53 protein-coding genes and 1 tRNA gene (1 of these 54 only partly in view) are annotated in these 57,120 nt (G+C 67.9%); 25 read left to right on the top strand and 29 right to left on the bottom strand.

The genetic code is table 11. The features are described from left to right. Positions 1 to 3,355 carry the 3' portion of a serine/threonine-protein kinase gene (locus tag NI2_RS23995; RefSeq protein ID WP_067494607.1) on the top strand. The gene continues 194 nt to the left of window position 1, outside the view, so 3,355 of the gene's 3,549 nt are visible here — the last part of the coding sequence; its start codon lies off the left edge, out of view; it ends in the stop codon at positions 3,353 to 3,355. Positions 3,356 to 3,385: 30 nt separating this feature from the next. Here NI2_RS23995 and NI2_RS23990 read toward each other — a convergent pair whose 3' ends face one another. Together NI2_RS23990 and NI2_RS23985 are read right to left on the bottom strand one after the other, a co-directional pair. After that, entirely contained in the window at positions 3,386 to 4,702 is a 1,317-nt protein-coding gene (locus NI2_RS23990) for a class I SAM-dependent methyltransferase (RefSeq protein ID WP_067494605.1), read from the bottom strand. Next, complete coding sequence (locus NI2_RS23985) at positions 4,699 to 6,132, bottom strand: FAD-binding oxidoreductase (protein ID WP_067494602.1); 1,434 nt, start codon at positions 6,130 to 6,132, stop codon at positions 4,699 to 4,701. Before NI2_RS23985 ends, NI2_RS23990 begins: the two co-directional genes overlap by 4 nt. 173 nt (positions 6,133 to 6,305) lie before the next feature. Here NI2_RS23985 and NI2_RS23980 point away from each other — a divergent pair, with 173 nt between their 5' ends. Then, the gene (locus tag NI2_RS23980; protein ID WP_067494599.1) at positions 6,306 to 6,740 is read left to right on the top strand and encodes an SRPBCC family protein; all 435 of its coding nucleotides are present in this window, start codon (positions 6,306 to 6,308) and stop codon (positions 6,738 to 6,740) included. Between the two features lies 1 nt (position 6,741). On the opposite strand, the gene NI2_RS23975 is transcribed toward NI2_RS23980, so the two are convergent. From NI2_RS23975 to NI2_RS23965, 3 genes are read right to left on the bottom strand one after another with little or no spacing between them, the layout of a single operon-like run. Beyond that, the gene (locus NI2_RS23975; RefSeq protein ID WP_067494596.1) at positions 6,742 to 7,092 is read right to left on the bottom strand and encodes a VOC family protein; all 351 of its coding nucleotides are present in this window, start codon (positions 7,090 to 7,092) and stop codon (positions 6,742 to 6,744) included. After that, the gene (locus NI2_RS23970) at positions 7,089 to 7,919 is read right to left on the bottom strand and encodes a MerR family transcriptional regulator (RefSeq protein ID WP_067494592.1); all 831 of its coding nucleotides are present in this window, start codon (positions 7,917 to 7,919) and stop codon (positions 7,089 to 7,091) included. Before NI2_RS23970 ends, NI2_RS23975 begins: the two co-directional genes overlap by 4 nt. 41 nt (positions 7,920 to 7,960) lie before the next feature. Next, positions 7,961 to 8,509, bottom strand: coding sequence for a hypothetical protein (locus NI2_RS23965; RefSeq protein ID WP_067494588.1), 549 nt, complete (start codon positions 8,507 to 8,509; stop codon positions 7,961 to 7,963). Positions 8,510 to 8,748: 239 nt separating this feature from the next. Here NI2_RS23965 and NI2_RS23960 point away from each other — a divergent pair, with 239 nt between their 5' ends. After that, entirely contained in the window at positions 8,749 to 9,063 is a 315-nt protein-coding gene (locus tag NI2_RS23960) for a YbaB/EbfC family nucleoid-associated protein (protein ID WP_371852005.1), read from the top strand. Beyond that, positions 9,063 to 9,671, top strand: coding sequence for a recombination mediator RecR (recR, locus tag NI2_RS23955; RefSeq protein ID WP_067494585.1), 609 nt, complete (start codon positions 9,063 to 9,065; stop codon positions 9,669 to 9,671). Before NI2_RS23960 ends, recR begins: the two co-directional genes overlap by 1 nt. Here recR and NI2_RS23950 read toward each other — a convergent pair. After that, positions 9,668 to 10,303 carry a hypothetical protein gene (locus tag NI2_RS23950; protein ID WP_067494582.1) on the bottom strand — a complete coding sequence of 212 codons (636 nt, stop codon included), beginning with the start codon at positions 10,301 to 10,303 and terminating at the stop codon, positions 9,668 to 9,670. The two genes, recR and NI2_RS23950, sit on opposite strands and share 4 nt — an antisense overlap. Before the next feature lie 126 nt (positions 10,304 to 10,429). On the opposite strand from NI2_RS23950, the gene NI2_RS23945 reads away from it, so the two are divergent. Next, positions 10,430 to 13,195: a circularly permuted type 2 ATP-grasp protein gene (locus tag NI2_RS23945; protein ID WP_084476701.1), complete on the top strand. Its 2,766-nt coding sequence runs from the start codon at positions 10,430 to 10,432 to the stop codon at positions 13,193 to 13,195. Beyond that, positions 13,192 to 14,049: a transglutaminase family protein gene (locus NI2_RS23940; protein ID WP_067494938.1), complete on the top strand. Its 858-nt coding sequence runs from the start codon at positions 13,192 to 13,194 to the stop codon at positions 14,047 to 14,049. Before NI2_RS23945 ends, NI2_RS23940 begins: the two co-directional genes overlap by 4 nt. Positions 14,050 to 14,088: 39 nt before the next feature. Here the strand turns inward: NI2_RS23940 and NI2_RS23935 are convergent, their stop codons facing one another. The 3 genes from NI2_RS23935 to NI2_RS23925 all read right to left on the bottom strand — a co-directional run bounded on the left by NI2_RS23935 (position 14,089) and on the right by NI2_RS23925 (position 17,767). Next, positions 14,089 to 14,805 (bottom strand): type 1 glutamine amidotransferase, encoded by a 717-nt coding sequence (locus tag NI2_RS23935; protein ID WP_067494578.1) that lies wholly within the window; start codon positions 14,803 to 14,805, stop codon positions 14,089 to 14,091. Continuing rightward, a complete protein-coding gene (locus tag NI2_RS23930; protein WP_067494574.1) occupies positions 14,802 to 16,037 on the bottom strand; it encodes a Mur ligase family protein in 1,236 nt (411 codons plus the stop codon). Before NI2_RS23930 ends, NI2_RS23935 begins: the two co-directional genes overlap by 4 nt. Before the next feature lie 68 nt (positions 16,038 to 16,105). Beyond that, a complete protein-coding gene (locus NI2_RS23925; protein ID WP_243750021.1) occupies positions 16,106 to 17,767 on the bottom strand; it encodes a hydroxysqualene dehydroxylase in 1,662 nt (553 codons plus the stop codon). A 383-nt stretch (positions 17,768 to 18,150) separates the two neighbouring features. On the opposite strand from NI2_RS23925, the gene mycP reads away from it, so the two are divergent. Further along, complete coding sequence (mycP, locus tag NI2_RS23920) at positions 18,151 to 19,485, top strand: type VII secretion-associated serine protease mycosin (protein WP_243750020.1); 1,335 nt, start codon at positions 18,151 to 18,153, stop codon at positions 19,483 to 19,485. On the opposite strand, the gene NI2_RS23915 is transcribed toward mycP, so the two are convergent. Further along, on the bottom strand, positions 19,434 to 20,423 hold the full coding sequence (locus NI2_RS23915) for an EamA family transporter (RefSeq protein WP_084476699.1): 990 nt from the start codon (positions 20,421 to 20,423) through the stop codon (positions 19,434 to 19,436). The two genes, mycP and NI2_RS23915, sit on opposite strands and share 52 nt — an antisense overlap. A gap of 72 nt (positions 20,424 to 20,495) precedes the next feature. Between NI2_RS23915 and NI2_RS23910 the strand changes: the two genes are divergently transcribed. Next, entirely contained in the window at positions 20,496 to 21,395 is a 900-nt protein-coding gene (locus tag NI2_RS23910) for a LysR family transcriptional regulator (protein WP_067494567.1), read from the top strand. Positions 21,396 to 21,478: 83 nt separating this feature from the next. Here NI2_RS23910 and NI2_RS23905 read toward each other — a convergent pair whose 3' ends face one another. Beyond that, positions 21,479 to 23,293, bottom strand: coding sequence for a nucleotide-binding protein (locus tag NI2_RS23905; protein ID WP_424991834.1), 1,815 nt, complete (start codon positions 23,291 to 23,293; stop codon positions 21,479 to 21,481). 235 nt (positions 23,294 to 23,528) lie between these two features. Then, positions 23,529 to 25,328 carry a 2-isopropylmalate synthase gene (gene leuA, locus NI2_RS23900; protein ID WP_067494564.1) on the bottom strand — a complete coding sequence of 600 codons (1,800 nt, stop codon included), beginning with the start codon at positions 25,326 to 25,328 and terminating at the stop codon, positions 23,529 to 23,531. Positions 25,329 to 25,612: 284 nt separating this feature from the next. Between leuA and NI2_RS23895 the strand changes: the two genes are divergently transcribed. The 3 genes from NI2_RS23895 (at position 25,613) to NI2_RS23885 (ending at position 29,041) form a co-directional block, all read left to right on the top strand. After that, positions 25,613 to 26,377 (top strand): sulfite exporter TauE/SafE family protein, encoded by a 765-nt coding sequence (locus NI2_RS23895; protein ID WP_067494561.1) that lies wholly within the window; start codon positions 25,613 to 25,615, stop codon positions 26,375 to 26,377. A 107-nt stretch (positions 26,378 to 26,484) separates the two neighbouring features. Further along, positions 26,485 to 28,095, top strand: coding sequence for a GMC oxidoreductase (locus NI2_RS23890; RefSeq protein WP_133734143.1), 1,611 nt, complete (start codon positions 26,485 to 26,487; stop codon positions 28,093 to 28,095). 154 nt (positions 28,096 to 28,249) lie between these two features. Next, entirely contained in the window at positions 28,250 to 29,041 is a 792-nt protein-coding gene (locus NI2_RS23885; protein WP_243750019.1) for an ion transporter, read from the top strand. On the opposite strand, the gene NI2_RS23880 is transcribed toward NI2_RS23885, so the two are convergent. The 3 genes from NI2_RS23880 to NI2_RS23870 form a co-directional block, all read right to left on the bottom strand. Continuing rightward, positions 29,028 to 30,230: a low temperature requirement protein A gene (locus NI2_RS23880; RefSeq protein WP_067494551.1), complete on the bottom strand. Its 1,203-nt coding sequence runs from the start codon at positions 30,228 to 30,230 to the stop codon at positions 29,028 to 29,030. The two genes, NI2_RS23885 and NI2_RS23880, sit on opposite strands and share 14 nt — an antisense overlap. A 40-nt stretch (positions 30,231 to 30,270) precedes the next feature. Further along, entirely contained in the window at positions 30,271 to 30,729 is a 459-nt protein-coding gene (locus NI2_RS23875; RefSeq protein ID WP_067494548.1) for an SRPBCC family protein, read from the bottom strand. 98 nt (positions 30,730 to 30,827) lie between these two features. Beyond that, complete coding sequence (locus NI2_RS23870) at positions 30,828 to 31,400, bottom strand: TetR/AcrR family transcriptional regulator (protein WP_067494545.1); 573 nt, start codon at positions 31,398 to 31,400, stop codon at positions 30,828 to 30,830. A gap of 71 nt (positions 31,401 to 31,471) precedes the next feature. Here NI2_RS23870 and NI2_RS23865 point away from each other — a divergent pair, with 71 nt between their 5' ends. The 3 genes from NI2_RS23865 (at position 31,472) to NI2_RS23855 (ending at position 34,483) form a co-directional block, all read left to right on the top strand. Then, positions 31,472 to 32,044 (top strand): dihydrofolate reductase family protein, encoded by a 573-nt coding sequence (locus tag NI2_RS23865; RefSeq protein ID WP_067494542.1) that lies wholly within the window; start codon positions 31,472 to 31,474, stop codon positions 32,042 to 32,044. Between the two features lie 136 nt (positions 32,045 to 32,180). Further along, positions 32,181 to 33,446 carry an aspartate kinase gene (locus tag NI2_RS23860; RefSeq protein WP_067494539.1) on the top strand — a complete coding sequence of 422 codons (1,266 nt, stop codon included), beginning with the start codon at positions 32,181 to 32,183 and terminating at the stop codon, positions 33,444 to 33,446. Between the two features lie 2 nt (positions 33,447 to 33,448). Then, positions 33,449 to 34,483 carry an aspartate-semialdehyde dehydrogenase gene (locus NI2_RS23855; protein ID WP_067494536.1) on the top strand — a complete coding sequence of 345 codons (1,035 nt, stop codon included), beginning with the start codon at positions 33,449 to 33,451 and terminating at the stop codon, positions 34,481 to 34,483. A gap of 47 nt (positions 34,484 to 34,530) precedes the next feature. Here the strand turns inward: NI2_RS23855 and NI2_RS23850 are convergent, their stop codons facing one another. Then, the gene (locus tag NI2_RS23850) at positions 34,531 to 35,871 is read right to left on the bottom strand and encodes a serine hydrolase domain-containing protein (protein WP_067494533.1); all 1,341 of its coding nucleotides are present in this window, start codon (positions 35,869 to 35,871) and stop codon (positions 34,531 to 34,533) included. Positions 35,872 to 35,920: 49 nt separating this feature from the next. Next, positions 35,921 to 37,159 (bottom strand): APC family permease, encoded by a 1,239-nt coding sequence (locus NI2_RS23845; RefSeq protein WP_067494531.1) that lies wholly within the window; start codon positions 37,157 to 37,159, stop codon positions 35,921 to 35,923. Positions 37,160 to 37,867: 708 nt separating this feature from the next. On the opposite strand from NI2_RS23845, the gene NI2_RS23840 reads away from it, so the two are divergent. Continuing rightward, entirely contained in the window at positions 37,868 to 38,530 is a 663-nt protein-coding gene (locus NI2_RS23840; protein WP_067494528.1) for a three-helix bundle dimerization domain-containing protein, read from the top strand. Here NI2_RS23840 and atzF read toward each other — a convergent pair. Both atzF and NI2_RS23830 read right to left on the bottom strand, forming a co-directional pair. Further along, on the bottom strand, positions 38,487 to 40,172 hold the full coding sequence (gene atzF, locus NI2_RS23835) for an allophanate hydrolase (RefSeq protein ID WP_067494525.1): 1,686 nt from the start codon (positions 40,170 to 40,172) through the stop codon (positions 38,487 to 38,489). The genes NI2_RS23840 and atzF overlap by 44 nt on opposite strands. Before the next feature lie 8 nt (positions 40,173 to 40,180). Continuing rightward, on the bottom strand, positions 40,181 to 40,873 hold the full coding sequence (locus NI2_RS23830; RefSeq protein ID WP_067494522.1) for a GntR family transcriptional regulator: 693 nt from the start codon (positions 40,871 to 40,873) through the stop codon (positions 40,181 to 40,183). Positions 40,874 to 41,055: 182 nt separating this feature from the next. Between NI2_RS23830 and NI2_RS35290 the strand changes: the two genes are divergently transcribed. Further along, positions 41,056 to 41,187: a hypothetical protein gene (locus NI2_RS35290; RefSeq protein ID WP_255284035.1), complete on the top strand. Its 132-nt coding sequence runs from the start codon at positions 41,056 to 41,058 to the stop codon at positions 41,185 to 41,187. A 36-nt stretch (positions 41,188 to 41,223) separates the two neighbouring features. Here the strand turns inward: NI2_RS35290 and NI2_RS23825 are convergent, their stop codons facing one another. The 5 genes from NI2_RS23825 to NI2_RS23805 all read right to left on the bottom strand — a co-directional run bounded on the left by NI2_RS23825 (position 41,224) and on the right by NI2_RS23805 (position 44,739). After that, positions 41,224 to 41,715 carry a hypothetical protein gene (locus NI2_RS23825; protein WP_067494519.1) on the bottom strand — a complete coding sequence of 164 codons (492 nt, stop codon included), beginning with the start codon at positions 41,713 to 41,715 and terminating at the stop codon, positions 41,224 to 41,226. A 64-nt stretch (positions 41,716 to 41,779) separates the two neighbouring features. Next, complete coding sequence (locus NI2_RS23820) at positions 41,780 to 42,238, bottom strand: hypothetical protein (RefSeq protein WP_067494516.1); 459 nt, start codon at positions 42,236 to 42,238, stop codon at positions 41,780 to 41,782. Between the two features lie 150 nt (positions 42,239 to 42,388). Further along, a tRNA-Pro gene (locus NI2_RS23815) sits at positions 42,389 to 42,462 on the bottom strand. 66 nt (positions 42,463 to 42,528) lie between these two features. Next, positions 42,529 to 43,737, bottom strand: coding sequence for a DUF8017 domain-containing protein (locus NI2_RS33980; RefSeq protein ID WP_133734142.1), 1,209 nt, complete (start codon positions 43,735 to 43,737; stop codon positions 42,529 to 42,531). 39 nt (positions 43,738 to 43,776) lie between these two features. Then, positions 43,777 to 44,739 (bottom strand): metallophosphoesterase, encoded by a 963-nt coding sequence (locus tag NI2_RS23805; protein WP_067494510.1) that lies wholly within the window; start codon positions 44,737 to 44,739, stop codon positions 43,777 to 43,779. 133 nt (positions 44,740 to 44,872) lie between these two features. Between NI2_RS23805 and NI2_RS23800 the strand changes: the two genes are divergently transcribed. Next, positions 44,873 to 45,337 carry a GatB/YqeY domain-containing protein gene (locus NI2_RS23800; RefSeq protein ID WP_067494932.1) on the top strand — a complete coding sequence of 155 codons (465 nt, stop codon included), beginning with the start codon at positions 44,873 to 44,875 and terminating at the stop codon, positions 45,335 to 45,337. A gap of 52 nt (positions 45,338 to 45,389) precedes the next feature. Here the strand turns inward: NI2_RS23800 and NI2_RS23795 are convergent, their stop codons facing one another. Further along, on the bottom strand, positions 45,390 to 47,768 hold the full coding sequence (locus NI2_RS23795) for a penicillin-binding protein (protein WP_067494507.1): 2,379 nt from the start codon (positions 47,766 to 47,768) through the stop codon (positions 45,390 to 45,392). Positions 47,769 to 48,139: 371 nt separating this feature from the next. Here NI2_RS23795 and NI2_RS23790 point away from each other — a divergent pair, with 371 nt between their 5' ends. Next, positions 48,140 to 48,463, top strand: a complete 324-nt coding sequence (locus tag NI2_RS23790) for a WhiB family transcriptional regulator (protein WP_019044565.1) — start codon at positions 48,140 to 48,142, stop codon at positions 48,461 to 48,463. 99 nt (positions 48,464 to 48,562) lie between these two features. Here the strand turns inward: NI2_RS23790 and bagB are convergent, their stop codons facing one another. Together bagB and bagA are read right to left on the bottom strand one after the other, a co-directional pair. Next, positions 48,563 to 49,693 carry an ATPase BagB gene (bagB, locus tag NI2_RS23785; protein ID WP_067494504.1) on the bottom strand — a complete coding sequence of 377 codons (1,131 nt, stop codon included), beginning with the start codon at positions 49,691 to 49,693 and terminating at the stop codon, positions 48,563 to 48,565. Next, positions 49,690 to 50,727, bottom strand: coding sequence for an ATPase BagA (bagA, locus tag NI2_RS23780; protein ID WP_067494501.1), 1,038 nt, complete (start codon positions 50,725 to 50,727; stop codon positions 49,690 to 49,692). Before bagA ends, bagB begins: the two co-directional genes overlap by 4 nt. A gap of 59 nt (positions 50,728 to 50,786) precedes the next feature. On the opposite strand from bagA, the gene sp36 reads away from it, so the two are divergent. Genes sp36 through NI2_RS23770 form a run of 3 tightly spaced genes read left to right on the top strand, consistent with a single transcriptional unit; the run spans position 50,787 to position 52,216 of the window. Then, entirely contained in the window at positions 50,787 to 50,948 is a 162-nt protein-coding gene (gene sp36, locus NI2_RS33975) for a Sp36 family protein (RefSeq protein ID WP_110038224.1), read from the top strand. A 2-nt stretch (positions 50,949 to 50,950) separates the two neighbouring features. Continuing rightward, a complete protein-coding gene (locus NI2_RS23775; protein WP_067494498.1) occupies positions 50,951 to 51,412 on the top strand; it encodes a RidA family protein in 462 nt (153 codons plus the stop codon). Between the two features lie 9 nt (positions 51,413 to 51,421). Next, positions 51,422 to 52,216 carry an MBL fold metallo-hydrolase gene (locus NI2_RS23770; RefSeq protein ID WP_067494495.1) on the top strand — a complete coding sequence of 265 codons (795 nt, stop codon included), beginning with the start codon at positions 51,422 to 51,424 and terminating at the stop codon, positions 52,214 to 52,216. Between the two features lie 163 nt (positions 52,217 to 52,379). On the opposite strand, the gene NI2_RS23765 is transcribed toward NI2_RS23770, so the two are convergent. Together NI2_RS23765 and NI2_RS23760 are read right to left on the bottom strand one after the other, a co-directional pair. Continuing rightward, a complete protein-coding gene (locus NI2_RS23765; protein ID WP_040703546.1) occupies positions 52,380 to 53,054 on the bottom strand; it encodes a Crp/Fnr family transcriptional regulator in 675 nt (224 codons plus the stop codon). Between the two features lie 157 nt (positions 53,055 to 53,211). After that, the gene (locus NI2_RS23760; RefSeq protein ID WP_084457709.1) at positions 53,212 to 53,439 is read right to left on the bottom strand and encodes a hypothetical protein; all 228 of its coding nucleotides are present in this window, start codon (positions 53,437 to 53,439) and stop codon (positions 53,212 to 53,214) included. A 249-nt stretch (positions 53,440 to 53,688) separates the two neighbouring features. On the opposite strand from NI2_RS23760, the gene nth reads away from it, so the two are divergent. The 4 genes from nth to NI2_RS23740 all read left to right on the top strand — a co-directional run bounded on the left by nth (position 53,689) and on the right by NI2_RS23740 (position 57,031). Beyond that, entirely contained in the window at positions 53,689 to 54,369 is a 681-nt protein-coding gene (nth, locus tag NI2_RS23755) for an endonuclease III (RefSeq protein WP_133734152.1), read from the top strand. After that, entirely contained in the window at positions 54,366 to 55,010 is a 645-nt protein-coding gene (locus NI2_RS23750) for a TlpA disulfide reductase family protein (protein ID WP_067494489.1), read from the top strand. The genes nth and NI2_RS23750 overlap by 4 nt, the downstream gene beginning before the upstream one ends. A 16-nt stretch (positions 55,011 to 55,026) precedes the next feature. Further along, on the top strand, positions 55,027 to 55,770 hold the full coding sequence (locus tag NI2_RS23745; RefSeq protein ID WP_243750018.1) for an NUDIX hydrolase: 744 nt from the start codon (positions 55,027 to 55,029) through the stop codon (positions 55,768 to 55,770). A 67-nt stretch (positions 55,771 to 55,837) separates the two neighbouring features. Continuing rightward, entirely contained in the window at positions 55,838 to 57,031 is a 1,194-nt protein-coding gene (locus tag NI2_RS23740) for a MarP family serine protease (RefSeq protein ID WP_067494486.1), read from the top strand. Positions 57,032 to 57,120: the final 89 nt, after the last annotated feature.

Here is a 57,120-nt window from a genome sequence, read left to right as displayed (position 1 = left end):
GCTGGATCGCGTCGTCGCGGTGAAGGTGCTGTCCTCGGAGATCGATCAGGAGAGCCGCGAGCGGTTCCTGCGCGAGGAACAGGCCATGGGCAGGCTGTCGGGCCACCCGAATATCGTCGATATCCTGCAGGTCGACGTCACGGGCACCGGTCTGCCGCTGATCGTGATGCCGTACTGCCCGCGCGGCTCGCTGGAGCGTCTCATCCACGATCGCGGCCCGCTCACCTGGGAAGACACCCTGCGCGCCGGAGTGAAGCTGGCGGCGGCGATCGAGTCGGCGCACCGGGCGGGCATCCTGCATCGCGATGTGAAGCCGGCCAACGTCCTCATCAGCGGTTACGGCGAACCGCAGCTCACCGACTTCGGTATCGCCCGCATTCCCGGCGGGTTCCAGACCTCGAGCAGCCTCATCACCGGTTCGCCCGCGTTCACGGCCCCCGAGGTACTCAAGGGCCATGAACCGACCGTGCAGTCCGATATATATGGGCTCGGTGCCACGCTGTTCGCGCTGCTCACCGGCCATGCCGCGTTCGAGCGGCAGGCGGGGGAGAAGGTCGTCGCCCAGTTCCTGCGCATCACCACACAGGCTGTCCCCGACCTGCGCGCCAAGGACTTCCCCGCCGATGTGGCCGCCGCCATCGAAAAGGCCATGGCCCAGAGCCCGGCCGATCGCCCGGCCTCGGCCTACGAATTCGGCGAACTCCTGCGCGACGTGCAGCGCGCCCACGGTCAGATGCCCGACGAGATGGCGTTGCTCGTCACCGGCGACGAGCTCGCCGAGCCACCGCCGGAAGCCCTCAAAGCGGTCACCGCGCGCCGCAGCTGGCCGCTCACCCTGCAGCCGGCGGGCGCGTCGGTGTCGGTGCACAAGCCGACCACCGGTACCCTGCCGCCCACCGCCGCGACCAAGTTCCGCCCGCCGACCCCGGCGCGCGATCCCTTCCCTCGACCACGACTGCTCGACATCCTGCGTTCGGGTGGTCTGCGCAGGCTCGCGCTGATCCACGCGCCCGCCGGCTTCGGGAAGAGCACCGTCGCCACCCAGTGGCGCGCCGACCTCGCCGCCCGCGATATTCCGGTGGCCTGGCTCGGTATCGACTCCGACGACGACAGTGAGATCTGGTTCCTCGCGCACCTGATCCAGGCGATCCGGCGGGTGCGTCCCGATGTCGGCGCCGGGCTCGAGCAGGTGCTGGAGGAACGCCAGTCCGATGCGGTGGCGTTCGTGATCGCCACGCTGATCGACGAGATCCATGCCAGTGACCGGCCGGTGGTCGTCATCGTCGACGACTGGCACCGCGTGCAGGACCCCGGCGTGCACCGGGCGATGGCGGCGCTGCTCGACAACGGTTGTCACCATGTGCGTTTCGTCGTGACCAGCCGCGACCAGGCCGGATTGCCGATCAGCAGGCTGCGGGTGCGCGACGAGCTCGTCGAGCTCGACGCGGCGGCGTTGCGGCTCACCGAGTCGGAAACCCGCCAGATCCTGGTGGAGCGCAACGGGTTCGCGCTCACCGACGAGCAGGTCGAGCAGATCCACGCCGCGACCGACGGGTGGCCCGCCGCCATCCAGCTGGTGAGCCTGACGCTGCGCGGCACCGCCGATCCCGGTCAGCTGCTGGTGCAGCTCGCCGAAGGTGGGCACGGGATGCGGGAGTATCTGGCCGAGAACGTGCTCGACACGCTGGAGCCGGACCTGCTGGAATGCCTGATGGCGATCTCGGTGGTGGAGCGGGTGAACGGTTCGCTGGCCACGCTGCTCGCCGACGTGCCCGACGGTGCGGCTCTGCTGGAGCAGGCCGAGCAGCGCGAGCTGTTCCTGCATCGGCTCCCGCACGATCCGGAGTGGTATCGCATGCAGCCGCTGTTCGCCGAGCACCTGCGCGCACGTCTCGAACGCGACCACCCGGGACGCTCGAAGGTGCTGCACCGCAAGGCCGCCCGCTGGTACGCGGAGCATCAATTGCTGCGCAAGTCGGTGGATCACGCGCTGGCCGCGACCGATCTCAAACTGGCCGCCGACCTGCTGGAAAGCGGCGGCATGGACCTCATCGACGGATCACGGCTCGCGACGTTGCTCGGCAGTGTGTCGAAGCTGCCCATGCAGCAGGTGAGTTCGCGGTCGAAGCTGTTGATGGCGGTGGCACGGGCCAATATGAACCTGCAACAGTCCGGCACCGCCCGCACCGCCCTCGGCAGGTTGTCGAACCTGCTGGCCCGGGGCAGCACCGGCGGTCCCGAGCAGGCGGAAGAACGCTGCGCGGCAACGGTTCTCGAAGCGGCCGACCGGGTGGCCCACGACGACACCGAGGGCGTGGCCGATCAGCTCGCCACCTGCTTGGAAGCGCCGGACGGCCTGCCGGACTGGATCGTCTCGACGGCGGCCAACCTGATGTCGTTCGTGCGCCTGTGCGAGTTCGATTTCGCCGCGGCCACCGCCACCCAGGACTGGGCGGCCGAATATCACGCTCGGTCCAAAGACCCGCTCGGCCCGGTCTTCGGGCTTTGCGCCCGCGCCGCCGCGGCCTATGAGCAACTCGATATCGCCACGGCCACCGCCTGTCTCGAGGAGGCCTACGAGACAGCGCGCACCAGGGCCGGGCCGCGGTCGGACGCCGCGCGCGTGGCGGCAGCCATGCTGGGTGAGGTGACCTACCGGCGCGGTGACCTGGCCATGGCCGACCGGCTGCTCGACGAGAGCCACCAGCTGCTCACGCGCGTGGGCCCTGTCGACTTCCTCGTCGCGACCTTCGTCATCGGAGCACGCGTGAAAGCCGCCCTCGGCGACCAGTACACCGCCGCGGCCCGGCTCGAGGAGGGCGCGCGCGTGGCCGCGGCCAACAGCCTGGCCAGGCTCGACGCCAACGTGCGGGCGGAACGTTCCCGCCTCGGCCTGCCGCCGGGCAACGGCGCCAACGGGATCGTCATCGACCCGTCGGGCAATGGCGGACGGCGCAAGACGGGCGCCGCCGCTCTCATCGCCGAGGCGAGGCAGGTGGCCGAAATCCGCACCCTGCTCACCGAACAGCGCCTGCGCGCCGACGACCGCGCCGCCCGCCACGCCCGTGTGCTCTATTCCCGCGTCCTCGAACAATCCCGTCCCCGTGCGGAAATGGACGCCACCCTGCTGCTCGCCGAATGCCTCGCGGCGGCAGGCTGGATCGGCGAGGCGACCAACCTGGTCCTGCCGGTCCTGCGCACCTGCGCCGACCTCGGCTGGACCCGCCCCTTGCTCGACGCGGGCCCCGGCGTAGTCGGTCTCCTCCACGTCCTGCGTACCCAGGCTCACGACACCCAGCAGCATCCGATCCTGGACGGGATGCCCGGCCATTTTCTCGACGAACTACTGACCTGACCGGCCCGGTCACCAGGGCCGGTCACCGTACTAGGGCTGCCACCAGGGCCGCAACGGCACGTCCCAGGTTCCGTTCTTGTTCAGTTTCACGCCGAGGACGTGGTGGAGTTGGACGACGTTGCGTTGGAAGCCGAGACGGCAGCCTGCCATGTAGAGGCCCCAGACCTTTGCCGTGCCCTCGCCCACCTCGTCGACGCAGGCGTCCCAGTTGGCGACCAGGTTCTTGCACCATTCGTGCAGGGTGAGGGCGTAGTGCTCGCGCAGGTTCTCCTCGTGCAGGACCTCGAGGCCGAGGTTCTGGATCTCGGAGATGATGCGGCCCGAGCCGATGAGTTCGCCGTCGGGGAAGACGTAGCGGTCGATGAAGTCGCCGGCCTTGGTGGTTCGGGTGTTGTCGGGGCGGGTGATGCAGTGGTTGAGGAACAGGCCGCCGTCGCGGAGTTTGTCCTTGATGAAACCGAAGTAGAAGGGGTAGTTGTGCACCCCGATGTGTTCGGTGAGACCGATCGAGGAGACGGCGTCGAACTCGCCCTCGACGATGTCGCGGTAGTCGCTGTGGCGGACTTCGGCGAGGTCGGCGAGCCCTTCCTCGACGATCTTCTGCTGCGCCCACGCCGCCTGTTCGGCCGAGAGCGTGGCACCGATGACGCGCACGCCACGCTTGGCGGCGTAGCGGACCATGCCGCCCCAGCCGCAACCGATGTCGAGCAGCCGGTCGCCTTCCTTCAGGCGCAGCTTGTCGAAGATCAGCCGGTACTTGTTCTCCTGTGCCTGCTCGAGCGTCCAGTCGCGGTCGCCGTACACCGCGCAGGTGTAGGTCATCGACGGACCGAGCACGTATTCGTAGAACTTGTTGGAGACGTCGTAGTGGTGGTGGATCGCCTCGGCGTCGCGGGTCTTGGAGTGGCGTAAGCCCTCCAGGGCGATGCGGCGCCAGCGCGGCAGGGTTTCCTGCGGCGGCGGGGCGATCGGCTTGAGCCGCTCCCAGCCGAGCGAGCGGGCGATGGTCACCAGCGACAGGGCCGAAGGACGGTGGAACCTCATGTCCTGCATGGCCTTCAAGATGTCGTACGGGTCACCGGGGTGCACCCCCTGCGCCACCATGTCGCCCGCGATGTAGGCGCGGGCCATGCCGAGGTCGCCGGGGGCGGTGGCCAGGTAGTTGATGCCGCGCGGGTTCTTGATGTCGAGGGTGTAGGGCGAATCGGCGGGCCCGGTCGCGCTGCCGTCGTAGGCTGTCAGCCGGACAGGGATGTCACCGTCGATGAGGCTCTCGAACACCTCCGCGATGCTGAGCCGGGTTCCCAGCTCGGCGAGGATCTCGGATCTGTCCTTGAATGTCGTCACTTGCGTTGCACCGCCTTCGAATACAGATTCAGCAGTCGTTGGTCCGGGTCGTAACGGTTCTTCAATGCGGTATAGGTCTGGCCGCCGTAGAGCTTCGCGAATTCTGCCTCGTCGTAATAGGAGTCCGAGTACAGGGACTTGTGTCCGTCGAATTCGGAGACGATCTTCTCGATGGCACGGTTGGCCGCCCCCTCCGGCTGACCGGGCACGGTGGGCACCGCCGACCAGAATCCGAAGTTGACGTAGGTGTGGCGCGGTTCGAGGGGATACAGCGGCCACGGTCGGCTGCCGTCGGCGGCGCCGGTCTCGCGCAAACGCAACGGGCACAGCCAGATCGGTTCGATCGGGATCTCGCGCAGGAACCACTCGGCGAAGTCGGCGGTGCGGTGGACCGGCACCTCGATGTCCTGCACCACCCGCTCCTGCGGGGCGAGTCCCTTGCGGGCCCGGCGCCGGTCGTCGAAGTGGTACTTGCGGTCGAGCGCGACGAGCTTCCAGTAGAAGCTGCTGCGACGCAACGACTTGGGCCAGAACCGGCGGATCTTCGGGTTCTGGGTGCCGAAGGCACGCGAGCACCAGAACCAGTCGGTGTCCCAGCGCCACAGGTAGTCGGCGATGGTGAGCCGGTCGGTCTTCACGCCGTCGTCGTGCTGCAGGGAGCGGTAGTAGATGTCCATGCCGGTGTAGTCGCCGACCGGGCCGGGTTCGTCGGTCTGCCTGCCGAGGGACAGGTAGCTCTCGGTGGCACTGAACACGACGCCGTCCAGGTAGTCGACCTGTTCGCCCTGGTAGGAGCGTTCGGTGACGATGCGTTCCAGCTCGGTTTCCAGCGTGCGCAGATCGTGGAACCGCACGTGCCGCAGCGCGACATAGGGCTTGACAGTTTCGAGCTCGATTTTCAGGCGAACGGAGTAGCCGAGGGTGCCGTAGGAGTTGGGGAAACCGTGGAAGAGGTCGGCGTGCTCGCCGGTCGGCGTCGCGGTGAGGATCTCGCCCGACCCGGTCAGGATGTCCATTTCCAGCACGGATTCGTGCGGAAGACCGTTGCGGAACGAGGTCGACTCGATGCCGAGCCCGGTGACGGCGCCACCGAGGGTGATGGTCTTGAGCTGCGGAACCACCAGCGGGGCGAGCCCGTAGGGGAGGGTGGCCGCCACCAGGTCCTCGTAGGTGGTCATGCCTGCCACGTCGGCGGTTCCGGCCTGCGGGTCGACGGCGATCACCTGCCCCAGCCCCGACACGTCGAGCCCGGGCGCGGTCGTCGCCGCCCTGGCACGGAAAAGGTTCGATGTCTTCTTCGCCAACCGGACGACGGCACCCGGTGGGATGGCGCGATAGCTTGCCAGCAGTCGCTCCACACCCGCGCGGTGCGCGGCGTATCCAGACTCGCGTGCGGCCGGTTCGTGGCCGGCCCTACCCAAAAGACTCACTGCCACTGTGTCGACGCTAGTACGCGCCCGCCCGCCCGGCTACCAGATAGATGCACGCCACGGAGAAATGTCACTCAGCTGTTTCTTCCCCGACGACCTGGTCGGGCGATGCGGTGTGGCGCAAGGCAGGATGTAACCCGGTCGAGATTTCGCACCCGACAAGGAGTCATACAGTGGGACAGGTCAGTGCAAGCAGTTCGATCGTCGTCGCGGCGGATCCGCAGCGCACCCTCGAGGCGATCGGCGACTACGAGACGGTTCGTCCGCGCATCCTCTCCTCGCACTACCGCGACTACAAGGTGATCGAGGGCGGTAAGGGCGCGGGCACCGTGGTGGAGTGGACCCTGCAGGCCACCGAGAAGCGGGTGCGCAACGTGCGCGCCAGTGTGACGGTCGCGGACTCGATTCTCACCGAGCGCGACGCCAACTCCTCGATGGTCAACACCTGGACCGTCACGCCCGAGGGCACCGGTTCGCGCGTCACCGTGCGCACCACCTGGAAGGGTGCGGGCGGCATCGGCGGCATCTTCGAGGGCATCTTCGCGCCGCTCGGCCTGAAGAAGATCCAGGCCGAGCTGCTGGAGAACCTGAAGCGCGAACTGGCCTGAGTCAGTATTTGCCGATGTCGAAGAGGTTGCCCTCGGGATCGGCGACGGTCACCCACTGCACGCCGTACTGGTCGAAGTCGCCGATGTGCTTGCCGCCCAGGCTGATCGCGCGTTCGAGGGCATCGGCCCACTGCGTCGAGTGGAAGTCCAGGTGCACGGCGTTCTTGCCCGGCGTCCGGTCGGGCACCTGGATGAACATCAGCACCGGCGACATGCCTGTCGACCGGCCGATCTCGGCGAAGAACGGCGAGGCCTCCGGTTCGACGGGCACGTCGAGCAGTTGGGCGTAGAACTCGGCGAGGGCGGCCGCGTCGTGGCAGTCGACGACGACATTGGCGATGGCGAGGGTCATCGGGTTTCTCCTTCGGTGATGGGCCAGCACACTTCGGTGCGGTATTCGGCCGGGTTGTCGGTGTGCTGCGGTCCCACGAGGTAGCGCTCGCGGATCGGTTCGTCGGCCAGGGCTTCGTCGTGTTCGGCGACATGGCTGCCGAGGGCGCCATAGGTGCGGTCGAAGTCGTCGAACGCGCCGGTGTGCACGGCCACGGCGTAGCGGCGGGCGGGCATGTGGGTGAGTTCGAGGCCGGGTGGTGGGGTGAGTTTCGTGCCCGTGGGAAGTGGCAGGTAGGCGCTCACCTCGCCCGACTCGTCGGTGAAGAATTCGGTCGAGTAGGTGGCGCCCGCGATTCCGCCCGGTGTCACGCCCGCGGTGAGCACCGTCTGGAACAGCTGGTCGAAGGCGAGACCGCACCATTCGCCGATGGCGTCGCGGGCGACCCGGTCGGTGCGGGTGAGCGCGGTGCACGCCGGCTCTATCCGGTATTCCACCCGCAGCATCGGCGCGGGCACGGTGAGCAGCGCGCGCAACGAGGTGACCACGTCCCTGGTGCGCTGCAGTTCGGCTTCCATCGCGCTGAGGTGTTCGCGCAGAGTCGCGTCGCGCGTGGTCGGGTCGGGGGCGGCGAGTACCTCACGGATCCGTGGCAGCGGCATGGCCAGATCGCGCAGCCTGCGGATGAGGTGCGCCTGTTCGACCTGGTCGACGGAGTAGCGGCGGTACCCGGAACCGGGCGCCACCGCGACCGGTTCGAGCAACTCGATCTCGTGGTAGTAGCGCAGCGTCTTGACGCTCAGAAGCGTGAGGCGGGCGAACTCGCCGATCGTCACGGTGGCTGTCATGAAGACAAGCCAACACCCTCCAGTAGCGGGAAGGTCAACGATCAGGCAGGGGTGAGCACGAATGCCGCGAGCAGGCCGCCGCCACGCCACCACGAATAGCCGAGCCAGACGCCGGGTGTCACCTCTCTGATCTCGTCGTACACCGGCGTGGGGTAGTTCAAGGCCCAGGCCGGGGCGGCGTCGAGGATCGAGGGTGCCCGGTAGACGTCGGCCGGGAAGGCCTCGAGTCCGGCACCGGTGACCCGGTTCGTCAGCGTGCCGCCGTCGGGGCCCGTGCGGAACACCTTGCCGATCCACACCGACTGCGCGATGCCGTCCAGCCGTTCCGGACGAACCACCCAGCCGTTCGTGACGCCCATCGGCACCGCGCCCGCGCTCGCGTCGCGGTAGATCTGATCCTGTTGGCCGACACTGCAGCGGAACCGCAGCGAGTCGATGGTCGCGGCACGATTGCCGGGGTCGAGCACGCATCCGGCGCCGTAGTCCGCGACGGGTGTCGGTGGATCGGCGGCGGCGCCGACCGGGGTGAGAACGAGCAGGCTCGCACACAGAGCCGATGTGGTCACCAGACGAGCACGCATGGGATTCATCCGATCTCCTAGGGTTGCTGACCCGTAGCCCGACCTGTCCCGATCCTAGGCCGCGCGCAACGCCGAAGGCCAGCCGCCGCCCTCCGGGCACCCCGACTAGGCTGGTACGTGGACAAGGCCCGAGCCCCCACCCGATGCACCATCCGGTCGTCGGCCGCGGCTCACGGGGCCGAAAACCCGCGGCGCCAGCCGCCAACGACACAGGAGCCTTCGTGCAACCCGGTGATGGTCAGTTCGACATGCAAGCGCTGCTTGCCCAGGCCCAGCAGATGCAGCAGGCCGTGATGCAGGCCCAGGCCGAGCTCGCCGAATCGGTGGTGCAGGGCCAGGCCGGTGGCGGTCTCGTGCAGGCGACCATCAAGGTGAGCGGCGAGATCACCGCCCTCACCATCGACCCCAAGGTCGTCGACCCGTCCGATGTCGACGGTCTGCAGGACCTGGTGATCGGCGCGATCAACGACGCGATGGCCAACGCACAGCAGCTGGCCGCCGAACGGCTCGGCCCGCTGTCGCAGGGCCTCGGCGGTTCGATGCCCGGACTGCCTGATTTCTGATGTATGAGGGGCCGGTACAGGATCTGATCGACGAGCTGGGCAAGCTGCCCGGCGTCGGTCCGAAGAGCGCGCAGCGCATCGCTTTTCATCTGCTGCAGGTGGAGCCGCCGGAGATCGACCGGTTACAGGCCGTGCTGCAGAAGGTGCGCGACGGCGTGCAGTTCTGCGTGTCGTGCGGCACCGTCGCCGACGGCGAACTGTGCCGGATCTGCGCCGACCCCCGCCGCGACCGCACCATGATCTGTGTGGTCGAGGAACCCAAGGATGTGCAGGCGATCGAGCGCACCCGTGAGTTCCGTGGTCGCTACCACGTGCTCGGTGGTGCGCTCGATCCGCTCAGCGGTGTCGGGCCCGATCAGTTGCGGATCCGGGAGCTGTTGACCCGCATCGGCAATCAGGACGACGGTGTCGACGTGAGCGAGGTCATCATCGCGACCGACCCGAACACCGAGGGCGAGGCGACCGCCACCTATCTGGTGCGCATGCTGCGCGATTTCCCCGGGCTCTCGGTGACCCGGCTGGCGTCGGGTCTGCCGATGGGTGGTGACCTGGAGTTCGCCGACGAGCTGACGCTCGGTCGCGCGCTGTCGGGTCGACGCGCGCTCTAGAGCTCGACTCGGGCCCAGTTCGCTTCGTCGGCAACGGGTTTGCCGTTGGTCCAGTCCCAGATGATGCGGGCGACCTCGGCGGCGTCGCCGAGTTTCGTCCCGAAGTGCCGGTCGGCCGAGCCGTCGCGGTATTCGAGGGTGTAGGTGCCGTCGGGGTCGCGGTAGGTCTGGATGTAGCTCTGTTCGCCGCGTTCGACGATCAGGTACGGGTTCGGTGCGGCCAGTCCCGCAACCCAGCGGTGCGCCAATTCCTCGGTGAGATAAGGGAATTCGCCCGCGCCGCCGTGGGTGACGGCGATCGGGACGTGCCCGGCGGGGTCGATCAGCCACGACAGCTGCGGGTCGTAGACGGCGTAGCCGCGCGGGGTCGCCAGGTCGAACAGCAGATCGCGGACGAAGCCGATCGCGTCGTACGGCGACGGCACGAACAGGGTGTCGCCGGTCGGGCCGCTCACGGGACTGCTGAGGAAGCCGTCCTCCTCGGGCAGCGCGCTGTCGCGGGCGTTGAGTTCGGCCGCGATCTCGGCGATGGCGTCGGTCTCGGGCAGACCTTCGTGCGCGGTCAGGTAGGCGTCGATCTCGTCGAGGGAGGAGGCCGCGCCCGACGGCAGAAGGATGTGGTCGTAGCTCACCTGGTCAACCCTACGTAGGTGCTCGGACCGAACTCACCGAGGGCGGGAACACTCCGCTCGGGGCGGTGACGGGGGAGAATCGGGGCCGATGTGCGTGGTGTCGACCGGCGACGATACGGAGGGCCCATGACCGAGCTCGATGAGGCGCGACTCGCGCCGGGCGTGCGGGCGCAGGTGGCCCAGCAGTTCGCCCGGTACCGGTCCGCGAGCCGGGCCGACGCGCCGTTCGACGAATGCGGCGGGCCGACCTCGGGCTATTACGACGAACTGGTCGACGGCCAGGGCCGGGTTCGCCCGATGTGGGCCGAACTCTCGGCGGCCTTCGCCGAGCGCGGTGTCGCGGGCCTGGCCGACATCGATCACCGCGTGCGCAGGCGGATCGAGGACGACGGCGTCACCTACACCGGCCCCGACGGCAGCGCCCGACCGTGGCGGCTCGATCCCATCCCGCTGCTGGTCTCCGCCGACGACTGGACCCGCCTGGAAGCGGGCCTCGTGCAGCGTTCCCGCGTGCTCGACGAGGTGCTCACCGATGTGTACGGGCCGCGCAGGCTGCTCACCTCCGGTGTACTGCCGCCGCAGGTGGTTTTCGGCAGCGCCGGGTACGTGCGTGCCGCGCACGGCATCACCGTGCCCGGCACGCATCAGCTGTTCCTGCACGGCTGCGACATCAGCCGGTTCGGTGACGGTGACTTCCGGGTGCTCGCCGACTGGGCGCAGGCGCCGTCGGGCGCCGGGTACGCGCTGGCCGACCGCCGCGTTGTCGCCTCGGCGATCCCGGAGTCGTTCGAACACGCCGGGCCACGTCCGTTGAGCCCGTTCGCGCGGGCGATGCGGTCGATGCTCGCCGAGGCGGCCCCCGAGTCGGCCGACGGCGCGGAACCCGTTGTGGTCGTGCTGAGCCCGGGTGCGCAGTCCGAAACCGCCTTCGACCAGGCCTATCTGGCGCAGACCCTCGGTTTCCCGCTGGTGGAGAGCGCTGATCTGGTCGTGCGCGACGGTGCGCTGTGGATGCGGTCGCTCGGCAGTCTCGAACGGGTCGATGTGGTGTTGCGGCGCGTCGACGCGGAGTTCGCCGATCCGCTCGACCTGCGTCCCGATTCGCGGCTCGGGGTGGTGGGGTTGGTCGAGGTGTTGCGGCGCGGAGCGGTGACGGTGGTCAACACCCTCGGTAGCGGGTTGCTCGAATCACCCGCGTTGAGCGTGTGCCTGCCACGAATCGCGCGGACGGTACTCGGTGAGGAACTGCTGCTCGACGGGGTGCAGTCGTACTGGGGCGAGGTGGAAATCGAACGCGCCCACATGGTTTCACATGTCGGTGAACTCGTGATTCGTTCGACCGTCGACGGGACGACCACCTTCGGGCCGAATCTCGCCGCCGCCGAACGCGCGGAACTCGCGGCACGGATCGAGGCCGAGACGTGGCGGTGGGTGGGTCAGGAACCCGCCGAGTTCTCCGTCGCGCCGTCGGTGCAGGAGCGGTCGGGGCTGGCGCCGGCCCCGGTGGGGATGCGGTTGTTCTCGCTGGCGCGGCGCGGTGGGTACACGGCGATGGCCGGTGGTCTCGGCCAGCAGTGGTTGCGGCGCGAACCAGGTCATGTCGCGATCAAGGTGGCGGCCAAGGATGTCTGGGTCCGGGCGGCCCCGGCCGCCGCGCCCGCCGCCGCCGATCTCCCGCACGCGGACCGCCCGCGCCGAGCCGCGCCGGTGGTGGAGGCGGTGAGTTCCCCGCGCGTCCTCAACGACCTGTTCTGGATGGGTCGCTACGGCGAACGAGCCGAATCGGTGGTCCGGCTGCTCGCCGCGACCCACGACGTCTACCAGGACCATCGCTACCGGCCGTGGCTGGAAGGCGGTGCGGCGCTGCCGGTTCTGTGGCACGCGCTCGCGGTGACAACCGGTACCGACCGTGTTCTCGAGGCGATGGAGGAGCCCGCCGGGCGAGCGGCGGGGGTGTCTGCCGACAGTGGGTCCGGTGCGGACTCGCCGGAGGCGTCGACCGCCGGAGTGTCTCGCGTGCCGAGGGCTGCCGAGGAGGAGTCGTCGCCCGGTTCGGAGGTCGCGGACGTAACGGCCGCGGAGTCTCGCGTCGTCGGGGCATCGGCCGAAGGGTTCCGGTATCTGGCGGCGTTGACCGGGGATCGGCAGCGGGTCGGGTCGTTGGCCTACGCGATCGACCATTACGGGTCGGCGGCTCGGGCTGTGCGCGACCAGGTGTCGGGGGATACCTGGATGATCCTCGGTGCGGTGGACCGGGCGCTGGCCGAATTCCGTGGTGCCGAGAGTGAGACGGCGATGTCGTCGGTGCATTCGCTGTCGCTGGCGGCTCTGCTCGCCCTGTCGGGTATCGGGGCGGAATCCCTTGTGCGCGACACGGGTTGGCAGGTGATGGAGATCGGCAAGCGGGTGGAGCGCGGGCTCGCGCTGACGGCCCTGCTCGGATCGACGCTCGCGCGTGAGCATCCGCCGGAGGAGGAGCAGGTGCTGTTCGACGCGGTGCTCGCGGCCACCGAGTCGGCGGTCATGTACCGGCGTAGACATCGTGGGGCGCCGCAGATCGTTGCCCTGGCCGATCTGTTGCTGTTCGACGCCGCCAACCCCCACTCGCTGGTGTACCAGCTCGACCGGCTCGAAACCGGTCTCCAGGCGCTGCCAGGCAGCTCGGGTACGTCGCGTTCGCAACGCCTGCTCGCCGACGCGCAACGCATGGTGCGGCGGGTCGACCCCGCCGATCTGGAACACGCCGACGACGGTGTGCGCACCGAACTGGTGGAACTGCTGGAAGGGGTGCACTTGCGGTTGCGCAAGCTGGCCGAATCGTTCGAGACTTCCAAGTTGACCGTGCCGCAAAGCATTCAGCCCCTGTGGGGCAGCGCGAGGGTGGTCGGATGAGCACCTACCGCGTGCTGCACCACACCACCTACGCCTACTCCGATGAGGTGAGCAGTTCCTACGGACGTGCGTATCTCACACCACGAGAGTTTCCCGGCCAGCGCTTGCTCGCCCACGACATCCACATCGACCCCCGCCCGTCCGACCGCTCGGCAGGCCCCGACGTATACGGCAACGCCACCACGTACTTCCATGTGACACAGGAACATCGTCGGCTCGTGGTGACCGCCGAATCGCTCGTCGAAGTCGACCAACCCCCACCACCGGACGCCGATCTCCCCTGGGAACAGGCCCGTCCGACCGCGAACACCGGGCCCCTCGCCGTCGAATTCACCCTCGACCTGACCCAGCCCGAAATCACACCCGACGTCAAAGCCTATGCCGCGCAGAGCTTCACCCCGGGCCGTCCGCTCCTGGACGCGGTCACCGAACTGAACTCCCGCATCCACCACGACTTCCACTACCGCACCGGCTCGACAACCGTGAGCACCAGCGTCGCAGACGTCTTCGCCGCCCGCGAAGGTGTCTGCCAGGATTTCGCCCGCTTCGCCTGCGCTTGCCTGCGTTCCCACGGCCTCGCCGCCCGTTACGTCTCCGGCTACCTGGCGACCAACCCACCCCCCGGCCGCGAACGCATGATCGGCGCCGACGCCACCCACGCCTGGCCCGCCGTCTGGCTACTCGACCACTGGCTCCCCTTCGACCCGACCAACAACCAATTCGCCGACGAACGCTATGTCACCGTCGCCTGGGGTCGCGACTACCAAGACGTCCCACCCCTGCGCGGCATCATCTACACCGAAGCTGCCACCTCGACCATCGACGTCTCCGTAGACGTGGCCCCGATCGGCTGACGGTAGAGCAGTACGAGGTGTCCGCGCTGCGGTGTCGACTCAGGCGCGCAGGCGTTCGCGGCGGAGGCGGTCGACTACCGGGAGGTCGAGGGGGGTGAGGTCGGTGGGGGAGATGCCGAGGGCTCGGGCGATGAGGTAGTCGGCGAGTTCGGGGTTGCGGGCCAGGGCGGGGCCGTGCAGGTAGGTGCCGAGGACCGAGCCCTGGACGACGCCTTCGGTGCCGTCGCCGACACCGTTGCCGACACCGCGGGTGACGCGGGCGAGGGGCTTCGCGTCGGGGCCGAGAGTTGTTCCGCCGCGATGGTTTTCGAACCCGGTGAGCGGAGCGGAGAGGCCTTCGAGCAAGGGCGTGGTTGTCACCTCACCGATGGCGCGGGTGTCCTGGGGTGAGGTGGTGACGTCGAAAAGGCTCACGCCGTCGACCTTTTCGCCCGCCGAGGTCTCGTACCAGTTGCCGAGCACCTGGATGGCGGCGCAGATGGCAAGCACGGGAGCACCTTTGGCGGCAGCCTGCTGCAGGCCGGGGTAGCGCTGCAGGTGACGGGTCGCCAGGCGCTGGGCGGAATCCTCCGCACCGCCGAGGGTGTAGATGTCGAACGAATCGGGGACCGGGTCGGCGAGGGTGATCTCGACGATCTCGGCGTCGTACCCGCGCATCCGCAACCGCTGACGCAGCACGAGTGCGTTGCCACCGTCGCCGTAGGTACCCATCACATCGGGCAGCACCAGCCCGATACGCACAGTGGACTCGCTCATTTGCGGGCCTCCAGATCACGATTCAGATCGCGGAACGCGGTGTAGTTGGCCAGCACCTCGACATGCCCGGCGGGGCACGACGCGATGGCGCGCACCGGATCGGGCACCAGCGTGTGCTCCACGCCGGCATAAGTCAGGCGGACGGCCAGGTCGGTGGCCCGCTCACCGGAGGCGACCACCTGTACCCCTTCGAAGTGTTCGAACCGCACATCCCACAGCCACGACAGGTCCTCACCGTCGGGCACCTGCCCGTTCACGGCGATCACCAGCCCGGCCGAGGACGGCTCGATCATCGACAGCGCCTCCTGCCACCCCGCCGGGTTCTTGGCTAGCAGCAGCCGCGCGTCGTGTTCGCCGACGGTGACGGTGCGGTAGCGGCCCGCGATCTCACGCACCGTTGCGGTGGCATCGGTGGCCTTGGTCGCATCGGCGCCGAGTGCCACGGCGGCGGCAACGGCCTGGGCCGCGTTCCCGCGATTGGCCCGGCCGGGCAGGGCAAGGTGCAGAGGAGCACGGAAACCGTCGGGACCGCACAGCTGTTCGCCGTCGAGCCACCAATCCGGCTGCGGGCGATGGAAATCGGTGCCGGTGGAACGCCAGTTCTCACCCTCCCAGACGATGGGTTCACCGCTGCGCGGGCAACTGGTCGCGTCGACGGCCCAGCCGCTGCCCGCGGCGACCCACACCACATTGGGGTGGTCGTAGGCGATGGACGCGACGAGCACGTCGTCGCAGTTGGCGATCACCACGGCATCGGGATGACGTTGCAGCCCGGCACGCAGTTTGCGTTCGATCATGTTGATCTCGCCGACCCGGTCCAGCTGGTCGCGGCTGAGGTTCAGCAGCACGACGGCGGCGGGGTCGAGCGCGTCACATACGTGCGGCAGATGCAGCTCGTCGACCTCGATCGCGGCCAGTGCCACCCCGGGGTGCTGGCTGAGCGCCGCGACGATGCCCGCGTCCATATTGGCGCCGTCGGCCTGGGTGGCGACCTGACCGAGGCTGCCGAGCGCGGCCGTGGTCATCCTGGTTGTCGTCGATTTGCCGTTGGTGCCGGTGATGAGCACCGTCCGGCGGTCGCGACCCAGTTGAGTCATGATCGTCGGATCGATTTTCAGCGCGATCAGGCCGCCGATCATCGAACCCTTGCCGCGGCCCGCCTTCTGCGAAGCCCACGACGCTGCCGCCGCCGCTCGCAAGGCCAGGCGCCCACGCACCGAGATGTCTGCCACGACGCGAGTCTATGTGCGCGGTGTTACGGCTGACTTTCGGGAGCGGTGTGAGCTGCGTCCGGTCGCGTTCACAGTGGCACGTCGAACAGGTTGGGCAGGCCCTTGGCGTAGCGGTCGGCATCGATCACGCGCAGCGGTTCGAGGCCGGGCGTGCGGCGCAGGTGGAACACCTCGCAGCGCGGCGCCGCCGAACCGGCTACGTCGAGCAGGGCGTTCACGGCCGCGCGGGCGGACTCGTTGGCGCCCTCCATCGTCGCCAGGTCCACATCGGTGCGCACGTAATCACCTGCGAGGAAAAGGTTTTCGATGGGGCCGTGCGGTTCGGGGCGGTGGTCCCAGGAACCGGCGGTGTTGATGAGCAGCGGGTCGGCATTGGCATTGCGGCCGCCCTGCCAGGAGATTCCCGGATCGAGGAACCACGAATGCACCTCGGCGGGACGCAACAGCTGTTCGCGATCGTTGAGGTGTTCGCTCAGCTGCGCCCACACCTCGCGGAAGATCTCCTCGTGCGTGCAGTCGGTGGCCGGTTTGCCGTAGAGGATGCCGGGGGTGTGCCAATCGGAGATGTCGACCGACAGGCAGTCGGCCACCGAGCCGTCGCCGAAGGTGGGCAGCTTGCGCGTCCACAACTGGTTCTGGCTGATCGAGGTGAGCGACCACGGCGAATCCACGTATGCCGCGTGACCACGTGAGATACGCAGCGGCGCCCGGAAATAGATCTGTATGCCGTTCATCCAATCGACGTGCAGCCGGTCCATCGCCGCGTACTGCGGCGCCAGCTCCAGCACGTCGGCCGACCACAGGGTCCGCGCGTGTTCGACGGGCATCGCGACCACGAAGTAGTCGGCGTCGACCTCGCCGACCCCCGCCACCCGCGCGGCGGCGATACGCCGATCACGCACGACGAGCTCCTCCACTCGCGCGTCCAGCTCGAAACGCACACCGAGCCCGCGCAGATGCGCCACCCACGGGTCGATCCAGGCGGTATTGGTCGCGTTGTTGAGCACCCGGTCGAGCCCGCCGTCGTTGCCGATGCCCAGCGGGTTGCCGAGGAACTGCTCACCCATGCTGCCGATGGTTCTCGTGCTGGCCAGGTCTTCCTTGGCGGCCACCATGATGCTGGTGAGCGTGCGGGCCACGATGGCGCGGAACTCGTGCGAGCGCGTGTGCCCCTGCACGAAATCACGCCACGAGGTGTGCTCCCATTGCCCGAATCGGCGGGCCTGGCAGCTGCTGTTGAACACCAGTAGCCGGTTGGCGAAATACGCGGCCTCGTCGGCGGGCATTTTCGAGGTGGTGGTGATCGTGGCGGTGAGGGTTTCGCGGACCGCGTCAGCGGTGGTCACGGGCAGGCCCGTGCCGGGCAGGGCGAGCGAGATGTCGTCGCCGCCGCGCCGGGAGAACCGCGCCTCGGGCACGGCGATCAGGTTGTTCCACACCCCATCGGCGTTGCCGCGCACCGGGATTCGGCGCATCGTGTCGGGCAGGTTCCGGTAGAAGCCGGGGAAGAAGCGGAAACCGTGCTCACCGGGCAGGTCGGGGCGGCCGTCGCGCCCGGTGCCGGGAACAGCGATGCTGCGCGCCTTGCCGCCGAGCGCCCGCGCCTCGTAGACCGCCACTTCGAAGCCGCGCTCGGCGAGTTCGTGCGCCGCCGTCAACCCGGCCACACCACCGCCGAGCACCGCGACCCGGCGTCCGGGTGGAGCGGCCTTCGCGGGCACTCCTGTCACGGCCCCCGCCGCTACCACCCCCGCTGCGACCGTGCCGTGCAGAAAATTCCTGCGCGATACGGGCCACCGCTGTTCCGCCATACGCTGTTCAGCTGCCTTGCTCGAGTATTGCCTGCTATTTGCCACCACTCTAGAGCGCGGCGAAGACCTGGCTATATCGACCTGTGCGCAGTTCGCCGAGCTCGAAACCGACCGGTCACATGCTAGCGACCAACGGCCGGTCGCGGCGGCGATTCGGCAATCGGGTCCGGCCGTTCACCGGCGAACCGGGTAGGTGGCGGATGTGCGACAATGCCGCAGTGCGTGGGAATTGGTGGGGGCGCCGGCGGGCGCACAACGTAGTCACACGGGTTGTTCTCGTCGCGGGGATCGTCGGCTGTTCGGTGAGCATCGGCACGCCGACCGCCGCCGCGGCCCGGCCGCCCGCCATCGACGCCTCGGCCCTGCCGGGCGACGGGGCGCCCAAGCCGTACACCGAGGTCGAAGCGGCGAACCCGTGCACGAGCACGCGGACCAGCCCGTCCACCTCCACCCCACCGGCCCAGAAATTCCTCGGTCTCGAACCGGCCTGGCAGTTCAGCCGTGGCGCGGGGCAGACCGTCGCGGTGATCGACACCGGCGTCGCCCGCCATCCCCGGTTGCCGAACATCATCGGCGGCGGTGACTACGTCGCCGACAGCGACGGCACCGTCGACTGCGACGCCCACGGCACCTTCGTGGCGGGCATCATCGCCGGTCAACCGTCCTCGACGGACGGTTTCTCCGGTGTCGCACCGGAGGCGCAGATCATCGGGATCAGGCAGTCGTCCAGCGCGTACCGGCCCAAGGGCCGCGAGGTCGACCCGAACGACCCCAAGAACGGCGGCGGCGTCGGCAATGTGTCGAGCCTGTCGGAGGCCGTGGTGCACGCGGCCAACATGGGCGCGACCGTCATCAACATCTCCGAAGTCGCTTGCGGCTCACCGACGATGAACGATCGCAAGCTCGGTGCGGCCGTCGCGTACGCGGCCACGGTGAAGGACGCGGTCATCATCGCCTCGGCCGGCAACAGCGACAACAAGGCCTGCACCGGTAATCCGGGGATCAACCCGCTCAAACCTGGTGCCGATCCGTGGGATTCGCTGGCTACCGCCGTGACTCCCGCCTGGTACGACGAATACGTGCTCTCGGTCGGGTCGGTCGACCTCAACGGACAGCCCTCGTCGTTCACCGTGCCCGGCCCGTGGGTGGGGGTGTCGGCGCCCGGTGAGCAGATCGTGTCGCTGGATCCCAACAGCGGTGGGCTCGCGTACGCGACTGTCACCAACCAGGGCGACAGCAATATCGCGGGCACCTCGTTCGCCGCACCGTATGTCGCCGGGGTGGCGGCGCTGGTGCGAGCCCGGTTCCCGCACCTCACCGCCGCCCAGGTGATCCATCGCATCCAGGCGACCACCCACTCCACCCCGGAGGGCTGGAACCCCTACGGCGGGTTCGGCACCATCGACCCCGTCGCCGCGCTCACCCACGATGTCGACACGACGACACCGCTGGTGAAGAAGCCGTCGAGCGCGGAGGGGCGCCAGGTGCAGCTGGCCGTGCCGCCCACTCCGCCCGCGCCCGACAACACCGCGCGGAATGTGGCGTTGATCGGGTTGGGCGTCGTGGTGGTGCTGTGTGTGCTCGGTTATCTCGCCTCGTTCCCGATCGTGCGTGCGCTCGGCGGACGCAGGGACTGACCAACCGCGGCATCGGCCGGGACAGGTGCCGGTTCGGTGGTCGGCGTCGAAACCGGAAGGGCCTTGGCGGTGGTCGCCGCGAAGGCCCCCGCGATGACGATCACGCCACCGAAAAGGGCTGCGGCCGTGGGCTGTTCGTCCAGCACCAGCCACGCTGCGGCGATGCCGACGACCGGGACGAGCAGCGACAGCGGGGCCACGGTACCGGCCGGGTAGCGGCTCATCAGGTACGTCCACAGCCCGGAACCACAGACGGTGGCGAGGATCGCGATGTAGGCGACGGCGATCAGCGCGGGCGGCCCGGTTTCGGTGGCGAAGGCCGAGCCGAGTGCCGCGAAACCGGCCGTCGGACCCTCGACGGCCATCGACAGGGCGAGCAGCGGCAGCACCGGGACCACCGACATCCACAACGTCAGATGCAACGGGTCGAAGCCGGGGGAGTCGGCGCCTGCCTTGCGGGCGCCGATATTGCCGAAGGCCCAACCGAGGCCGCCCGCGAGCGTGAGCAGGACCGGGAGCAGGGTGGCATGGGCCATGCGGTCGGCACCGATGATCGTCATCCCGAGCACGGCGACCACCAGTCCCGCGATCTGTACCGGCCGCAACCGTTCGCGCAGCAGCACCGCGCCGAGCACGACGGTGAACGGCGCCGACGACTGCAGGACCAGTGAGGCCAGGCCGGTCGGCATGCCGAGGTGCATGGCGGTGAACAGGAACGCGAACTGCGCGATGCCGAAACCGGCGCCGTAGAGCAGCAGCCAGCGCGTCGGTACAGCCGGGCGCGGAATGAACACGAGCACCGGCAGCGCGATGACGGCGAAGCGGAGGGCGGCGAAGAAGAACGGCGGGAAGTGGTCGAGGCCGATGCGGATGGCCAGGAAGTTCAGGCCCCACAGGACGACGACGGTCAGGCCGAGCAGGCGGTCACGGGTGGTCACATGGTCTATCGTGCGGTCGGCTAATCATCAGGACAATCGAATTAAAGTGGATGAATGAAGTAGATTTACTTCATGTTCTCGGTCGACCGGTTGCGGATTCTGCGGGAACTCGCCGAACGCGGCACCGTCGCCGCGGTGGCCGAGGCGCTGTCGATGACACCCTCTGCGGTGTCGCAGCAATTGAAGGTGCTCGCCAGGGAAGCGGGCGTCGCCCTGCTCGAGCCGGACGGCAGGCGGGTGCGGCTCACCGACGCCGGGCAGGCTCTCGTGCTCCGCGCGGACGACGTGCTCGCCGCCATGGAGAGGGCCGTGGCGGAGATGGCGCACTATCGCGGGTCGCCGCGTGGTCAGGTGCGGGTGGCGTCGTTCCCGTCCGGTGCCGCCCTGCTGCTACCGCCGGTGCTCACCGCGCTCGTCGACAGCGGTGTGGAACTCGTCGCGGGCGACGAGGATCTGCCGCCGAGCGAAGCGTGGAAGCTGCTCGCCGACTACGACATCGTGCTCACTCACCGCGACGAACGCGCGCCCTCGCTGGCCGGGCCACGACTCGCCGCGCGGGTACTCATGCGCGAACCGATCGACGTGGTCGTCGCGGCGGATCACCCACTGGCGGAACGTGATTCGGTGCGGCCGGAGGAACTGGCCGATGAGACCTGGGTGAGTGTGCGCGGCGGTTTCCCGGTCGACGACGTGCTCAACTCCATCGCCACCGTCACCGGGGTGCGACCGCGGATCGCCCAGCGGCTCAACGAGTTCCGGGTGATCGAGACCGTGGTCGCCTCGGGCTACGGCGTCGCGCTGATGCCACGATTCGCCGTCGCCCACCCGGACCTGACGGTGCTACGGCTCGACGGGGTACGGGCGGCGCGGGTGTACGAGATCGTCACCCGGCCACAGGCGCATCGCCGTCCGGCGATCGCCACGGTGCTCGCGGCCTTCGAGACAGCCGCAGCGGACGTGCTGACTCGCTGAGGCCGGTCGACTCGACAGGCGGGCATCGACCTGGCCTGTGTGGTGCGACGGCCGACGTGGCGAGGCCACGCCGGCCGACTACATCAGAACTGACCGTGCTGGTACTGGCCCGGCTGGAACTGCCCGGTCTGGAACTGGGCCTGCATACCCGGCTGGAACTGCTGCTGACCGTGGTAGCCGAAATCGTCGGCGACCATCGCGGCCAGCTCCAGCAGGGCGCGCCGGGTCGGCTTGCTCACCAGTTCGAGGTCGATCTCGGCGCCCTCGGCCAGGTGGTCGTCGAACGGGACGACCTGCACCGCGCGGGTGCGGTCGAGGAACAGCTTGCGCAGCTGGTCCAGGTCGACCGTCGAGGCGCCGCGCCGCGACGCGTTCACCACCACGACCGTGCGCTCGACCAGCTTGGAGTAACCGTGGTGGTCGAGCCAGTCCAGCGTCGCCGACGCACTGCGCGCACCGTCGATCGCGGGCGAGGTGACCAGCACCAGCGAGCTCGCCATATCCAGCACACCGGCCATCGCCGAGTGCATCAGACCGGTGCCGCAGTCGGTGAGGATGATGTTGTAGAACGACTGCAGGATGCCGATCGCCTTGCGGTAATCGGCCTCGCTGAACGCCTCCGACACCGCCGGGTCCTGCTCGGACGCAAGCACTTCCAGCCGGCTCGGCGCCTGCGAGGTGTGCGCGCGCACATCCGAGTAGCGGGTGATGCTCTGGTCCTCGAGCAGGTTGCGCACCGTCGAACGGGTCTGGCGCGGCACCCGGTGGGCGAGGGTGCCCAGGTCGGGGTTGGCGTCGATGGCGATCACGCGGTCACCACGCTGGGAGGCGAAGGTGGAGCCGAGGCCGACGGTGGTCGTCGTCTTACCGACACCACCCTTGAGCGACAGGATCGCGATCCGGTAGTCGCCGCGCACCGGCTGATTCACCCGCTCGACGAGGTCGCGATGCACCACATCGGCCGCCGACTCACCCGGATTGATGACACCACCGGACACCTTGTGCACAGCCTTGCGCCACCCGCTGCGCGGCGACTTACGCGCCCGCTTCAGCAGATTCAGGTCGTTGACCGAATGACCCGGCTGCCCGGGCTGCGTCATGTGCTGCGGCTGGAACGGCTGCTGCTGCGGTGCGCCCCACTGCTGGCCGGGCGCGCCCATCGGCGCGCCACCGGGGAACTGCCCCTGCGGCTGCATCGGCTGTCCACCGAATTCACCCGGTTGCGGTTGACCCGGCATCTGGCCGGGCTGCCCGAATTCCCCGGACGGCATCTGACCCGGCTGGCCGAACTCACCCGACGGCGGACCAGGCGGCATCCCACCCTGCATGGGCGGCTGGTACATCGGTGGGGGCGGCGGCGCCCAGCTGTAGATCGGCTCCGACTGCGGGCCCTGCGGCGCGACCGGTTCCTGTCCCGGGAACTGCGGCGGCTCCTGGCCCGGGAACTGCTGTCCGGCAAACTGCGGCTGATCGAACCCGGCCTGCGGTTCCTGGCCCGGATGCTGCGGCGGCGCACCGGGATAGGGCTGCTCACCCGTCGGATACTGACCCGGCTGACCAGGCCACGGCTGCTGCTCCGGGGCATTCGCCACCGGGTGCGCGCCACCGCTCTGATACGGGTCGGGCACCGAAAACGTGTTCTGCGCAAAAGGTCCGGGCACGAACCCGCCCGGTTGGAAGACGGTCTGCTCGGAGATCCCGACCTCCGCCTCGGCGGGCGGCTGCTCATCGGGCTTGTCGGTGCTCTCGGCCGCCGGTTCGGCAGCGGCCTCGACGGCTTCGTTCTCGTCGTCGCGCACCGTCTGCACCCCGGAGGGACCGGACGCAGCGTCGGCCGTATCAGCCGACGGACTCTGCAGCCAGGGCGGAGAAGTCGGATTATGGTCGTTGTCGGTCACAGTTCCCCCACTTGCTCGATCTGTTCGAGCAGGAAGCTCGGTGCTGAATGTGCACCAAAACGCTAGCACGCGGCTAATCTTCGCGCGCTAGTGGCAGCAGGCCGACGGGCAGTAGTGACGGTGCATGAGCCCAGCTCAGCGAAGGTTCCGCACGGCCGGCAGTGCGCTGGGCGGCTCCCGCGCCAAAACGCCGAAGGCCGGGCAACGCGTACGCTGCCCGGCCCCGATGCTGTTCTCAGCGGTTGGCGGCTCGGTTCACTGCCGAGACGACCGCGCGCAGGGAAGCGGTCGTAATGGAGGTGGCGATGCCGACACCCCAGACGACCTTGTCACCCACAGCAACCTCGACGTAAGCGGCGGCCTGAGCATCGTCACCCGCTGACATCGCATGCTCGCTGTAGTCCAACACCCGCACGTCGTAACCAACAGTGGCCAGCGCATCGACGAAGGCAGCCAGCGGACCGTTGCCCGACCCGCTGATCTCCTGCTCGACCCCATCGACCTTCACCGTCGCGACGATGGAATCCACCCCGCCATCGGTCTCGGCGGCGGTAACCGTCTGCTTGATACGTTCCAGCGGCAGAATCGGATTCAGGTACTCCGTGGCGAAGACATCCCACATCTCCTTGGGCGTCACCTCGCCGCCTTCACCGTCGGTGATCGCCTGGATGGCCTGCGAGAACTCGATCTGCAGGCGGCGCGGCAGCACCAGCCCGTGATCGGTCTTCATGATGTAGGCGACGCCGCCCTTGCCGGACTGCGAGTTCACCCGGATCACGGCCTCGTAGGTGCGGCCGACGTCCTTCGGGTCGATCGGCAGGTACGGGACCTCCCAGACGATGTCGGCGACGTCGGCGTCCTGCGCGTCGGCGGTGGCCTTCATCGCGTCCAGGCCCTTGTTGATGGCGTCCTGGTGGCTGCCGGAGAACGCCGTGTAGACCAGGTCGCCGCCGTAGGGGTGACGCTCGGCCACGGCCAGCTGGTTGCAGTACTCCACCGTGCGACGGATCTCGTCGATGTCGGAGAAGTTGATCTGCGGGTCGATGCCACGGGAGAACATGTTCATGCCGAGGGTCACCAGGCAGACGTTGCCGGTGCGCTCACCGTTGCCGAACAGGCAGCCCTCGATGCGGTCGGCACCGGCCTGGTAGCCCAGCTCGGCGGCCGCGACGGCGGTGCCGCGGTCGTTGTGCGGGTGCAGCGACAGCACGATGGAGTCGCGGCGGGCCAGGTTGCGGTGCATCCACTCGATCGAGTCGGCGTACACGTTCGGTGTGGCCATCTCGACGGTCGCGGGCAGGTTGATGATCAGCGGCTTGGCCGGGGTGGGCGCGATGATCTCGGAGACCGCGTCGCACACCTCGCGCGCGTAGTCCAGCTCGGTACCGGTGTAGGACTCCGGGCTGTACTCGTAGCGCCACTCGGTGTCGGGGTAGCGCTTCTCGATCTCGAGGCACAGCGCGGCGGCGTCGGTGGCGATCTTCTTCACCGCGTCGCGGTCGGCGCGGAACACGACCCGGCGCTGCAGGATCGAGGTGGAGTTGTAGAAGTGCACGATCACGTTCGGCGCGCCGTTGCACGCTTCGAAGGTGCGCTCGATCAGCTCGGGGCGGCACTGGGTGAGCACCTGGATGGTGACGTCGGCGGGGATCGCGCCGTCTTCGATGATCTCGCGGACGAAGTCGAAATCGGTCTGGCTGGCGGCCGGGAAGCCGACCTCGATCTCCTTGTAGCCCATCCGGACCAGCAGGTCGAACATACGTCGCTTGCGGGCGGGGCTCATCGGGTCGATGAGGGCCTGGTTGCCGTCGCGCAGGTCGACGGCGCACCACGCGGGCGCGCGGTCGATGATCTTGTCCGGCCAGGTGCGGTCGGGCAGCGTGATCGGCTCGACCTCCTCGGCGTACGGGCGGTACCGGAAGGCCGGCATCGAGGAGTTCTTCTGGTTGTTCCAAGCGGGCTGGTCGGCCGGGGCAGGTTTGCTGGGGGCCGTGATGGTGCGCGAAGCGGATACGAATGCGTCAGCCGAGGACATGCAAGTTTCTCCGTGGGTGTGGTGGATTCCCTGATGGGAGCGGGTCGACCGGCGCGTTGGAACCCCGCGACGGGAGCCGGTCCGTATCAGAACCCGTCGCGGCGGCCGAGAAGAAGTGCCCGCTGCATGATTCCCCGAGCTTACCGTGTGCGAAGCCGTGCTGGTAAGCGGCCTGCGGAATTGGGTACGCCGATATCTACCGCACCGTCCGACCGGTACGGTTTCCAGGGACAGCAACGCTTGTACGTGCCTGGCGCACGACGAGACGTCCCAAAGGAATTCGCATGACTTGGTTCGAGCAACTGGCCGTCTTCGTGGCCGGAATCGCGGCGGGTGGCATCAATACCATCGTCGGGTCCGGCACACTCATCACCTTCCCCGCGCTGTTGGCCTTCGGTTTGCCACCGGTGACGGCGAACGTCTCCAACACCATCGGTCTGGTCCCCGGCTCGGTGAGCGGGGTGATCGGATACCGCCGCGAACTGGTCGGCCAGCGCGAGCGGCTGCTGCAACTGGGCACCGCCTCGCTGCTCGGCGGCATCACCGGCGCGGTACTGCTGCTGACCACGCCCGCGGCGGCGTTCAAGGCGGTGGTCCCGGTGCTCATCATCGCGGCCCTGATCCTGGTGATCGTGCAGCCGCGCCTGGCGGCCTGGGTGAAACGTCGCCGCGGCGAGGACACTCCCGCGCCCGCGCACGGGGGGCCGATCCTGCTCGTCGCGGTGTTCGGCACCGGTATCTACGGCGGCTACTTCGGCGCGGCCCAGGGCGTACTTCTCGTCGGGCTGCTCGGTGTGTTCGTGCACGAGGACATCCAGCGGCTCAACGCGGTGAAGAACGTGCTCGCGCTGATCGTGAACGCGGTGTCGGCGGTGATCTTCATCGTGATCGCCGACGTGAACTGGCAGGCGGTGGCGCTGATCGCGGTCGGCTCGATCATCGGCGGTCAGCTCGGTGCGAAGGTCGGCCGCAAGTTGCCGCCGAATGTGCTGCGCGCCGTGATCGTCGTCGTCGGTTCTATCGCTGTGATCCGCCTGTTGACGACCTGACGTGGGCGCCCGCTGGTGATAGGTGACAAATCCAGTCACTAGCGGGGTCGATTCGGAAGTTGCGCGGTATTCTGCGCTCGGCCATGCGTGATGAGGGAGGTGGCCTGGTGCACAGACGTGCCTTCTTCAAGGCGGCGGGACTGGCGACGCTCGCCGGGACTGTCGGATCGACCCTGACGGGCACGTCCGCGCACGCCGACCCGCGATCGGCGATGTTCGAATCGTGGGTTCCCGAGATCTTCGCCCCGGTTCCGGACGCGCCCGCGCACACGAGCGCCATCGTCATCGGCTCCGGCTTCGGTGCCGCCGTCACCGCGTTGCGCCTGGCCGAGGCGGGCATCGACAACACCGTGCTCGAGCGCGGTTCGCGCTGGCCCAACGACCCGTGGCGCGAGATCTTCACCGGCGACGACCTGCCCGACGGGCGTGGCTTCTGGCATCGCACCAGCTTCACCGGGGTCACCAAGGTGCCGATGAGTTTCGGCGCGTTCGGCGGTGTTCTCGACGTCACCGAGTTCGCGGGTATCGACGTGTGGCGGGCGGCGGCCGTCGGCGGTGGTTCGGTGATCTTCACCGGCGCCATGGTCGCTCCCGAGCGCAGGCTCTTCGACCAGGTCTTCGGCGGTGTCGTCGACTACGGCGAGCTGGAACGGGTGTACTTCCCGAGGGTCCGCCACATGCTGCGCCTGGACCCGATGCCCGGTGACATCTACCAGTCCCAGCCGTTCACGCACTCCCGCGCCTGGGACGATCAGGTGCGGGCGGCCGGGTACCAGCCGGTGCCCAACGACTCGATCTTCACCTGGGACGTGCTGCGCGCCGAGTTGGCGGGCGGCTCGCGTCCGTCGGCCACCGTCGCCCGGTCCAACCTGGGCAATTCCAACGGCGCCAAGTTCGACCTGAACCAGAACTACCTGCGCTACGCCGAGCAGACCGGCCGTTCACGGGTGTGCCCCGGTCACCGGGTCGACAGCATCGCCCAGGAACCCGGCGGCAAATTCGTGGTCACCGTGACGAAACTGGCCCCGACCGGCGTACAGCTCGGCACCCGCACCCTGACCTGCGACAAGTTGTTCCTCGGCGCCGGTTCCGTCGGCACCTCCGAACTGCTGGTTCGCGCCCAGGCCACCGGCGCGCTACCCAACCTCAACGAGCACATCGGCGACGGCTGGGGCACCAACGGTGACGTGGTCCTGGCCCGCGGCGCCAGCGGCCTGGCCGGTTTCGGTCAGGGTGTGCCGAGCGCGAGCCGCATCTACGACGAGTCGACCATGCCGTTGACGCTCGAGAACTGGTACATCCCCGGCATCCCCTTCGAAACCGGCGCGCTCGCCTCGCTCGGCATGGTGCTCGACCCGACTCGCGCCCGCTTCGGTTACCACCCGGCCACCGGCGGCGTCGGCCTCACCTGGCCGACCGCCGCCCAGGATGCCGTGGTGCACGCGGCACGCGCGGTCGACCGCCGGATCGCCGACCGGGCCGGTGCGCTGGCCGAATACGGCGCCCTCGGCTACGACGCCAACGCCGAGTTCACCGCCCACCCGCTGGGCGGCGCCGTGCTCGGCAAGGCCACCGACGCCTACGGCCGGGTGCACGGACACCCCGGGCTGTACGTGATGGACGGTGCCGCGATTCCCGGCAGCACCGCCACCGTCAACCCGTCACTGACCATCACGGCGCTGGCCGAACGCAATATCGAGGCGATCCTGCGCGGCTGACACGCGCCGAAGCCCACTCGGACGGCGCCGCAACCAATTAGCGTGGGCAAAGTACTGGCCGCCGATCGGGGGCCGAGTAGCGGCGTCAGCCGCCGGAACCACAGGAGCGGTCGAGTTGGCGTCACCGGGGATCGAACCGGTCGAGGTACAGGACGTGCGGACCACAACGCCGTCGATGCGCCTCGACATCTTCATGCTCGTCCTGGCGATCGTGTCGGTGTTGCTGGTCGCCTGGATCACCTTCTTCCCGGTGTCGGGCAAGACCTATCACGCCATCGTGGTGGTCGACTGGACCATCTGCGGCATCTTCGCGATCGAGTTCCTGTGGCGCTGGCGGCGAGCGGGCTGGCCGTGGACGTTCCCGTTCGTCTACTGGTACGAAGTGCTCGGCATGATCCCGGTGACCAGCCCGATCTTCCGTGGCTTCCGGCTGCTGCGGATCGTGGTGATCCTGATCCGGCTCGGCCGGGTGGCCGACCGGGCGTTCGGTGAGCGGGTGACGGCCAAGATCGTCAACCGGTTCGTCGGCACCATCGTCGACGTGATCCGCCGCCCGATGACCGTCGCGATCCTCGACGAGGTCTCCAATGTGCTGCGCGCGGGCCACTACACCAAGAACATCGCCGCCGCGCTCGAGGAGAACCACGCCGAGATCGACCAGCTCATCGTCGATCTCATCAAGAACGACCCGCAGACCGGCAAGCTGCGTTACGTGCCGTTCCACGACGACATCATCCGGCTCGTCGCCGACACCGTGTACCGCATGCTCAACCAGCTGCTCGACGATCCGCGCACCGACGAACTGGTCGCCGACATGCTGCGCGAGAACCTCGACCAGATCAACGAGGCCGTGCGCGCCGGCGTGCGGGTGCCGCCCTCACAGCGCGGCGCGACACCGGCCGAACACGGTGTGCGCCATCATCTCTCGCAGATCAAGCGTGCCTGATCTCGTCGCGCCTGCGCGCATAGTGCACCGTCTCCCAGATCACCGGCGCGGCGAGGATCGCGCACAGCAGGCCGAGGGAGACGAGCGCGGGCAGCTGCGCGGCGACCGGGATCAACGCGAACAGTAGGGCCGCCACCAGCACTCGGGCGGTCGAGAACTGCCGCACCGCGGCGTATTTCGCGCCGACGACCGCCAGCAGGAACACCGCGGGCCCGGCGTAGAGCGCGCCGAGCGGAATGCCGTACAGCGGGTCGGTGAGTTGATGGTGCGAGGAGTCGCCCACGTAGTACAGCACCTTCTTCAGCCCCAGCGAGAGCGCGATGACACCGGCGATCATCGGGAAGTGCCCGTAGGTGTAGCTGAACTGGGCGATCTTGATCTGCGCCGCACCCTTCGCGTTCGCCAGTCCCTCTTCCATCGAGATGGCGGCCACGTCGAAGTACAGCCACCACAGCAGGCCCGACACCGTGAGCCCGAGCATGGAGGCCACCGTGATCGGCCACGAGATCGGCAATCCGGCCACGCCGATGCCGATGGACACGATCGACTCACCCAGCGCGACGATGACGATCAGCCCGTACCGTTCGGCGAAATGCTTGGCCGAGTTGATCCGCCAATCCGTGCCTGCCACCGCCGTCCAGACCATGTCGCCGACGATCGCGGCGAGCCACAGCAGTATCTGGGCCAGCCCGGAGGTGGTCGCGGCGATCACCAGCAGTGCGGTACCGACCGTGATCGACCCGAGCGCCCAGCGCAGCAACTGCCCGCGCAGCTTGGGATCGTCGCGGCTCACCGTCCAGAAGATGACGACATGCACCAACCGCACGACCAGGTAGGCGATGGCGAAGACGAGCGGCCCGTACCAGCCACCGGGCAGGTCGACGAACGCCTCGGGAATGGTGAGCGCGGCCAGGAACGCCCCGCCCATGGCGATGAAGATGCCCACTCGGGCGATGCCCTCGTCGGCGCGCACCACATTGCCCAGCCACGAATAGGCGATCCACAACCACCACATGAGCGCGAGCACCAGCAGGGCGCGCAGCATGTTCACGGCCGAGGTGTTGTCGGCGGCCAGGTCGGTGACCATCGTGAAGGCGAAGACGATCACCAGGTCGAAGAACAGCTCTAGCTGGGTGACCGAGCTGCCCTCGGTCACGGGCTGGAATTTGGCCCGTGGTTTTCCGATCATCGGCCTATCGTGTCACCTCGGAGCCGGGGTGGCGCGCTACTCAGCCGACGGCGTAACCCTCGTTCTCCGGGAATCGCTCGGCGAAGTCGATGAAATTCGCGACCGCTTCTTCGTTCTGCTTACGCAAGGTGCGGTTGAACAGGATGCCGGGGATGGGCAGCGGATAGCGCAGCTCGACGTGCAGATCGACCTCGGTGACCTCGCCCCCTTCGAACAGCTCGAACGAGCCGCCACCCTTGGAACCGCGACTGCTGTCGACGACCTCCCAGGACACCCGGTTCGGTTCCCAGCGATATTCCAGCACCTGGGTGTCGGAATCACCCATGAAGTGGGCGGTGACGAACACTCGCCGCGGTCTGCCTTCGGCATCGGGCGGGCCCATCCGCACATCGCTGTAGGACGGCGACCACTCCGCTAGGCGATCGACTGCCAGTAGGGCATCCATGACCTGATCGATATGAGCATCAACGGTGAAACGGATGTCGATCTTCGAGCGCATCTTGCCTGTCCTCCGAACCCCCGCTGTCTCTCGCGCCCGATTGTGCACAGGTGTACCAGTGATCGTCAACACGTCTATGGTCTGGACAAACGACCGGGTCAGCCGCGAATTGCCCGCTCGACGGCTATTTCGATCAGCTGGGAACTCTGTTGCTCGGTGAACACCCCTGGGAGAGTCAGGTGTTCGAGGATCAGCCAGTTCAGCGCCAGGTACAGCAGTAGTACGGAGGCTTCGTCGCCCGGCTGACCCGACGCCAGGTGATTGCGGACATTGAATTCCAGATCCGCGCCGACCCGCTCGGTGAGCACCTTGCGCAGCTCCGGACGACGGGTCGCTTCGAGACGCAATTCGAGCAGCGCGAGGTAGGCGGTGCGGTGCGATTCGAGCCTGCCGACGACCTCTTTCATCAGCGCGGTGATGTTCTCGACCGTTTTGGGTCCCTCACTGACCAGGGCGAGCGTCTCCTCGGTCGGCTGGACCACCTCGTAGAAGCGGCTGCCCGCCTGGGTGAGCAGTTCGTCGCGATTGGCGAAGTAGTTGGAGGCGGTCCCGGCGGGCACGTTCGCCTGTTTGTCGACGGCGCGGAAGGTGAGGCCGCGGGCGCCCTCGGCGGCGAGGACCTCGATGGCGGCGTCGAGCAGGGCTTGTCGACGTTCGGGATTTTTTCGCACTTGACACCACTCCGTCTGTAGTACTACGTTTTAACCACTTCACATATAGTACAACAACTGAGGCGGTAACCATGCGAAAGCTTGTCTACTACATCGGCGTCTCCCTCGACGGCTACATCGCAGGTCCCGGCGGTGAAGTCGACTTCTACCCGGTCACCCCGGAGTACGAGGCCGCCCTCGGAGCTGAGTTCCCCGACTCCATCCCCACGCACATGCGCGCCCATGTCGGCATGGAAGTCGATGCGCCGAACAAGCGCTGGGACACCGTGCTGATGGGTCGCGGCACCTATGAACCGGGGTTGCTCGTCGGCGCGGTCGACCCGTTCGCGCACCTGAAGCAGTACGTCTTCTCCTCGGCACTCGAGGTCGACCACCCGAACGTCGAGGTCGTCTCCGGTGACGCGGTGGAATTCGTCCGCGAACTCAAGCGCCGGGACGGGCTCGACATCTGGCTGTGCGGCGGCGGGAAGCTGGCCGGTCAGCTCCTCGGCGAGATCGACGAGATGATCGTCAAGAGCTATCCCGTCGTCGCGGGCAGCGGCATTCCGGCCTTCGGCGGCGTCTTCCAACCGACAAGTTTCACCGCCGTGCGGCGCGAGGTCTACGGGAACGGCGCCCAGGTCACCTGGTTCGAACGGGCCTGATCGCCGAGATCGTGCACAGGTGACGAGCCTGTGTCGTTTTGCACAGGTCAGGGAGGTAGCGGCAGATCACGGGACCGGCGGCCGGTACTCTAGGTCCCTGATACCGAACTGATACCCGATCGCGAAGGACCTTGCTGTGGCTCTCGTTGTTCAGAAGTACGGAGGATCCTCGGTGGCCACCGCCGAGCGGATCCGGCGCGTCGCTGAACGGATCGTGGAGACCAAGAAGCAGGGCCACGACGTGGTCGTGGTCTGCTCGGCGATGGGTGACACCACCGACGAACTCCTCGATCTCGCCGAGCAGGTGGCCCCCGCGCCACCCGCCCGCGAGATGGACATGCTGCTCACCTCCGGCGAGCGCATCTCGAACGCGTTGGTGGCCATGGCCATTCACACCCTCGGCGCCGAGGCGCGCTCGTTCACCGGCTCGCAGGCCGGTGTCATCACCACGGGCGCGCACGGCAACGCCAAGATCATCGACGTCACTCCCGGCCGCCTGCAGGAAGCCCTCGACGAGGGCCAGATCGTGCTGGTCGCCGGCTTCCAGGGCGTGAGCCAGGACAGCAAAGACGTCACCACGCTGGGCCGCGGCGGTTCCGACACCACCGCCGTCGCCCTGGCCGCGGCGCTGAAAGCCGATGTCTGCGAGATCTACACCGACGTCGACGGCATCTTCAGCGCCGACCCGCGCATCGTCAAAGACGCGCAGAAGCTCGACAACATCTCCTACGAGGAAATGCTCGAGATGGCGGCCTGCGGCTCGAAGGTGCTCATGTTGCGCTGCGTCGAGTACGCGCGCCGCTACAACGTGCCCGTTCATGTCCGGTCGTCCTACACCGACAAGATCGGCACCACTGTTTTCGGATCGATGGAGGACATTCCCGTGGAGCAGGCAATCCTGACCGGCGTCGCGCACGACCGCAGCGAAGCCAAGGTGACCGTCGTGGCACTGCCGGACGAGCCGGGCTACGCGGCCAAGGTGTTCCGCGCGGTCGCCGACGCCGAGATCAACATCGACATGGTGCTGCAGAACATCTCCAAGGTCGACACGGGCAAGACCGACATCACCTTCACCCTGCCCAAGACCGACGGCGCCCGCGCGGTGGAGATGCTCACCAAGCGGCAGGACGAGATCGGCTTCGCCCAGGTCCTCTACGACGACCACATCGGCAAGGTGTCCCTGGTCGGTGCGGGCATGAAGTCGCACCCCGGCGTCACCGCGACCTTCTGTGAGGCGCTGGCCAACGCGGGCGTCAACATCGATCTGATCTCCACCTCGGAGATCCGGATCTCGGTGCTCGTACGCGACACCGAACTCGACGAGGCCGTGCAGGTGCTGCACAAGGCCTTCGATCTCGGCGGCGACGAAGACGCTGTCGTCCACGGCGGAACGGGGCGCTGATCATGGGTGTACGTGTAGGTGTTGTCGGCGCGACCGGTCAGGTCGGCGCCGTCATGCGCAAACTGCTCGAGGAGCGCAACTTCCCGGCCGACGAGGTGCGCTTCTTCGCCTCCGCGCGCTCGGCCGGTAAGACGCTGCCGTGGCGCGGCGGCGAGATCGTCGTCGAAGACACCGAGACCGCCGATCCGTCGGGTCTCGACATCGCGCTGTTCTCCGCCGGGGCGACCATGTCGCGGGTGCAGGCGCCGCGCTTCGCCGCCGCCGGTGTCACCGTCATCGACAACTCCTCGGCTTGGCGCAAGGATCCCGATGTGCCGCTGGTGGTCTCGGAGGTCAACCCCGAAGTCACCCGCTCGCTGCCCAAGGGCATCATCGCCAACCCGAACTGCACGACCATGGCCGCGATGCCGGTGCTCAAGCCGCTGCACGACGTGGCCGGGCTGCAGCGTCTGATCGTATCGTCGTACCAGGCGGTGTCGGGTTCCGGACTGGCCGGTGTCGACGAGCTCGCCTCGCAGGTGCGCGCGGTGGCCGCCGACGCCGAGAAGCTGGTGCACGACGGTTCGGCCGTCGACTTCCCCGCCCCGAACAAGTACGTGGCGCCCATCGCCTTCGACGTGATCCCGCTCGCGGGCGCGCTCGTGGACGACGGCTCCGGTGAGACCGACGAAGACCAGAAGCTGCGCAACGAGAGCCGCAAGATCCTCGGCCTGCCCGACCTGCTGGTGAGCGGCACCTGTGTGCGCGTGCCGGTGTTCACCGGGCACTCGCTGTCGATCAACGCCGAATTCGCCGAACCGATTTCGGTGCAGCAGGCCCAAGAGTTGCTGGCGAAGGCGCCGGGCGTGCGGTTGGTCGACGTGCCGACTCCGCTGGCAGCCGCGGGTCAGGACGATTCGCTCGTCGGGCGCATTCGTCAGGATCCGGGTGTGCCGAACGGGCGGGGCCTCGCCCTGTTCATCTCGGGCGACAACCTGCGAAAGGGTGCCGCGCTGAACACGATTCAGATCGCGGAAGTTCTGCTGAACAACCGCTGACAGGTACTTTCCGAAGCCGGGGCACCCTGCGGGGTGGCCCGGCTTTGTCAGCGGATGCCGGGGGTTCGGGGGTCGTTGCCTACGCAGGCGAGGATGGCGCAGCCGGGGGGAATGCTGGCGAAGGGGGCGGCAAGGGGTTGGTTGAGGCAGTTGAAGACGGTGCAGCCGGGATAGGCGCCGGGGCCGATGCCGAAGACGGCCAGCAGGATTTCGGCGTCTACCAGGGATTTCGGGTCGAAGTTCAGGGGTGGTTCGACGTAGGGGGCGGGCGTCGGGACGGGGGCGTCGGTGACGGCGGCGAAGAGGCGGCGGAAGAATTCGTGGGGGAGTTCCTCGGCGTGGGCGAGGATGCCGCTCGGGCCGTATGCGGAGATGTTGCCGAAGGCGCCGGTCCACATCACCATCATGTCCAGCTCGGGCAGGAAGAAGACGTTCTGCAGGGCCAGGCCCGACATGAAAAACGTGTTGTCCGGCAAGAATTCGGGTGACTCGTTGCACCCGGCACCCACCCAGAACAGGTAGCCGTAACAGGGGTTCTGCTTCGACGGCGTGCGCGCTCTGCGCAGGTAGTCGGCAGAGATCACCTGCTCGGCGCCCCAACGGCCGTCGTTGGCGACGAGCAGGCCCACCTTGGCGAGGTCGTCGGGCGGCAGCATCAGGTGGGCGTAGCCGTAGGTGTGCCCGGAACGGTCACGCGCCCAGTAGTAGTCGGAGGCGGGGATGCCGAGCGGGTCGAACAGCTCGCGCTGCGCGAACTGCTGCAGCGGTTCGCCGACCGCCAATTCGATGACATACGACAGCAAGTCGACATTGCGTTGGCTGTAACTGAACGCCGTGCCCGGCGGGTTCGCCAGCGGGACGGCCAGCGCCTGCACCGCGCTGTTCGGGTCGACCGGCACCACGGCGGTGATGCCCTCGGTGAGCACACCGACCTTCATCCCGGAGGTTTCGGTGAGCAGGTGTTCCACGGTGATCGACCGGTGCGTCGCATCGCCGAGACCAGGTGGCAGGTAGCGGTCGATAGGGGCGTCGATGGCGAGTTTCCCCTGGTCCGAAGCGATTCCGGCGAGCATGGATGTCACCGATTTGGTGACGCTCCAGATGTTCCACGCCACCTTGCCGGTCTCATGATTGCGCAACCCCTCGCCGACCAGGCAGTTGTGCCGGAACACCTGCACATTGAGCCGGTTGCGGGTGGCCGCGAACTGCAGTGCCTCGGTGAGTTTCGCCGAATCGAGGCCGACCGCTTCGGGTTCGGCGCGTTCCAGGTCGCGGGCGGAGGTCGCCTCGCACGTGGTCGTCGGTGCACTCTGGGCGGGGGCGGCGAACAGCGTCGCCGATACCAGCGCCGTGACGAATACCCCTGCGAGAACACCCCTGATTCGCATAATTCGAGGTTAGTTCGCTCGCGGCGCCGTAACCCGTAAAGCGAGGCCCCTAACCCGCGGGTATGTTCCGCCGCACTCCGTATACCGCCGCGCCGAGGGCGAGAACCGCGAGTCCGGCCAGCACGGAGCCGATCGGCAACGAGAAGCCGACCACCACACAGCCGAGCGCACCCACCACCGGAACCCACCGCGCCGGACGGTTTTCGGCAGTGCTCAGGGTGGCGGCCGATAGATTGGCGATCAGGTAGTAGGCGAGGACCGCGAACGAGGAGAACCCGATGGCGGCGCGCAGGTCGACGGTCGCCGCGAGCACGGCGACCACCGCACCGACGGCGAGTTCGGCGTGGTGCGGCACCGAATAGCGCGGATGGACGGCGGCCAAGGTGGCGGGCAGGTGCCCGTCGCGCGCCATCGCCAGCGTGGTGCGCGAGACGCCGAGGATCAACGCCATCAGCGAACCGGCCGCCGCGAGCACTGCCCCGACCCGCACCACCGGCGCCAGCCACCCGGCGCCCGCGGCTTCGACGACGCGGGCGAGCGGGTCGTGCGCGGCGGCCAGTCCGCCGGAGCCCAGGGTCAGCAGGGCGGCCACCGCGACCAGCGTGTACACCGCGAGGGCACCGGCGAGTGCCAGCATGATCGCACGCGGAATGGTTTGTTGTGGGTCGCGCACTTCCTCGCCGAGGGTCGCGATGCGCGCGTACCCGGCGAAGGCGAAGAACAGCAGCCCGGCCGCCTGCAGCACGCCGTACGGGCCGATCTCGTCATCGAGAACGATTGCCGCCGAATGACTTCCACTGATCCCGGCCACCACGACAGTCGCGAGCACGGCGAGCACCGACCCCACGATCACCCGTGTGGCCAGCGCCGACTTCTGCACACCCACATAGTTGATGCCCGTGATGACGACCACCGCCGCCACCGCGACCACGTGCGCGTGTTCGGGCCACGCGTAGCTGCCGACCGTCAACGCCATCGCCGCGCACGAGGCGGTCTTCCCGACCACGAACCCCCAGCCGGCCAGGTACCCCCAGAACGGTCCGAGCCGCTCCCGTCCGTACACGTACGTCCCGCCCGACACGGGATAGAGCGCGGCCAGCCGGGCCGAGGACTGGGCATTGCAATAGGCGACGACGGCCGCGATGCCCAAGGCGAGCAGCATCCATGACCCGGCCGCACCGGCGGCGGGGCCGAGCGCGGCGAACACCCCGGCACCGATCATGGCGCCGAGCCCGATCACCACACAGTCGCGCAGACCGAGACCCCGCGTCAGCTCCATGGACACCATCGTCGAGCATCGCGGTCACCGGCGCGACCCGAGAAACGACGAACGCCGCCAGGTCGATGAGGGTGACCTGGCGGCGTTCGCGAGTCGAACGGATCGCGTGGGACGATCCGGTCAGGGTGTCGACGACCCACAAGCGCCTCTCGGCGAGTGGTCGCTCGTAGCGACAAAGGGGTGAGGCCCGGGGCTGTTCGGACGCCGACAGTGGTGTTCAACCGGTGCGCCCCGCGAACTATTCCGGGATCCGGGTGGTGACGCTGCTCACTGCCCGAGGAGGTCGGGGCGCGGAGCTGTTCGGCTCCGCGCCGTTGTGCGTGTCAGAAGTTGCTGAACCAGTACAGCAGGCTCGCCAGCAACCAGACGATCATCGTCTCCATCGTCGTACTCCATCTCTTCGGTCCTTCCATTCTCGCCGAGAACCGACAAGTTGTTCTTAAGAACCTCTAGAGACCCAGGTCGCATTCTTTTCTCGGGCACCGGGAGCAACCGGGTCCGGCAGGTCTCGAGGGGTGATCAGCCGGACCCGGCGGTGTAGCCGGAGGGTGGCTCTTCCAGACGCTGAAGACGAACTGCCGACGGTAACCACACCGAGGACTACAACCGAAGCCGCTTCCGATGGGGTGTCACAAGAGGATATCGGCCGGGCCGGTCGACGAGGGGTGAGCGGCCCGGTCGTTTGCGTTACGTGGACAGTGCGGTAAGGGTTGAGGAGTGGTCGACATAACCGAGCACTCCGATGCCCTTGATCGTGCCGAAGAACGGTTGCGTGAAGAGTTCGCGACAATGTTCGATCCGGCGACGATTCACCAGTTCCTCCACAGTTCCTACGAGGATTTCGCGGCACGAGCGACGGTGACGTTGTACCTCCCGTTGCTGGCCGAGCGGTTCGCCGCCCAGCGCCTGAACGCCGTCGCCAAGATCGAAGGCAAGGTGGCCAAGCCGCGGCCGACCGTGCTGTTCCTGTGCACCCACAACGCGGGCCGTTCCCAGATGGCGCTCGGCTACTTCGAGGCGCTCGCCCTGAACCGAGCCGTGGCCTGGTCGGGCGGATCGGTGCCCGGTGGGCAGCTCAATCCGGCGGCGGTCGCCGCGATGGCCGAGGTGGGGATCGACATCTCCCGCGAATACCCCAAGCCGTGGACCGACGAGATCATCCGCGCCGCCGACGTGATCGTCACCATGGGCTGCGGTGACACCTGCCCGCTGGTTCCCGGCGTGCGCTACGAGGAATGGATCATCGAGGACCCCGCCGGTCTCGAGGTGGAGCAGGTGCGACCCGTCCGCGACGATATCGGCCGCCGGGTGACGGGTCTGCTCGCCGAACTCGGGATCAGTGTTCCCGCAGATACCGTGGCCAAGATCCATAGCGCGTGATGTCGGTGGCGGCCACGGCCGCGTCGTAGGTGCAGGCGAAGCCCACAACTGTTGTACCGTCGGACAATTCGATGCTCGTCAAGGCCATGGGTGCGGGTAGGTCGGCGAGGAAGCGGCCGAGTGCGCCAGGGGAGAGCAGGAACAGTTCGCCTGCGATGGGGGCGCCGAGGCCGGCGCCGTGGCGGACCAGGCCCGGTTTCGGCGGGGTGGTGTCCAGGGCGGTGAGGCGGTAAGCGTCGCTGGTGGTGATCTCGCCTGCGAAGCGGGCGCCCAGGTCTTCCAGCTGCCAGTGCAGAAGTTGGCCGCGCAGGTGGGCGCCGAAAACGGCCAGCGGCACACCGGTTTTCACCAGCAGGGGCGCTGGGGTGCCGGTGATGAGCGCGGCGAGGTCGACGGCGATCTGGTCGGCGAAGGTGGGGACAACCACCATCACGCCGAAGGGGAGGCCGTCGGTTGTCGTGGCGCCGGGGACGGCGACGGCGGCGAGGTCGAGGAGGTTGCAGAAGTTGGTGTAGGTGCCGAGGCGGCGGTTGATCGTCAGCGGATCGGCCTGCACTGCCGCGATGGTGGGGTGTTCGGTGGTTGTCGGCAGGAGCAGGCCGTCGTAGTCGGCGAGTAGGGCCTTGGCCTCCGCGCGGATTTCGGCGAGGGTTTCGAGGTCTGTGGCGAAGGCATGGGCATCCAGATGCTTTGCCGCACTGATGATGCCGGCGACGGTCTTGTCCAGGCCCTTCGCGCCTTTGTCGACGAATTCACCGACCGCCGCATAGCGTTCGGCGACGATGGCGCCGTCGTAGAGGAGGCGGGCGGCGTCGAGTAGTGGGGTGATGTCCACCTCGGTGATCTGGGCGCCCTGATCGCGCAGGGCCGCAACTGTTTCGGCGAAAGCGGCGCGGTATTCGGTGCTCAGCGGGCTGAGGTCGTGAGGGATGGCCAGTTTCCGGGTGCCCGCCAAGGGGACATCCGCGGGCCAAGTGCGGCTGCGTGGATCGCCCGCATCCGGGCCCGCCATGATCGCGGCGGCCGTGACGGCGAGGTCGAGCGTGCCTGCGAAGACGGTGACGGCGTCGTAGTCGGCGCAGGCCGGGACCACACCGTGGGCCGGGATGATGCCGAGACTCGCCTTGATCCCGACGATGCCGTGGAAGGCGGCCGGGACACGGCCCGAACCGGCCGTATCGGTGCCGATCGCGATATCGGCGATGCCGAGGGCCACCGCGACGGCGGAACCGGAACTCGAACCGCCGGAGACCAATTCGGGATGTCGGGCGTGGCGGACCGCGCCGTACGGGCTGCGGGTGCCGACCAGACCGGTGGCGAACTGATCGAGGTTGGTCTTGCCGAGGATCAGTGCGCCCGCGTCTGTCAGTCGCTGCACGGCCGAGGCGGTTTCGGTCGGCGTGTAGGCGAACTCGGGGCACGCGGCGGTGGTCGGCAGGCCCGCGACATCGACATTGTCCTTCACCGCGAGGAGCAGGCCTGCCAACGGGAGCTCGGCGCCGTCGGCGAGCCTTCGCTCCAATTCCCGTGCCTCGGTATCGAGTTCGCTCTGCGGGCGCAATGTGATCCAGGCCTCCGGCCTGTCGACCTCGGCGATCCGCTGATAGGCGGCGGCGACCCGGATGGTGGGCGATTCGGGCATCGGTTCCTCTATTCGCTCATGGACATGGCGGCGATCGCCCGCGAGATCCGCTCGAGCACGACATCGAGCGAATCACCGATGTGGGTGTGCAGCAGCCGGTGTGCGCGGGGGAGATCCCGCGCGAACACGGCGTCGAGGATGCCGAGATGCTCGCTGATCGTCGTCTCGATCCGGTTGTTGATCATGAAGTCGTACATCCGCACATGCCGGATCCGGGAGTTCACCGCCACCAGCGCGCGCACGAGTTCCGCATTGCCCGCCGCCGTCAGCAGGGCGACGTGGAATTCCTCGTCGACCACGACGAACCCCGGTTCCTTGGCGGGCGGGTCGGCCCGCAGGGTCAGCCAGCGCTGCTGTTCGGCCCGCAGGCCCTCCGCGTCGTGGGTGAGGTCCGGGTTGTCCATGATCCGGGTCATCCCGCCGAGTTCGAGGGTGAGCCGCAGCTCGTACAGATCCCGAATCCGCGCGACACTCGGCCGCACCGGACTGAACCCGAACTCCTCCCGTTGGAGCAGCCCATCCGAGCACAGCATCGTCAACGCTTCCCGCACAGGCGTCCGCGACATCCCGAACCGCGCCGAAAGCTTCGGCTCGGTGAGCCGCTCCCCGAACCGGATATCCCCGTTCATCAACTCCCCACGCAAGGTGGAATACACCACGTCACGCAGCGATTCCCCCGCGGTACCCACCCTTGTCGACATGCCTGTATACGCTAGGCGCCCCGAATTTCTATCAAGTGACAGAAAGTAAGCACCACGTTATCCCTTCCTCACACCTCACCAACCGCCCCACCCCACCGAGAGCACTTCTCAACCACCCCTCAACACCCACGGACCCCTCACCGACACACACCGAGCGCACCCTTCTCCACAAAGGAGGGCCCATGAACAACTCGACCGCGATCCTGGCACTCATCCTGTGCCTGATAGCCACCACCGCCATCACAGTCTGGTGGCCCAACCCCGCCGACCGCCAAGGCCGCACCGCCGTCGACGCCGAAGGCACCGACAAGTAGCCGGATATTCAGCAGGGATGCCGGACGGCGATCACCTCAAACGCCGAGCTGATCACAGAGATCTTCGTATCGATCCAGGTAGTCCGGCGTCGATCGGTGGGCTGCCAGACCGACCGTGTCGAACTCGTCCGACCCCGCCGCGGCGACGACGCCCAGAACGCGCAGCGCGTCGTTGATGGTCGCCACCTGCCGGAGCGAACCACCCTGCTCACAGACAGCCGCAGCTTGGTCGCCCACCCCGGCAAAGTATTCCGTGGCCACCAGGGCGAAGGTCGGATCCGGGCGGCCGACCAGATCGGCCGCGACCACCCGAACAACGTTCTCGGTGGGAAACACCAGCCCAGCGCTCGATCCGAACTCGAAATGCTCAGTGACGCCGAGCCTCTCCTGCCAGTAGGCGGTGTAGTAGTGCGTCACATGGAACAACGTCAGACCGCCACCCAAAGCCACCGGCACCAGATCCCACCTGCCCGCCGCCTCGCCGTCATACGAACCGTTCAGCACCAGCGCGGTAATGGCATGTGACACCCGAGCACTCCAATCTTCACGAGTACCGGATCGAGCCGCTGACCGGATCCGGAACGCACGTCCGTTACCAAGCTCGCCGCTGATCGCGCTCGGCTTCCGGCGTCTGCTGGAGCTGGTCGTGGCCGATGTTGGCAGTCCGCACCAGGACGCCCGGGCTGGGTGGGAATTCGTCGGTCGGTGGAGCCGGCAGGTGGTAGCGCCGCGTCTGTGGAAGCGCGACTTCGACCAGCTTTCCTTCCTCGAGCATCCACAGGCCGAAGCAACTGTCCTCCTCGTCGTGGATCAATACCTGAACGCTCTCGGGGCGGGGCCAGGGCAGAGCCTCGAGGTAGGCGAAAAGTCCTGTTCGGGGCCGCATCCGCTCGAATTCGGTGGCCCAGCCGATGCCGAAGGAACCGGGCCACTGGCTGTCGATCGGCACGAAACGGCCTCGCCAGCTCCGGCTCTCGTCGTCACGGGTCAGTGGTTCCATGACCTCGCAAGCATCCAAGGCCAACACGATGACCTCCGCGAATCTGCTCATGCTCCGAATCACAGCACGTGCCGATCCTGAACACCGCCGAATTCGAACGTGGTAACTCGCCCCAGTCGCCAAAGGGGAGAAGACGCCCCATGCAAAAAGCCTCTGACCAGGAAACCAGGTCAGAGGCTTTTTGGTGTCTCAACCAACACGTCGGGGTGACAGGATTTGAACCTGCGACCTCTTCGTCCCGAACGAAGCGCGCTACCAAGCTGCGCCACACCCCGTGAGGCGAACCTGAAGTAGCTTACAACGTGGGGGTGGGAAACGTTAAATTGGCTGGTCAGGTGGGGTTAGAGGGCGCGGATGGAGCTGAAGATGCGTTTGGCGGTCGCGGGGTCTATGGCGTCGGGGACGCCGGTGTCGGCGATCATGACCATGACGAAGCTGCCGTCTTTGGTGCCTTCGAAGGCGTAGGTGTAGATGGCGAAGGTGGGGGCGCAGCCGGGGGTGGGGACGGTGCCGGTGGTTTCGGTGAACATGCCGGTGGTTGTTCCGTCGATCGAGGTGAGGGGTTCGGCGGGGTGGGGTGTGCCGGTGGCGCCGCCGTAGGCGAGGCGGGCCGCCTTGGTGCCTAGTTCGGCGCCTGCCGCGGCGTGGTCGGTTTGTCTGGAGCCGGTGAGCAGGGACATGGTTCGGGTGGAACCGGGGCAGTAGTCGCGGCCGTCGGTGGCGTAGCCCTTGCCGATCACCGTGTCGCCGGGCGGTTCGCCGACACCGCCGATGGTTGTCTCGGTCGCGACCTTCCAGCCGGGTGGGACGTCGTAGGCGGCGCCGCGGTCGGGGGCGGCGACGACCTGGTAGCCCTCGATGAGCGGGGTCTTGCCGGCTGCCGCACCCGTCGGCGAGGGGGTGGTGGATTTCGGCTTGGTCGACGACGGGGCCGGTGAGGTGGTCAGGGCGCTGACCATCGATGGGGTGCTGGTGCCTGCCGTCGAGGACGCCTCGTCGCCGGACAACGCGACGGCCGTGATCACGACTCCACCCAGCAGCAGCGCCGCCGCACCCGCTGCCACCCAAACCCAAGCCTTCCCAACGGATTTCGGCCCGCCGGGAATGGGCTGTCCATAAGGCTGCACCCCGTAATGCTCGAGCGGCGGAACCTCACCGTACTTCTGCACGGGCTGCTGTCCCCATGAGCCGGCCTGTCCCGCACCGTGATTCCACTGCGGGTTCGGCTGCACCCCGAATCCCGGTGCGCCCCATTGCGACTGCGCGGGAAGTTGCCCGGCGCTCCAATGCTGCCCGCCGGGCGCTGCCCACTGCCCTTGGCTCGCCTGTGCGGCGGGTCCTGCCTGGTTCGGCTGTGCACCGGGATCCTGCCAAACCTGCGGCCCAGCCGGATTCCACGGCGTCGGATCCGGCAGCCCGGGCGGCGGCCCGGACCCGTCCCACCGCAAGGTCGGCGGAAGACCCGCGCCTCCCGGCGCCCACGCCGCCGTGGGATCGGCTGGTTGCGCGCCGGGATCGCCGGACAGGTTCGGATCGTCGGATGCACTCACGGCCGCCCCCTCGAGACAAAAATCTTTCGGGGGACGACCTTAGCGGGCGACGGCCTGCGAAGCCGAGATGCCGTGTCCCGCATCGGCGGCCGGACGCTTCGGGGGCGCGCCGACGAGCGTGAGCAGGGTGGCTTCGGGGCGGCAGCAGAAGCGGTAGGGCGCCCAGGGGGAGGTGCCGATGCCGGCGGACACGTGCAGCTGGGTGTGCGCACCCCACTGCGACGGGCCCTTCACCCGCGACTTGTCGATACCGCAGTTGGTGACCAGCGCGCCGTAACCGGGCACGACCAGCTGACCGCCGTGGGTGTGACCGGCGAGCACCAGGTCGTACCCGTCCTCGGCGAAACGGTCTAGCACGCGCGGCTCGGGGGAGTGGGTGAGGCCGATGCTCAACTGCGCCAACTGGTTCGGCGCGCCTGCCACGGTGTCGTAGCGGTCGCGCTGCAGGTGCGGGTCGTCGACGCCCGCGGTGGCGATGCGGATGCCTGCGACTTCGAGGTCGCGGCGGGTGTGGGTGAGGTCGAGCCAGCCGCGTTCGGTGAACGCGGCGCGCAGATCCTGCCAGGGCAGCGGGTCACCGTAGACGCGGCGATGATCCTTGTCGAAATACTTCAGCGGATTCTTCGGAACCGGCGCGAAATAGTCGTTGGAACCGAACACGAACAAGCCGGGACGGGCCAGCAGCGCACCGAGGGATTGCACAACGGCGGGCACGGCCTTGGGGTGGGAAAGATTGTCACCGGTATTCACGACCAGGTCGGGTTCGAGGCGGTCGAGTTCGCGCAGCCACTGCTGTTTGAGTTGCTGACCCGGCATCATGTGCAGGTCGCTGAGGTGCAGAATGCGCAGGGTCGGCGACCCGGGTGCGAGCACCGGCATCGTGGCCTCACGCAGGACGAACGCGTTCCGTTCGATCAGAGTGGCGTAACCGATGCCTGCGACGGCGGCCCCGGCGGCTCCCAACGCGGTTCGGCGGACAGCGGTCGTCGAGATAACGGGCATTTGCCCAGCATAGGTGACCTCCTCCCGGATCGGCGCGTGTGTTTCCGCACAAGAGTCGGGAATTTCACCCGGATGTATCTGTCGGTGTCGAAATGTGATGGGAGTTTTCGGGCGTTCGGGCTACCGTGACCCCATGTCGGAACTGAAAGCACAGCTGCGCGCGGATATGACTTCCGCGATGAAAGCCAAGGACAAACTGCGTCTGTCGACCCTGCGGATGCTGCTCGCCGCGATCCAGAACGCCGAGGTCTCCGGAACGCAGGCGCGCGAACTGTCCGATACCGATGTGGTGGCCGTCCTGCAGAAGGAAGCCAAGAAGCGCAACGAGTCGGCGACGGTCTACGAGCAGAACGGCCGCGGTGAACTGGCCGCGAACGAGCGCGCCGAGGAAGCGATCATCGAGGAGTATCTGCCCACGCAGCTGACCGAGGCGGAGCTGGCCGAGGTGGCCGATACCGCCATCGCCCAGGTTGCCGAGGAACTCGGTGAGCGGCCCGGAATGCGGCAGATGGGTCAGGTCATGAAGGCCGCGACGGCACTCGCCAACGGCCGGGCCGACGGCTCGCGGCTGTCGGCGGCGGTCAAGTCGCGCCTGTAGACCCGAACGACAAGGGCCGCCGTCCTGACTGGACGGCGGCCCTTGTCGTGTTCTAACGCGGCACCGGGATCGGGATCGGTGGCAGACGCGGAATCTGCGGCAGACCCGGGATGGCCGGCGGCGGCGCGGCGGGCGGCGGCGTGGTCGGCACCGGCACCCGGACCGACCCGTCACTGATGTAGATCGTGACGACCGAACCCGGAATGGCCGAACCGTTCGGCGAGCTACCCATCACCGTGCCCTTGGGCTGCGAGCCGGGGCTGGTCACCGCCGACACCTGGAAACCGGCGCCGACCAGGATCGAGGTGGCCTCGCCCTGCGACTTGCCCGCGACATCCGGCACCTGGGAGTTGTTCGCGCCGCGCACGTATTTGTCGTCCAGCGGCGGCAGAGCGGGCGGCGGGAACCGGTCCATCACCGGCTTGATCGCGCCGAACCAGGTGCGGGCGGGCTCGTTACCACCGAACAGGCCGTTGGCGTCGCTCGCGCCGCAATTGCGCAGCGGGAACGAGCAGATCTCGCCGGGGGTCGGGCTGTCGCCGTACACGTAGACCGACGAGGCGAGCGAGTTGGTGAAACCGAGGAAGGCCGAGGAGCGGTGGCTTTCGGTGGTTCCGGTCTTGCCGGACATCGGCGCGTTCCAGCCGTTGGCCCGGGCCGCCGCGGCGGCGGTACCGGAGGTGTCGTCCTTGCTCATGGCGTTGGCGAGGGTGTTGGCCAGACCGGGGTCGACCACCTGCTCGCAGGCCTGCTGGGTGAGCGGCACGGTCTTGCCCTGCCGGTCGATCACCTCGCGGATCGGCGAGGGCGGGCACCACTTGCCGCCCGAGGCGAGCGTGGCGGCCACGTTCGACAGTTCGAGCGGATTGATGGCGAACGGGCCGAGGGTGAACGAACCCATGTTGTTGTTCTTGATGTGGTCGGCCAGGCTCGTGTTGCCGTGCCCGGAGGTGCCGGGCTGGGTGTAGGCGCGCATGCCGAGGCGCACGGCCATGTCGACCGCGGCGGAGACGCCGACGTCCTGGATCATCTTGACGAACGTGGTGTTCGGCGAGGTGGCCAGCGCGTCGGTGACCGACATCGAACCCGGGTAGTTGCCCGCGTTCTTCACACACCAGGAGTCGGCGGGGCAGCCGGGCGAGTTGCTGTAACCCAGGCCCTTGGCCGCGTACATGCTCGGCACGTCGACCTGGGCGTTGATGCCGAGGCCCTTCTCCATGGCGGCGGCGGTGGTGAACAGCTTGAAGATCGAGCCCGCGCCGTCACCGGCCAGCGAGTACGGCTGGCCGAGCAGCGTCTCGTTGGCGTCGCGATCGAGGCCGTAGGTGCGGCTCGACGCCATCGCCAGCACGTGGTGGGCGTCCTGACCGGGGGAGACCACCGACATGACCTCGGCGATGTTCTCGAGATCCGGCGGTGCGTGCTCGGTGACCGACCGCTTCACCGATTCCTGCAGCACCGGGTCGAGGGTGGTCCTGATCAGGTAGCCGCCCTTGTCGATCTGTTCGCGGCTGATGCCCGACTCGGCCAGGTACTGCAGGGCGTAATCGCAGAAGAAACCCTTGTCCTGGGCGGCGATGCAGCCGCGTGGCAGACCTTTGGGCTCGGGCAGCACGCCGAGTGGTTCGGTCTTGGCCTTGCGGAACTCCTCGGCTCGGCTCGGGATGTTCTGGATGAGCGTGTCGAGCACGGTGTTGCGGCGGTCGGTGACGCCCTGGACGTTGGTGTAGGGGTTCAGCTTCGAGCTGGACTGCACCATGCCCGCCAGCATCGCCGACTGGGTGATGTTCAGGTCGGCCGCGTCGACACCGAAGTAGGTCTGGGCGGCGTCCTGGATGCCGTAGGAACCGTTGCCGAAGGGCACCAGGTTCAGGTAGCGGGTGAGGATCTCGTCCTTGGACAGCTCGCGGTCGAGGGTGAGCGCCATCCGGATCTCGCGCAGCTTGCGCGCGGGGGTGGTCTCGATGGCGGCGCGCCGCTCGGCGTCGGTCTTGGCGACGACGAGCAGGTTGAAGTTCTTCACGTACTGCTGATCGAGCGTCGAGGCGCCCTGCTGCACCTCACCGGAGGACGTGTTGGTCAGGAACGCGCGCAGCGTGCCCTGCCAGTCGACACCCTTGTGGTCGGCGAAGCGCTTGTCCTCGATGGACACGATCGCCAGCTTCATGTTGTTCGAGATCCGATCGCTCGGCACCTCGAACCGTCTCTGCTCGTAGAGCCAGGCGATGGGTGTCCCGTTGGCGTCGACCATCGTCGACACAGCCGGGACGGTGCCCTCCACCAGCTCGGCTGACACGTTGTCGACGGCATCGGCGGCCCGGTTGGAGATGAACCCGAACCCACCGGCCAAGGGGAACAACAGCCCGGCGACTAGCACGGCGGCCAGCGCGCAGCTGCCGGCCAGCCTCGCAAGCGTTTGAGTGATCGGCACCGGTCCAGACTAAAGGGTGGCGTGTCGAGGGACACGGTCTGCTGGCCGACGTCAGTTGTCCGCCCGGTGCCAGGGGGGTTGCTCGGGCGTGTCAACAAAATGATCACATCGGCGTGTCGCGGCCGGGCACGCCGGTGAACAGCGCCGCTGCCGCGTCGACACGCGATTTGAATGGACGCCCGTACCAAAAAATCGGCGGCCGGTCTTGCGTAACGGCCATACCTTTACCTAGATTGAGAACCCAGTGTGATAGAGCTAACACTCAAAGTGGAATGTGGTGCGGAACGCAGCGGTAGTTGGGTTGCTGTGATCCGCGCTCGCGATTCTGGAGCGCCGCACAACGGTGTTCGGACTGCAAAGGGGCACATCAAATGCACATCACAACCCCCATCGCTCGACTGGATGTAGAGCAGGCCGAGGCAAGGATCGCTTGGGTTGCCCAGGCGCGATGCAAGGAAGTGGACCCGGATCAGCTCTTCGTGCGCGGTGCGGCGCAGCGCAAGGCGGCCACCATCTGCCGTCATTGCCCGGTATTGATGCAGTGTGGCGCCGATGCCCTCGACAACCGGGTGGAGTTCGGCGTGTGGGGCGGCATGACCGAACGCCAGCGACGAGCGTTGCTCAAGCAGCACCCCGATGTGACCTCCTGGGCCGACTTCTTCCAGGCTCAGCGCCAGCACCAAGTGGCCATCTGACACAGCGGATACCACAACGGCGCCGAGACCGCTGGGTTTGCGGGATCGGCGCCGTTGGCGGGTACTACCGCCGAAGCAAGCGATAGCCGATATGTCTGATTAGGAAGCGGCTTTGCCGGTCAGCTGATCGCCGACCGCACGCAAGGCGGTGAGGTCGGAGACCTCGAACGGCAGCGCGGTCACGGACACGATCCGGACCTTGGGATGCGCCCCGGTGAACCGGTGCAGCAGCCGTTGCTCCCGTTTGGCGGTGGCGACCCGCTCGGCATGGATACGCAACACCGAGGCGGTGAGCGGGTCGGTGTCGGCGAGCTGATCGGCGGCGGTGAGCGCGTGATCGCCGGACAGGCTCGTCAGCACGGGATGCGTTCGGTTGAGCACCAGACCGGCCAGCGGCATCTGCTCGGTCGACAACCGGTCGACGAAGAACGATGCCTCCCGCAGCGCGTCCGGTTCCGCCGCGGCGACGACGAGGAAATGGGTGCCCGGCTTCGCCAGCATCGCGAAGGTTCGTTCGGCCCGGTCCTGGAAACCGCCGAACAGCGACTCCAGCGACTGCAGGAACGTCGAGGCGTCCTTGAGCATCTGCCCGCCGACGATCGTCGACACCCCGCGCATGGCCAGGCTCATCGCCCCCGTGACGAACCGGCCGACACCGCGACCCGGCGCCATGATGAGCCGGATCATCTTCCCGTTGAGGAACGTGCCGAGCCGTTTGGGCGCGTCGAGGAAGTCGAGGGCGTTGCGCGAGGGCGGGGTGTCGACCACGATCAGGTCCCACTCCTTGCGTGCGGCCAGCTGCCCCAGCTTCTCCATCGCCATGTATTCCTGCGTGCCACCGAACGACGACGCCACCGTCTGATAGATCGGGTTGGCGAAGATCTGCTCGGCCTTCTCGGGGCTGGTGTGCTCGAGCACCATGTCGTCGAAGGTGCGGCGCATGTTCAGCATCATCGCGTGCAGTTCGCCCGGCACCTCGGGGCCCAGCTCAACGCGCTGCGGTGAGTTGTCGAGTTCGGCGACGCCGAGCGACTGGGCGAGCCTGCGCGCCGGGTCGATGGTGAGCACCACGACCTTGCGGCCCGACTCCGCCGCGCGCAACGCGATCGACGCGGCGGTCGTCGTCTTGCCGACACCGCCGGAACCACAGCACACGATGACCTTGGCCTGCGGGTCGGCGATGATCTCGGCGACATCGAGGGGAGGCGGGGTGGTCACACGGTCGTTCATCGCACTCCCTGCGCGGATAGCTGTTCGGCCAGTTCGTAGAGCCCGCCGAGATCCATGCCGTCGCTCAGCGCGGGCAGATGCAGCTGGGGGACATCGACCTCGGCCAGTTCGGCGGCGCTCGCGTCCTGGGCGGTGAGCATCGTCGCGTGGTCGGTCGCTTCGGTGATCAGGCCGGCGAAATCGTTGTCGGACAGGGTGATTCCGGCCTTGGTGAGACCGGCGGCGATCGCGGCGGTGTCGAGTTCACCGCGCACGGCGGCGACTCGGTCGGCGGGCGCGAGCTGACCGGCGGCCGCCCGGTTGACGATCACCGTGCCGATGCGCAGATCGTTCGCGGTGAGTTCGGCGACCGCGTCGGCGGTCTCCTGCACCGGCAGCGCCTCGAGCAACGTGACCAGGTGGATCATCGTCTGATCCGAATGCAGCAGCTTGGAGACGCCCTCGGCCTGCGAGGCGATCGGGCCGCCCTTGGCGATCTCGGCCATGGCCTGGGTGACGTCGAGGAACGACGCGATCCGCCCGGTCGGCGGCGAATCGACGACGATGTCGTCGTAGGCGGGCTTGCCGTCCTTGCCGACGCGCACCGCGCATTCCTTGATCTTGCCGGTGAGGATCACATCGCGCAGACCGGGCGCGATGGTGGTGACGAACTCGATGGCGCCCATCCGGCGCATCGCCCGGCCCGCGAAACCGAGGTTGTAGAACATGTCGAGGTATTCGAGGAAGGCGTATTCGGTGTCCAGCGCCAGCGCCACCACCTCGCCGCCACCGTCGGCGGTGGCGATCTGGGTTTCGGTGGGTGGCAGCGGCGGCCGGTCGAACAGCTGCGCGATGGACTGGCGGTTCTCGACCTCCACCAGCAGCACCTTGCGTCCCCCTGCGGCCAGGGCGAGGGCGAGCGCGGCCGAAACCGTCGACTTGCCGGTGCCGCCCTTGCCTGTCACGTAATGCAAACGGGCCTTGACCGCGCGCTCTGGCCACCCGGTCGTCGGCTCGGGAACCGAGGAAACCGGCTCTGCTGTTGGTGCTCCCACGTCGCCGAGCCTATAACCCGTTTCGCGGGGATGGTCGGGGTGAGCCCTAAACTCACACCATGAGTGAAGTCACCCTGTGGGAGTACGCGACCGTGCCGCTGTTGACGCACGCGACCAAGCAGATCCTCGATCAGTGGGGCGCCGACGGCTGGGAGCTGGTCACGGTGCTGCCCGGACCGACCGGCGAACAGCACGTCGCCTACCTGAAGCGGCGGAAGTAGTCGTGGCCACCGCGTGGAAGGACGCGCTCGACCGGCTCGGGGTCACCCTGCCGCCGGTCGCCGCCCCCGTCGCGGCCTACATCCCGGCGATTCGCACCGGTTCGCTGGTGTACACCTCGGGTCAGCTGCCGTTCGTCGACGGTGAACTGTCGGCGGTGGGCAAGGTCGGCGCCGAGGTCGATGTGGAGCAGGCCAAGGAGGCCGCGCGGCTGTGCGCGCTCAACGCGCTCGCCGCGGTGCACGATCTGGTCGGGCTCGACCAGGTCGTTCGAATCGTGAAGGTCGTCGGCTTCGTCGCCTCCGCACCGGGGTTCACCGATCAGCCGATCGTGATCAACGGTGCCTCGGAGTTCCTCGGTGAGGTGTTCGGCGAGGCGGGCGTGCACGCGCGCTCGGCCGTCGGCGTCTCCGAACTGCCCAAGAACACGCCCGTCGAGGTGGAACTGATCGTCGAGGTCGGATAGGTAGCCGTCATGGCACTGGAACATCCCGCGTACGGCCAGGTCAGGCAGGTCACGCCGACCGCGTCGGTGCTGCTGGCCGACAACCCGTCCCAGATGACGCTCGACGGGACGAACACCTGGCTGCTACGCGGACCCGGCAGCGACGACTACGTGGTCGTCGATCCGGGCCCGAAGGACAAGAAACACACCGCCGACATCGTCGCGGCCACCGGTGGGCGCATCGCGCTCACCCTCATCACCCATCACCATCCCGACCACACCGGCGGCATCGATCACCTGGTGAAAGCCACCGGGACGCCGGTGCGGGCGGTGGATCCGAAGTACCTGTGCGGCACCGTGACTCCGCTGGCCGACAGTGAGGTCATCGAGGCGGCGGGGCTGCAGATCACCGTGCTCGCGACGCCGGGCCACACCGGCGACTCGGTGAGTTTTCTGCTCGACGACGCGGTCGTCACCGGTGACACGGTGCTCGGCCAGGGCACAACGGTGCTCGAATCGTCGGGTGGTGCGCTCGCCGCGTTCCTGTCGTCGCTGGAGCTGCTGCTCGAGTACGGCGCGGGCAAGGCGCTGCTGCCCGCCCACGGTCCCGATCACCCCGATGCCGAGCCGGTGGTGCGGTACTACCTGAACCACCGCCGCGAACGGCTCGACCAGGTCCGGGCGGCACTGGTGGAGCTCGGCTCCGACGCGGGCGCTCTCGCGGTTGTCCGCAAGGTGTACGCCGATGTGGACAAACGCCTGTGGCCCGCGGCGCGGAGCTCGGTGCGGGCCCAGCTGGAATACCTGCGGGCCGAGAACGGCTGACCGCTTCCTGATCGCCGGCACCGCACGTGCCGGCGATCAGGTCGGGTGCGGTAACGCCGAAGTCCCGGCATGACGGAACCGCCGTGGTGTGGACGAGGCCCTCATCCTCATGAGCCACACGCAGCGGACCGCCGTACCGGGACGGCAGACGAATCTCCGAACGTCAGCGCGCGCGACGCGCGAGGCGCTCCGAATCCGAGATCAGCACGCTCTTGCCCTCGAGACGCAGCCAACCGCGATGTGCGAAGTCGGCGAGCGCCTTGTTGACGGTTTCGCGCGAGGCACCGACCAGCTGGGCGATCTCTTCCTGGGTCAGGTCGTGCGTCACGCGCAGCGCACCGGCCTCCTGCGTGCCGAAACGCTGTGCCAGCTGCAGCAGCGCCTTGGCCACACGGCCGGGCACGTCGGTGAAGATGAGGTCGGCGAGGTTGTTGTTGGTGCGGCGAAGGCGTCGGGCAAGCACGCGCAGCAGCTGCTCAGCGATCTCGGGACGCTGATCGATCCACGACTTGAGTGCGTCGCGGTCCATCGTGACGGCGCGGACCTCGGTGACCGTGGTTGCGGTCGAGGTACGCGGGCCCGGGTCGAAGATCGACAGTTCACCGAACATGTCGGACGGACCCATGATGGTCAGCAGGTTTTCCCGGCCGTCGGGGGAACGTCGACCGATCTTCACCTTGCCCGTCGTGATGATGTACAGCCGATCGCCGGGTTCGCCCTCGTTGAAGATGACGTGGCCGCGCGGAAAATCTACGGGCTGCAGCTGCTTGGCGAGCGCGGCCACCGCGGTGGGCTCGACGCCTTGGAAGATGCCTGCTCTGGCGAGGGCCTCGTCCACGAATGTGCTCCTTATGGGATATGGCTTGCGAACCTGGTCGAGCGAATCGACCAACAGCGCAGTCTACGCGGCATTACGGCAGCACAGTGACAGACACCACGTAAAGAGTGGATTGCGCGAGCCGCGACACTGTGTCGGCGGGGAATGAGGAGATGGTTCAGCTGGCCCGGGCGACGTCCATGTCCGGGGTCCGTGTGCGGCGCTTGCGCACCCGCGCGACCGCGGCGGGAAGCCCGAGCTTGGTCAGTTCTTTCACTTCGGCGTTGCTGGCGTTGTCCAGGTACTGCTGAACCTCTTCATCGGGTTCGAGAAGTTTGCGGAGCCGATTCTCGACCCGCTCCATCCCCAGCGCGAACAGCATCAACAGCACTGGGAAGAGCACCACAGCGAGTCCTTGCATGACAGGCAGTAAACACGGTCCAGGTCTCAGATGGAACACAGGTGCCCAACTCGGTCGCGCAATGTTGTCGGACCGGTTCCGTATGGTGGTGCGGTGCCCGTTTCCCCCGCAACCGCCGCCGCAGGCGACGCCGTTCCGGTGCCGGTGACCACCGGGATCACGGCGGCCCGCAAACGCAAGAATCGCGCTATAGCTGCGGAAACGCGGATCGGAACGGTCCGTCGTGCCCGCCGGATGAACCGCACGCTCGCCGAGGCTTTCCCGGACGCGCACTGCGAGCTCGACTTCACGACTCCACTGGAATTGGCGGTCGCGACGATCCTGTCGGCCCAGTGCACCGACGTCAGGGTGAACCTCACCACTCCCGCGCTGTTCGCCAAGTACCGGACCGCCCACGACTATGCCGAGGCCAACCGCGTGGAGCTGGAGGAATTCATCCGGCCCACCGGCTTCTACCGCAACAAGACCAGCGCGCTGATGGGGCTGGGCCAGGCGCTGGTGGAGCAATACGACGGTGAATTGCCTCACACCCTCGACCAGCTGGTGAAGCTGCCCGGCATCGGGCGCAAGACGGCCAACGTCATCCTCGGCAACGCCTTCGATGTGCCGGGTATCACGGTCGACACCCATTTCGGCAGGTTGGTGCGCCGCTGGGGGTGGACCGCGGAGGAAGACCCGGTGAAGGTCGAGCACGCGGTCGGCGAGCTGTTCGAGCGCAAGGACTGGACGATGCTCTCGCACCGGGTGATCTTCCACGGTCGCCGTGTGTGCCATGCGCGCAAACCGGCCTGCGGCGCGTGCGTGCTGTCCAACGACTGCCCCTCCTTCGGTGCCGGGCCCACCGATCCCGCCGTGGCCGCCGAGTTGGTGAAGGGGCCCGAGCGCGATCACCTGCTGGAAATGGCCGGGCTGTGAGTGAGGCGTCCCCGCTCGCCCGCCCCGGCGTTCGCTGGGTGCTCGCCGCACTGATCCTCGTCGTCGCTGCGACGGTCGCGCTGTGGCCGCGCGAGGATTCCGGCTCCACCGAAACTCGCAAAACTTCGCAACAGGAGTCGGGCGTGTCGGCCGCCGAACGTGCCGCCGCCGGTTTGACAGCCTGTCCCGTCGCGGCCCCCGGCACGTCGGGTTCAGGGCCGCTGGCCGGGCTCACCGTCGGCTGCCTCGCCGACGGGACCCGAGCCGACCTGGCCGCCGCCCTCGCGGGCAAGCCCGCACTCCTCAATCTCTGGGCCTACTGGTGCGGCCCGTGTGCCACCGAGCTTCCTCACCTGCAGGAATTCGCGCAGCGTGCGGGTTCGGCGCTCACCGTCCTCACCGTGCACAGTGATCCCGACGAGGCGAAGGCACTCGCCCGGCTCGCCGGTCTCGGGATCACCTTGCCCGGCGTTTCCGACCCGGCGGCCGCGGTGCGCGGCGCGGTCGGCGCCCCGCCGGTACTCCCGGTTTCGGTGTTGCTGCGCGCGGATGGCAGCGTGGCCAGTGTGGAGGTGCGAACCTTCGCCGACGTGACCGACATCGCCGATACGGTCGCCGCGAAGCTCGGTATCACGGTATGACAGACAGCGTTGTGTGGTGGCAGGCGAAGAGGATGACAGCGTGAACGGTGTGGCGAGACTGGACGACTCCGGGGTTCCGGCCTGGCTCCACCCGGCGACGAGGCACGGCGGCCCCGATGCCGACGACACCCTCGCCACCTCCCGTGCCCTGCGCCGCGCCATGTCGATCACCGGCAAACCGAGGCGAGCGGCGGTACTCGTGCTGTTCGGCGGCTCCGCCGATGGTGGCCCCGGCGCCCCACCCGCCGACGCCGAGGTGCTGCTCACCCAGCGCGCCTCGACCATGCGTCAGCACCGCGGCCAGGTCGCCTTCCCCGGCGGCGCCGAGGATCCCGGCGACGACGGCCCGGTCGGCACCGCCCTGCGCGAAGCCGTGGAGGAGACCGGCCTCGACCCGTCGGGCGTGCAGTCCTTCGCGATCCTGCCCACCCTGTTCGTACCGCCGTCGAAATTCGACGTCACCCCCGTGCTGGCCTGGTGGCGGGAGCCGAGCGAGGTGCGGGTCGTCGACCAGGGCGAAACCGAACGGGTGGTCCGGGTGCCGCTGAGCGAATTACTCGATCCCGCACACAGATTCATGGTGCGTGGCAGTCTCGGCTACCAGAGTCCCGCCTTCCAGGTCGACGGCATGCTGGTGTGGGGGCTCACCGGCGGTATCCTCGCCGGCATCATCAAAACTGCTGGGTGGGAACGAGACTGGGATCGGGGCGACGTGCGTGATCTGGAGAGCTCGCTGGCTGCGGTCGGAATGACCCTGTGAGCGCGCGGCACATCGGCACAGCCGCCATCGCCGTCAGGTCGGAGCCGAACGTCTGTGAGGCGCAAGCATGAGCGCCTCGGTGTGGCTCGATATCGCGGTGGTGCTGATCGCGCTGGTCGCGGCGTCCACCGGGTGGCGGCAAGGGGCGGTGGCCTCGGCGCTGGCGTTCTTCGGCGTCGCGCTCGGTGCCGTCGCGGGCATTCTGATCGCACCGCACATCCTCAAGCACCTCAGTGAAGGCCGCAGCCGGGTACTCGGCGGCATCCTGCTGATCGTGCTGCTGGTGATCGTCGGTGAGGTCGCGGGCATGGTCCTCGGCCGGGCCGCCCGCTCCGGCATCCGGCATCCGTTCGCGCGCAGCGTCGACAGCGGTGTCGGCGCGGTGCTGCAGGCACTCACGGTGCTCGTCGCCGCCTGGCTGATGGCATTGCCCCTGGCCACGGCCTCCCAACCAGGTGTGGCTGCCGCCATCAACGGTTCCCGAGTGCTCGCCGACGTGAACGCCGTTGCCCCCGCCTGGTTGCGCAAGCTGCCCAACGAGTTCTCCAAACTGCTCAACACCTCCGGGCTTCCGGATGTCATCGGACCGTTCGGCCGCGCGCCCATCGCCGCTGTCGAACCCCCCGACCCGAGCGTTCTGGCCAGCCCCGTCGCCGCGTCGTTGCAGCCGAGTGTGCTGCGCATTCGTGGTGTCGCCCCGAGCTGCCAGCGAGCGCTGGAAGGTTCCGGCTTCGTCGTAGCACCGGAGCGCGTGATGACAAATGCGCACGTTGTCGCCGGAACTACGAGCGTGTCGGTCGATACCGCACGCGGACCGCTCGATGCCAACGTTGTGCTGTTCGACCCGTCCAAGGACATCGCGGTCCTCGCGGTCCCCGGCCTGACTTCGCCGGTGATTCCGCTGGCACCCGCGGCAGCGGCGTCCGGCGAGAGCGCGATTGTGCTCGGTTACCCCGGCGGTGGGCCGTACACCGCCAGCGCGGCCCGCGTCCGCGAAACCTTGGACCTGACCGGCCCGACGATTCATCGCGACGGAACTGTCGAACGCGAGGTCTACACAGTTCGCGGCCAGGTCCGCGCAGGCAACTCGGGCGGCCCCCTGGTCGACACCGAAGGCCAGGTACTGGGCGTCGTCTTCGGCGCCGCCGTGACCGACGACGACACAGGCTATGTACTGACTCTCGACGAGGTCGCCACAGAGCTGGCAGCCGCCGGCGGCAGTCAGGCTTCAGTCGACACAGGAGCCTGCGTCTTGAGCTGAGGCGGACAACTGGAAGCTCGCTAGGTAAAGCCCTGAGTGATGCGCGCCCGGGTGGGATTCCCAGCAGTCGGCCATGACAGCATTCCCAG

This window comes from Nocardia ignorata NBRC 108230 (genome assembly GCF_001612905.1).
Lineage (GTDB): Bacteria > Actinomycetota > Actinomycetes > Mycobacteriales > Mycobacteriaceae > Nocardia > Nocardia ignorata.
The sequence above is the reverse complement of the archived record's forward strand: the minus strand, read 5'-3'. Positions and strand labels throughout refer to the sequence as shown.

What these genes read in the sequence shown, in the direction of transcription:
- NI2_RS23770 (WP_067494495.1), top strand. Translation starts at nt 51,422, where the DNA reads ATGGCACTGGAACATCCCGCGTACGGCCAGGTCAGGCAGGTCACGCCG.
- NI2_RS23880 (WP_067494551.1), bottom strand. Translation starts at nt 30,230, where the DNA reads ATGATCGGAAAACCACGGGCCAAATTCCAGCCCGTGACCGAGGGCAGC.
- NI2_RS23865 (WP_067494542.1), top strand. Translation starts at nt 31,472, where the DNA reads ATGCGAAAGCTTGTCTACTACATCGGCGTCTCCCTCGACGGCTACATC.
- NI2_RS23740 (WP_067494486.1), top strand. Translation starts at nt 55,838, where the DNA reads ATGAGCGCCTCGGTGTGGCTCGATATCGCGGTGGTGCTGATCGCGCTG.
- bagB (WP_067494504.1), bottom strand. Translation starts at nt 49,693, where the DNA reads ATGAACGACCGTGTGACCACCCCGCCTCCCCTCGATGTCGCCGAGATC.
- NI2_RS23850 (WP_067494533.1), bottom strand. Translation starts at nt 35,871, where the DNA reads ATGCGAATCAGGGGTGTTCTCGCAGGGGTATTCGTCACGGCGCTGGTA.
- recR (WP_067494585.1), top strand. Translation starts at nt 9,063, where the DNA reads ATGTATGAGGGGCCGGTACAGGATCTGATCGACGAGCTGGGCAAGCTG.
- NI2_RS23935 (WP_067494578.1), bottom strand. Translation starts at nt 14,805, where the DNA reads ATGAGCGAGTCCACTGTGCGTATCGGGCTGGTGCTGCCCGATGTGATG.
- NI2_RS23875 (WP_067494548.1), bottom strand. Translation starts at nt 30,729, where the DNA reads ATGCGCTCGAAGATCGACATCCGTTTCACCGTTGATGCTCATATCGAT.
- NI2_RS23965 (WP_067494588.1), bottom strand. Translation starts at nt 8,509, where the DNA reads ATGAATCCCATGCGTGCTCGTCTGGTGACCACATCGGCTCTGTGTGCG.
- NI2_RS23790 (WP_019044565.1), top strand. Translation starts at nt 48,140, where the DNA reads ATGCACATCACAACCCCCATCGCTCGACTGGATGTAGAGCAGGCCGAG.
- NI2_RS35290 (WP_255284035.1), top strand. Translation starts at nt 41,056, where the DNA reads ATGAACAACTCGACCGCGATCCTGGCACTCATCCTGTGCCTGATAGCC.
- NI2_RS23895 (WP_067494561.1), top strand. Translation starts at nt 25,613, where the DNA reads ATGACTTGGTTCGAGCAACTGGCCGTCTTCGTGGCCGGAATCGCGGCG.
- NI2_RS23855 (WP_067494536.1), top strand. Translation starts at nt 33,449, where the DNA reads ATGGGTGTACGTGTAGGTGTTGTCGGCGCGACCGGTCAGGTCGGCGCC.
- NI2_RS23960 (WP_371852005.1), top strand. Translation starts at nt 8,749, where the DNA reads ATGCAAGCGCTGCTTGCCCAGGCCCAGCAGATGCAGCAGGCCGTGATG.
- NI2_RS23940 (WP_067494938.1), top strand. Translation starts at nt 13,192, where the DNA reads ATGAGCACCTACCGCGTGCTGCACCACACCACCTACGCCTACTCCGAT.
- atzF (WP_067494525.1), bottom strand. Translation starts at nt 40,172, where the DNA reads ATGCCCGAATCGCCCACCATCCGGGTCGCCGCCGCCTATCAGCGGATC.
- nth (WP_133734152.1), top strand. Translation starts at nt 53,689, where the DNA reads ATGAACCGCACGCTCGCCGAGGCTTTCCCGGACGCGCACTGCGAGCTC.
- sp36 (WP_110038224.1), top strand. Translation starts at nt 50,787, where the DNA reads ATGAGTGAAGTCACCCTGTGGGAGTACGCGACCGTGCCGCTGTTGACG.
- NI2_RS23975 (WP_067494596.1), bottom strand. Translation starts at nt 7,092, where the DNA reads ATGACCCTCGCCATCGCCAATGTCGTCGTCGACTGCCACGACGCGGCC.
- NI2_RS23805 (WP_067494510.1), bottom strand. Translation starts at nt 44,739, where the DNA reads ATGCCCGTTATCTCGACGACCGCTGTCCGCCGAACCGCGTTGGGAGCC.
- NI2_RS23800 (WP_067494932.1), top strand. Translation starts at nt 44,873, where the DNA reads ATGTCGGAACTGAAAGCACAGCTGCGCGCGGATATGACTTCCGCGATG.
- NI2_RS23830 (WP_067494522.1), bottom strand. Translation starts at nt 40,873, where the DNA reads ATGTCGACAAGGGTGGGTACCGCGGGGGAATCGCTGCGTGACGTGGTG.
- leuA (WP_067494564.1), bottom strand. Translation starts at nt 25,328, where the DNA reads ATGTCCTCGGCTGACGCATTCGTATCCGCTTCGCGCACCATCACGGCC.
- NI2_RS23845 (WP_067494531.1), bottom strand. Translation starts at nt 37,159, where the DNA reads ATGGTGTCCATGGAGCTGACGCGGGGTCTCGGTCTGCGCGACTGTGTG.
- NI2_RS23970 (WP_067494592.1), bottom strand. Translation starts at nt 7,919, where the DNA reads ATGACAGCCACCGTGACGATCGGCGAGTTCGCCCGCCTCACGCTTCTG.
- NI2_RS23945 (WP_084476701.1), top strand. Translation starts at nt 10,430, where the DNA reads ATGACCGAGCTCGATGAGGCGCGACTCGCGCCGGGCGTGCGGGCGCAG.
- NI2_RS23820 (WP_067494516.1), bottom strand. Translation starts at nt 42,238, where the DNA reads ATGAGCAGATTCGCGGAGGTCATCGTGTTGGCCTTGGATGCTTGCGAG.
- NI2_RS23910 (WP_067494567.1), top strand. Translation starts at nt 20,496, where the DNA reads ATGTTCTCGGTCGACCGGTTGCGGATTCTGCGGGAACTCGCCGAACGC.